Raw genomic sequence first — 56,740 nt, 5'->3', positions numbered from 1 at the left:
AGCGTTCCGACGCCGGCGAACAAAATCTCCATAGCCTGATGCGGCAGCATCGCCAACCGGTGTGGCCTGTGAGTCGTCATGGCATCGTAGCTGTCGACGATTGCGATCCATTTGGCGTAGTCGTGAATCTCATTGCCGCTGATGCCGCGAGGATAGCCGGAGCCGTCCAGCCGTTCGTGATGCTGAAACGCGCAGTGCGCGGCAAGCAGCGGAATGTTGGGCTCGTCCTTCAATAGTTTAAAGCCGTGCTCGGCGTGCTTCTGTACCTCGGTTAGCTCTGCAGAAGATAACGGCCCCGGCTTCTTGATGATGTCCGGATTGATCTTGGTCTTGCCAATATCGTGGAGCAGCGCCCCAAGAGAAAGTGTCGTCAATTCATCACGGCCATATCCATGAGCCATCCCGAGCATCGTCGCATAAATGCACACATTCAACGAATGCTGGTACAAGTAGTTATTCAGCACATTCATGTTCATTAGCATGATCATCGTGTCTTCCCGGGAATCCAGATCATCCATAATCATTTTGATAACGTTGTTAAAGGCTTTGCCCATGTAGGGGCTTTTGGAAAATTTCGCTTTACTGCTGCCTTCCATCACGATACGGAAGTTGCTTCTTATTTCAGCGAGTGCTTTGACCCGGGTCTCATCGGAAATCGGATCTTCTACTACTATATCGTCCGTCGCTTCATCCTCGACATAAACAAAATCGATACCCAGATTCTGAAGCCGATTGAGCAGCCCTTGAGTCAGCTCCACATGCTCGTTCAGCAGGATGATGCCGTCCTCATTAAAGATGCACTTGCCGAGCCTCATACCTGGAATGCAAGATCGCGTTGGCAATAACCGCACAAAAAAACCTCTTTCACTTCATGCTTTTAGCTTAAATATAAAAGAAACTATTTCAAAGAGCAACGAATTTTTGGACAAGTAACGTAAGAAAGCTGCCCACGGATGAGCAGCTTCTCTAACCTGATTATTCCATCCTACCCTATTAAACGATAAAATTCTGGTTCTCGATGTTGTTGGTAACATGAGTTCCGTTTTCGGCTGTGTTAACACCTGTCTTCGAATTCTTCATCATGCTTTGGATCCGGTCAACAACAGTTGGCGCCGAATCGATCAATCGCTCCAGCAAATGCGTTTGATTGTCAAGAGGTACGATCTTCACTCCATGCTTGCCTACAACCAAGAAAGCAATCGGAGTAATCGAAACGCCGCCGCCGCTGCCGCCGCCAAACGGAAGTGAAACATGAGCGTTCATGGAATCGTTGCGGCTCGTTCCGTTGCCGGAATCATCGGATACAAACTCGCTGCCCCCGGCCGCAAAACCAAAGCCTACCTTAGATATCGGCATAATGACGCTGCCGTCAGGCGTTTCAACCGGATCGCCGACAATGGTATTGACATCGACCATTTCTTTTATATTTTCCATTGCGACTTTCATTAAGCCTTCGATTGGATGTGATGACATTTGATCTCCTCCGTTTCTGCTGAACACTTATACAAAAGGATTCCGTTTGCACCTATAGCATATCCCGAAGCGGGAGAGGGTATGTACGGTAATATCTATCCAGCCGGGCAGTTCCCGCTTCCGAAGAAAAGGGTCAGGAGGTTTTGAACAACACGCTTCTCCAGCGCTTCAAGCCGCCTTTAACCTTCAAAATGCGGAACAGCAATTGAATGCCGGCCATGATTACATACCATACCCGTATTTTCAGAAAAACCTGAATTTCCGAGGCAAAGGCTACTGCGTTGTATTGAGGAACAACTTGAATAGCCGGTTTGGTTTCAAGCTGTATGAACCGGAACAAGAAGCCTAACAGCGATGATTTCAGGCCCCATATCATGCCCGTCGTCATGGCGGTTTCCGCGGCGTCGCCAATCCCAACATTCGTCTTCCAATAAAACCCCGTGCAGCGCACACGGCTTAATGTATCCCTGAGCCAGGTGTTAAAATGAAAGCAATTAGCCAATAATACTTGGGCATTTTCAAAAGCAGTTTTTATTTTTTCGCTTGTAAGCCGATCCTTCGTATCCTGCTGGAGCTGTTGATCGGCTTTATTCACAACTTCCTTTTTAAATCCCACTCCGTCATTGACATTCATGAACTTGATAACGGGAATCGTCAACCGCCGCTTTACCAAGCCGTACATCGTATGAAGATCAACGGTAATATCGTCATCCTGCTGTCTCCGAATTACGGAAAACCGGCATTGAATGCTGCTGGCGGCAAGCAGGAATACTAGGACAACCACCGCACCGACAATCCAGGGCCAACTCATGCTTAACCTCCCCGCAACACATGACCGAACTTTCGAGAAGCACAAAAAACTCCTCATGCGGAAGCACCCGCTTCCTCTCATTCAGGAGTTAGTATAGCCCTGTATTGGTAAAACATTCGCTGCTTGGGGCCAATCCGGATTATTCCAAGTCGGATACGTCGTCGAACGTCATCTGCTGATCATCGATTTGCTTCGCGTCCAGCTTATCGAACAGCAGCCTTGTCTCTTCTTCCAGATTATCGTCGTTTTGGAACAGCGAGGTTTCCGGAAGCTCGTCGATGCTGCTTAACGCAAAATAATCAAGGAATGCTTTGGTCGTCCCGTACAAAATAGGTCTTCCCGGCGCATCCGCGCGGTCCACCTCTTGGATCAAGTCTTTGGCAACCAGCGTCTGCAATGCTCTTTCCGCCTTGACGCCGCGGATTTCTTCAATCTCCACTCTCGTAATCGGCTGCTTATAGGCGACAATCGCGAGTGTTTCCAGTGCCGCCTGGGATAGCGAGGAACGGGTGGGCGAATAGGCTAACCGTTCAAAATACGGCGCATGCGCGGGCAGCGTCGTAAGCTGATATGCCCCCGCCATCTCCACAATCTGCAGCCCCCTCTGGTCACGCTGCAAATCAGCTTGCAAATCCAACACCAGTTCCTTGACGAAATCAGTATGCTGCTCCATCACTTCAGCCAGCTGCTTGGCATCCAGACCCTCGTCCCCTGCCACGAACAGCAAGCCTTCAATAACTGATTTCATCTGTTGAAAATCCATCGGTCTTTCCTTCCTCTCTTGCCTGAATCACTATATCTTCAAACAACCGGTGCTGATAGCAGACGATTGCTTTTACTTTCATCAATTCGAGCAGGGCCAAGAACGTCGTTACAATGCCTTCCTTCGTCGTATCGTTATCAATGAGCTTGGAAAACAGCACTTTGCCGCCAATCTCCTCCAGCAGCTGAACGACTTCCTTCATCCGGTCTTTTACGGATATTTCATCCTTGCGGATTTTGGCAACCATATTGCGGCTCGCCATCCGGCGCAGCGCTTTTTGAAAAGCGTATACAAGATCGGCTACATGAAGTCCTTTCACAGGGTTTTCCACCACATTGCTAACATATGGCGTCAAGTCTTCGGGCTCGCGGGTATAAATAAGACTGCGTTCCGTCTCCTTGTCCCGAAGATGGTCCGCAATCGCCTTGTACTTCCGGTATTCGATCAGCTTGGCAACGAGCTCCGCCCGCGGGTCATAATCTTCATCCATCATGTAATCGTCGTATTCAAAATCCTCGATGATAGGAGGCTTAGGCAGCAGCATCTTGCTCTTAATCGACAAGAGCGTAGCGGCCATGACCAGGAACTCGCTTGTAATCTCAAGCTCCAGCTCCTGCATCGCATCCAGGTATTCCATATATTGATCCGTTATTTCTTTAATCGGAATATTATAAATGTCGATTTCGGATTTATCGATTAAGTGAAGAAGCAAATCAAGGGGGCCTTCAAACGTATCTAACTTGTATGTAACCTTCTCCAAGTAAAGCTTCCCCCTAAAAAATCTGGATAATTTGGCGCGCTGCGAAGACCGATAGCATTCGAAGCGAAATATTTTTCGCGAAAAAATGACAGCATTTGCAGCGCTACCTAATTATCCATTGTAAGTTAGGAAAGCTGTTTGGTCAAATTCGCCATCTCGATAGCGGTAGTCGCCGCTTCCCAGCCTTTGTTGCCGGCTTTCGTGCCAGCGCGTTCCACAGCCTGCTCGATCGAATCCGTCGTCAATACGCCGAAGATTGTCGGTATCCCTGTTTTCAGACTGATGGCTGCTACGCCCTTAGCCGCTTCGTTGCACACGTAATCGAAATGAGGCGTTGAACCGCGGATGACCGCTCCCAGTGTAATGACGGCATCGTACTTGCCGCTCTCCGCCATTTTTTGTGCGATAAGCGAAATTTCAAACGCTCCGGGTACCCAGGCGATTTCGATTTCATCCTCTTGAACCCCGTGACGCTTCAATGCGTCCAAAGCGCCGCCAAGCAGCTTGCTCGTAATAAATTCATTGAAACGGCCTACCACGATGCCGTATTTCAGTCCGGTTGATACTAAATGTCCTTCGTATACTTTCGCCATGTCTTGTCAACATCCTTCCAAGGTATCGTATATTTTTTTGTCGGGAAGCCTTCAGAGCTTCGTACCTTCAAAATGCTATCGGCATCGGATCTGAAGAAGTCCCGGAGCAAGCGTAATGTTAGGCATTGGCCCGCCGTTTAAAAACGCAGCATATGGCCGAGCTTTTCCTGCTTTGTATGCAAATAGTTCGAGTTCGATTCGTTCTCTTCCATTTGAATCGGCACGCGCTCGACGACTTCCAGGCCGTAGCCCTCGAGTCCCTTAATTTTGCGCGGATTGTTCGTGAGCAGCCGGATTTTTTTGATGCCCAAATCCTTGAGAATTTGCGCACCGATGCCGTAATCCCGCAAATCCGGGGCAAAGCCGAGCTTCAAGTTGGCGTCGACCGTATCCAGCCCCTGCTCCTGCAGCACGTAAGCCTTCAGCTTGTTAATCAGCCCGATGCCGCGGCCTTCCTGACGCATGTAAAGGAGAACGCCGGAGCCTTCCTCGTCGATTTGCTTCAGAGCCGCCTCCAGCTGAGGTCCGCAGTCGCAGCGGTGAGAGTGGAACACGTCGCCGGTCAAGCATTCGGAATGAACTCTTACGAGTGTCGGAGCCGAATCGCTGATCTTGCCTTTTACAATGGCGACATGCTCCTTCTGATCGACGACATTGGAGTAGGCTATCGCTTTAAAAACGCCGAAATCGGTAGGCAGATTGGCTTCCACCTCTCGCTGGACGAGCTTCTCCTTATGATTGCGGTACTGAATCAGATCCTTGATCGTAATGATCTTCATATCATGCTTGCGGCTGAACTCCAGCAATTCGGGTACGCGTGCCATTTCGCCGTCTTCCTTGATGACTTCGCAAATCACCGCCGCGGGATAGGAGCCGCACAATTGAGCCAAATCGACGCCTGCTTCGGTATGTCCCGCTCTTCTAAGTACTCCGCCTTTCTTGGCAATAAGAGGGAAAATATGTCCTGGACGCCGGAAGCTTTGCGGCTTCGTCGCCGAATCGATCAAAGCTTGAACCGTGCGGGAACGCTCCGATGCGGAAATCCCTGTTGTCGTCTCGGCATAATCAACCGATACGGTAAACGCGGTCCCGTGATAGTCTGTATTCCGGTTCACCATCGGCGGCAGATCAAGCTCCTGGGCTCTTTCCTCCGTAATGGGCACGCAGACAAGTCCGCGGCCTTCCTTAATCATGAAATTAATCACTTCCGGCGTTGCTTTCTCAGCAAGAGCAATAAAATCGCCTTCATTCTCGCGATCCTCGTCATCAACAACAATGACGATTTTTCCCAGCATCAAGTCGTAGATGGCTTCCTCAATAGTATGGAATGGACTCAGTTCACTCATATCCCGTCCCTGCCTTTCTATATCTGATTGGTCTATTAAATAAATCCGTTCTCCGCCAAAAATGCCTCCGTCAGACTTCCCTGCTTGCCGGAAGCTCCGCCGGGCTCGCCCTCTCTCGACAGAAGCAGCTTCTCAATATATTTGCCCAGCACATCCGCCTCCAAGTTCACTTCATCTCCGGGCTTCTTATGCTGCAATACCGTTTGCGCCAGCGTATGAGGAATAATGGATACCGTGGCATGCTGCTTCGTCACTTGAACCAGCGTCAAACTGATGCCGTCGATCGTAATAGACCCGTGCGGGATCATATATTTTAATATGCCCGGATCCGCGGGCTCCACTTGAAACACAACCGCATTCGCCTCAGGGGTTCTGGACGTGATGATCCCGGTGGAATCGACGTGTCCCTGCACAATGTGGCCTCCGAACCGTCCTCCGGCTAGCATGGCTCTTTCCAGATTGACGGCATCCCCGATATGGAGTCTCTCCAATGTCGTCCTGCGGAACGTCTCCGGCATCACATCGACCGTAATCGACGATTCATCATATTGAACTACCGTCAAGCAGACGCCGTTTACGGAAATGCTGTCTCCCAGATGCACGTCCTCCAGTATTTTTTTGCAGCCGATAGTTAGTACCATGGCTTGTCCCTGCCTGGTCATTCGGCGCATCGTGCCTATTTCCTCAATAATGCCTGTAAACACTCCATTACACCCCGCTTCCGTAATCAGGATAACCGGCTATACATACATCGTCTCCGAATTGAGACACCTTTACCCGTTCCAGCCGAATCGCGTCGTTCATCCGCTCGAACCCGGCGAATTGGAAGTTCGACGGCGCTTCGGCGCCTCCGATAATTTTGGGAGCGTAGAACAACAGCATCTTGTCGATAAGCTGCTGCTCCAGCATCGCTCCGTTCAATGCGCCTCCGCCTTCCAGCAAAATAGTGGCGATATCGCGCTCTCCCAGCCGGCGCATCGCCTCTTGCAGATCCACCCGGCTCCCCTCGCCGCAGGCCAGCACCGTCACCCCTGCTTGCTCCAGCTCCGCTCTCTTGGCTGGATTAGCATCCGCCGTTGTAAGCACAACGGTCTCTGCGGACCGGTCGCGAACGACTTGGGCGGTAAGCGGGATACGGAGCGCGGAATCGGCAATGATCCGGATCGGATTTTGCGCAGGCACGTCCAGGCGCGTCGTCAGCAGCGGATCGTCGGCCAATACGGTTCCGACTCCAACCATGATCGCCTGGTTCCGGTGGCGCAGCGTATGAACGAAAGCCCGCGAGTCGGCATTCGTGATCCATTTGCTGTCCCCGGTTTTGGAGGCGATTTTGCCGTCCAGCGTGCTGGCCGTCTTCAGCGTAACGAACGGCAGCCGCGTCATAATGAATTTGTTGAACGCTTCGTTCAACCGGCGGGATTCCTCTGCGAGCAGCCCGACGCTCACTTCAATGCCGTGCGCTCGCAGCCGTTCTACGCCAGCTCCGGCAACCAGCGGGTTCGGGTCCGTTGTAGCGACAACCACCCGCTTCACATTCTCCTTGATGAGCCGGTCGCTGCAAGGAGGCGTCTTGCCGAAGTGGCTGCACGGCTCGAGTGTAACGTAAGCCGTACAGCCGGCGGCTTCCTCGCCGGCCATCTGCAGCGCATGAATTTCCGCGTGCGGAGTCCCCCGCTTCAAATGCGCGCCCATGCCAACGATTCGGCCGTCCTTGACGAGCACGCAGCCTACGGCGGGATTGATGCCGGTTTGTCCTGCGGCTCCTTCGGCCAGCTGCAAGGCAAGCTTCATGTAAAATTCATCGTTCAACAGCTCCACGCGTTACCTCTCCTTTTGCTTAACCTCTCCAAGGCAACAAAAAAAGCCCGCTTTTTCCTCGCAGAAAAAGGGGCGTGTTTGATAGGTATACGAAAAAAACGCAAATACAAAGCATGTTCGTCCGAAGTGACCGAAATCCGCAATACTAAACAGACTCAACAAAACCAAAGAGTAATCCCCTTAGCGGATACGTCAAATAAACGTCTCCCGCCGAGCGTTCCCCGAGTCACTGCATCGCATTGTACGGAATGTCCCAGCTCAACTCCATCCGGACTCTCTTCCTGCATGCCAATTAGAAATCGTTACTTAAGCACGCTGAAAAAACGTCCGCATAGCCAATAACAGCCATGACGACATAGCACGTTCGCATTTTTCCTTCTCCCATCCAGACTATACTGTCGGTCTCGGAGTTACACCGAGTCAGCCGCCTGCATCAAGCTGCAGCGCGGGTCACGGACTGAGCGGAGCCTTCGCTCCCCATCACCGCCGGTGGGGAATTGCACCCCGCCCCGAAGGAAATATGGCGCCAGTTATACAACTGACGTTTGTGTGAATGATATCACCATCAAACTCAAAATGCAAGGCTTTTCTTGCTCTCCGCCTGCAGACCATACTTACAGCGGGCTGTCTACTGGGACGCGAACGGTTTGTAAGAGCTGTTGAAATGCTCCATGTCGATGTTTTCCCAGATGTTCTTCACTGCGACTTTCTCCGGTTGGCTGAACACGAGAAACGCCGTCGGCAAGTAGCGCATTCCATAGCTGCTGGAAGGCTTATTGACGACTTGATTGTCCTTGACCAGGACGGAGGAGGAGCCCCCGTCGAGGTTCGCTGCGGTTACTGCGCCTCTTTCGAGCAGCAGGTTTTGCACGTCGTACAGCGTAGCTCCGATAGAGTATCCCGGCTGCCGCCCGTCGATTACGACGAACATAATCGTCCCGTCCTGCTTCTGCGCCATGCTCGTCCGCGGAGCGATGCCCCAGCCGTCGGCCGCATTGCGGATCAAGCCTTTGCCGTTGACGATAAACTTCGGCTGGAACGTCACCGCTTCGTTGACTCCCATCTTGATCAGCTCGGACGGCTTGTACCGGCCAGCCACCATCAATCCGTTCCTGTCGATCCCTACGACATTGACCGGATCCTCCATCCCGCCGTCGCTGTAGAGCAGCTTGCCTCCGGACATGACCACGCCGGCAGGCTTGAATCCGTTCCCGTCCCAGTTCGGATCGTCGAAGGCTCCGCCATTCACGCCGGCAATGGCTCCCGTCCGCTGCACCATGCTTAATATTTGCTCCCCTTGCCCGACAATCCCGGTAGTAACCACCCGGATCATCTTGGGATCATGAACGTATAAAATATGCCCTTTGAAATTTTTGCCTTCAATTTGCTCGACTTCTACTTCCTTGTCCCTGCTGTGCGTAAGATCGATATTGTTCTGATCTTTAATCTCCGCCATTTCGTTAAACCGTTTATCGTAATCCGCGACCCTGCGGTTCAGCTCCTCATCGCCAATCAAGTATCGGGCCCAGCTGCGGTGCTGGGTCGTTATCAGCGTGTCCGCCATCATGTAGCGTAAGGTCGAGCCGGACTCCATCCCAAAAAACCAGACGGCAAATCCGGAGGACAAGCCGAGCAATACAATAAAGCTGTACAGAAGTCCCCGTCCGCGGCGCTTGCGCACCCGTTTCCTGATGTTCCGCGGCTGAGGAACGTAGATTTCATGATTGCTTTCCAACGATATTCCCTACTTTCAATCTAGTAATCTAGCTGCAAACAATCCTAATAACAACAATACCATGAAAAAAACGTGAAAATGAACTGGTAATGTAATGAAATGTCTTCGGAGCGCACAAAAAAGCCGAGCACCCTTTATCGAAAGAGCACTCGGCTTCCTCATTGTTTACCTCTGAAATGGAAATTAAACCTCAACCACTCGAACCGTTTCCATACGGTCTCTGCCTTTGAATTCGTCAACGAGCTCCATACCGGAAGCCACTTTACCGAATACGGTATGCTGGCCGTCCAGATGCGGCTGCGGCTGATAGCAGATGTAGAATTGGCTGCCGCCGGTGTTGCGTCCTGCATGCGCCATAGCCAATGTGCCGCGCTCATGCTTATTCGGATTGATTTCGCAGTTGATTTGGTAGCCCGGGCCGCCTGTGCCTGTCCCCTGCGGGCATCCGCCTTGCGCTACGAAGCCTGGAATGACGCGATGGAATACGAGACCGTCGTAGAAGCCTTCGTTAGCCAATTTTTCGAAGTTAGCCACGGTGTTAGGCGCGTCTTTGTCGAACAAGTCGATGACTACTTCGCCGCCGTTTGCAAGTTTAATTTGAGCTTGTTTTGCCATGATATGTACACTCCTTTTATCGGTCAATGCTTCTTATTGTACTATATCGCACCTTGGTTCACAAGGAACTGTGCCTCCTGAAAAAAATCCGGCTCACGCTAAGCCGTGGCCGGATTCATGGACGATCGGTATACCGTAACGATCAGACGGTTTTGGAAACCTGCTTCAATCGGGTCGGAATGACATCGTTGCCTACGATATTGTCGAACGACTCCCGCTGCACGACCACGTCGGCCTCGCCGTCCTTGACGAACACAACCGCCGGTCTGCGGATTCGGTTGTAATTGCTTGCCATAGCATAGTTGTACGCTCCTGTGCAGGAAACCGCCAGTACGTCGCCGCTGTTCACCTTGGGCAAATTCACGTCCCAGATCAGCATGTCGCCGCTCTCGCAGCATTTGCCGGCTATGGAGACGAGCTCTTCCTCCGCCTCGGAGGCCCGGTTGGCGAGCAGCGCTTCATAGCGGGATTCGTACAACGCCGGACGCGGATTATCCGACATTCCGCCGTCTACCGCCACGTACTTGCGGACGCCCGGAATATCTTTGTACGTTCCGACCGTATACAGCGTCGTACCGGATTCGCCTACAATGCTGCGGCCCGGCTCCACCCAAATTTCCGGAGTCGGATAGCTGTATTTGCCGAAATTCGTTTTGACCGAATTGGTAATGGCCTCTACATACTTCGCCACCGGCAATGGCGTATCTCCGTCCACATAGCGGATTCCGAAGCCTCCGCCCAGGTTGACGACCGAGAAGACGACGTTCAATTCGTCTCTCACTTTTGCCGCGAAGGCTACGACTTTGTCAACGGCCAACTGGAAGCCTTCCACTTCAAAAATTTGCGAGCCGATGTGCGAATGAACGCCCAGCAGTTCGATGTTCGGAAGCTGAACGGCTTCCTGCACGGCGCGGTAAGCCGAACCGTTATCAAGATCCAGGCCGAATTTGGAATCGATCTGGCCTGTGGAAATGTATTCGTGTGTATGAGCTTCAACGCCTGGAGTCAATCGGAATAAAATATTGACCTTTTGACGCTTTTCTCCGGCGATAGCATTGAGCAAATGAAGCTCTACCATATTATCGACGACAAAACAGCCGATCTTCGCATCGATCGCCATCTCAATCTCCTGCGGCGATTTGTTGTTGCCATGGAAATGAATGCGGTCGGCAGGGAATCCTGCCTGAAGCGCCGTATACAGCTCGCCGTCGGACACGACGTCCAGCGAAAGCCCTTCTTCTTCGGCCAAACGGCACATGGCCATAACGCAAAATGCTTTGCTAGCATAGGCGACCTGGAATTTCAAGCCGGAAGCGCGAAACGCGCTTACGTATTCGGAGGAGCGCCGGCGAATCAACGCTTCGTCCATGACATAGAGCGGAGTTCCAAAACGTTCTACCAGCTCCGTCGTGTCGCAGCCGCCGATTTCAAGATGCCCTTTATCGTTAATTTTACTTGTTCCATGTAAGTACATTGTCCGCTTCCCTCTTCCCCCTGAACATTACTACTAAATTACCATAATCCGAGGCAGGCTGACAACAACAATCAGCCTTGAGGAGCGGCCTCATTATTTCGGCTGACGTGAGTTGTCGGTCGGCTGTGTCAGGCTCATACGGTTTTTCCTGGCCAGAAACGGGCGCCGGAGCAGGATCTCGGTTAACGCCTTGACATTAAACGGGATGAACGGCCACATGTAAGGCGCATTGTACGAGCGTCTTGTGGACAAATACAGCGCGAGCGCGGTGCAGCCGATGACCAGCCCCGGAATTTTGAAGACGGCTGTCAATATGAGCAGCGCGAGCCGGGCTAAACGGTTGGCCAAGCTCAGCTCGTAGCTCGGAGTGGCGAAGGTGCCGACAGCGGCAATGGCCAAGTATAGGATGACCTCGTTGACGAATAAGCCGGTCTTGACCGCTACGTCTCCTACCAGGATGGCGGCGACCAAGCCCATCGCCGTCGCCAGCGGTGAAGGCGTATGAACCGCCGCCATCCGCATTAGATCGATACCCAGCTCCGCTACCAGAAACTGTACGAGTAGTGGAAGCTTGCCGCTTTTCTGCGGACCCAGAAATTCGAAGCCGGCCGGCTTCAGCTCGGGCGAGGTTACGAGCAGAAACCATAAGGGCAGCAAAAAGAGCGACGCGGCAATGCCGATGAACCGTACCCATCTTAGATACGTGCCCACTGCAGGAGTTTGTCTGTACTCCTCCGCATGCTGCACATGATGGAAGAACGTCGTAGGCAGGATGATGACACTCGGAGACGTGTCGACGAATACCGCTACATGTCCTTCCAGCAAATGGACCGAGACGATATCCGGCCGCTCCGAATAGCGGACCATAGGATATGGATTCCACCCTCTTCCGACTATCGCTTCCTCCAATTGCTTCTCGGCCAACGGCAGGCCGTCCACCTCGACCTGCTGAATTTTATCGCGAATGGACTCCACCAAATGCGGATCGCAAATATCGTCGATGTACGCCATGCAGATGTCGGTATGCGTTCTTCTTCCCGCGCGCAGCATCTCGAGCTTCAGCTTCGGATCTCGGATGCGGCGTCTCAGCAAAGTAACGTTCGTGAGCAGCGTCTCGACGAAGCCGTCCCTCGCCCCCCGGACGACGCGCTCCAAATCCGGCTCCTCGGTGGACCGGACCGGGAAGCTTTTGGCATCGACCACAATTGCCGACGTAGCTCCCTCGAAGAAGAAGCAGGAAGCGCCCATCGATACATTATCGATCACTTCGCTCAGCTTGTCCGTCTGCTTGACCTGAATGTGCGGAATGATCGCATCCATGAACAGCTGCACCGTAGCATGCCCTTTGCCGCCCTGCTCTTGATGGTCGATAGGAGATTCGGTAGTATCTCCCTTGATCTGCCGTTCTCCGATCTCCGCATCGGACAGCCTGTCCAGGATCATGGTAAGCACCGTGTCCTTGGCGAAGCCGTTATAATAAAAGATACCGGTTTTGTGACCGCCGAACACCATTTCGCGGAACACGACATCGAAGCTTTGATTCAGACCGACTTGTTTTTCCAGCAGCTTCTTCAGCGCCTCAAAATCGTCCGGAATATGGTCCTCTTTGTTCCTTGTATTGTTCTGGTTTTGGTCTTCAGATGCAGCACGAGCGCTGCGGCGCCCCTCATCCTTATGCTTCACAACGCGTGCCGGTCTAGGCTCCCGGCTCCGCTCATCAGCAGCATCATCGCGCTTGGCTTCGACACTCCCCTGATCTTCCTCGGGGTGCTTTTTGAAGCGTGCCGCTATCGATTCCTCCCTATCCTCATCGGCATCGTCACGCTTTGATTCCTTAAGCTCACGCTCCTCCTCACGCTCCCCCTCAAGCTCATCCCGCTCTTGCCCGGGAACCGCCTCGATCTCGGATTCCGGGACGTGCCAATCCATGGGCGATGACAATATATTTCCTTCCCGGTCGATCTCGAGCTTAGGCTCTTCCTTCACTTCATCGGTATGGTGATTCGATATTTGTTTTGGTTTGATTGTATTTGTAGTGGTTTTCTTCAATAAATCCATCCCCTTTCATGAGCTACACTGATTACATACCGTTCTTCTTATCCGAGGAAATTGAGCCAATCCAGCAAAGAACCAAGCACTTTGCCGAAGATCATGGCCATAAGCAGCCAGATCATGTAGGACCCCATCCCGATCCGCTTGGTCAATATCGGCAGGACGTTGACGATTTCCGTCAGCGCTCCCGCAAGCATCCCTACGAATGCTCCGGCAAACACTCCGAACAGCCCGGCTGCCAACGGAAAGAAGGAGTACGACCAGTTGAAAAAATCCGTTGCGGTAAAAAACAACGAGCCCGCAACGACCGAGACTTCATACCAGCGGATGAGATGATACGTCCTCGTAATTTGCGCCAGCCTGGGGATAACGTCCAAAACAACCAGAAATGCGACCATTCCGCTGCCGACAGCGACGCCTCCCGCCAAACCGATAAACATTTGCAGAGGTACCGCCAGCCAACCGCTCATCGCTTTTCCCCCGCTTCATGAATTTTTGCGTATTCTTCCGTGACGACATACATATTGATATTTTCCTGATAAAGAAACATTTCCACCTCCAGCGGACTCGGTTCTTCGTTAAATTTCTTTTTGAACAAATGATTGAAAAAAACGATCATCCCGATTCCGATCCCGAAAGAGTATGGAATTTGTAGCAGCAGCGGGTGCTCTACCCATTTCCCTGTAAGCAGCTGGTAAATTCGCTGATGTACCAGCGCCATGCTAACATCGGCATGAAAATTCATAATGGCCAGTCCGGACCCGACAAATAAAAGAAGCCACACTCCTACAATCATCAAAATATTCGGCGGCTTGCGCAATTCGTGGATTTCCACCAGACAGTGCGGCTCACCGAAATGCTCGATTTGAAAAAAAGGATACTTCTCCTTGATCTTTTGAACGATCAGCATCATATCGATCAAGATTTTGTTGCCTTCGCGTTCTCTCGGCTTATGGAGCAGCAGCTTGCTCAGCGCTTCTTCATATTCGGGGTCAACAAGCAGCTGCGCGATTCTGCCGAGAAAGATGGATTCTCCCGGCTGAACGCAAATGTGCTTTCGCAACCGGATATACAAAGTTGGTTTGGAGGCCGGATTCATCCCAATCACTCCCTTGTGCATTTATCCCATAGTATGAATCCTTCGGTTGATGGATAGTCATCGGAGAGCATGGCAAAAATTCACTTGCAAGCGCGTATAAAATACGCATGATTTTGAAAAAGTATAAGTACGACATTAACTCTATTCCCAGGAAAGGGTGCTCCAAATGGGTAAAGTGGCATTAACGCTTGTTATTATCGGCGCTTTGAACTGGCTGCTTATCGGGTTGTTCGAATGGGACCTGGTGACGGCTATTTTCGGCGGCGACGTCCATCGTGAATCTTCGGGAATCAGTCGAATCGTATACACGCTTGTAGGCTTGTCCGGATTGTACTGCTTGAAATATTTATTCACGGACGAGTCCAGATCCAGAGCAAGATAACCAAACGCAGGCGGCGCCATTTGGCAAACCGTTGGTTGGCAGCTTCTATCAGACTAACGCCATATAGGCGACTCACGTGAGAAAACCCCGTAAAGTGGAGCTTTCGCTGCGAAGGCAATCCGATACTTTGCGGGGTGTATGACTCTTTATAAGTAAAAAAGACCGGCAGCCCGCATCCTTAATGCGGTCTAATCGGTCTTTTTGTGTTTATTGAGCAATCTGATCCTTGATCGATTGCAATATTTTTTTCTCCAAGCGCGAGACCTGAACCTGGGATATCCCGAGCCGGGTCGCCACCTCGGATTGCGTCTGATCGCGGAAATAGCGCAAATATACGATGAGCCGCTCCCGTTCCGTCAAGCTCCCGATGGCTTCGTTCAAGGCCAGCTTCTCGAACCATTTATCCTGACCGTCATCGGCGATTTGATCCATAAGCGTAATCGGATCTCCGTCGTTCTCAAATACGGTCTCGTGGATCGAGGAGAGCGGCTTGTTCGCTTCCTGGGCGAAGACGACGTCCTCCGGAGAGATTTGCAGCTCGTTCGCTACTTCGTTGATGGTCGGGAGACGCCCGTTACGCTTCGACAGCTCGTCCTTCGTCTTGCGGATTTTGTTCGCAAGCTCCTTCAAAGACCGGCTCACCTTCAGCGTGCCGTCATCCCGCAAAAACCGCTGGATTTCACCTATGATCATAGGGACAGCATAAGTAGAAAATTTCACGTCATACGACAGATCGAATTTATCTACCGACTTTAACAATCCAATGCAGCCAATTTGGAACAAATCCTCTGCTTCGTAACCCCGGTTCAAAAAGCGCTGCACGACGGACCAAACCAAACGGATATTGCAGTTCACCAGCGTTTCTCTGGCCAACGCATCTCCGGATTGACTCAAAGCAATTAACCTTTTGACTTCGGCATCATCCAAATAGCTGTGGGAGGCATGTTTCAAATCGACATCCATAGATCAGACCCCTAATTGAATAAAGCTTTTTTAGATTCAATTCGCTTTTTCATTTTTATTTTTGTTCCCACGCCGACGGCGGTCGTAATTTCGATCTCATCCATGAAATTTTCCATAATCGTAAATCCCATACCCGATCGTTCCAGCTCCGGCTTGGAAGTATATAACGGCTGTTTTGCCTGCTCCAGATCCTCGATACCGGCCCCTTGATCCTCGATAGTCAAGTAGACTGTGTCTCCGTCCATCTCGGCATGAATAGTGATAACGCCGTCCGGACGGTTGTCGTAGCCATGAATGACGGCATTGGTGACAGCTTCCGAGACAACGGTTTTCAAATCGGTCAGCTCATCCAGAGTCGGATCCAGCTGGGATACGAACGCGGCAACGGTAACACGGGCAAACGATTCATTCTCGGAACGGCTGGCTAACTGAAGCGTCATAAAATTTCGTTCACTCATGATACGACCTCCAAACTGGTGAGAGCTTGTCTTTCGTTATCCTGGATGGACAAAATTTTAAACAAACCAGACATTTCAAACAAACGGTAGACCGATGGGTTAACGTCGCAGACGACCATTTTCCCGCCTCTGGCCGTGATTTGCTTGTAGCGTCCGAGAATGACCCCGAGCCCGGAGCTATCCATGAAGGATAACTCCTTCAAGCTTAAGATAATGTGGCTTGTTTCGCCTTTCTCCAAGGCTTCCTCCATACGCGACTTCACGATGTCGGCGGTATGATGGTCCAGTTCGCCTTTCAGCCTCACAATAAGGGCCTTCCGGTGATGCTCCAGTTCAATATGCAGACTCAAGCTGCTCACTCCTTCCCTTTCATGCACACTCATTTCTACACGGGTTTTCCCTTTTCCTGCCACCCGACAAAACTAGAAGAAATGCGCTACAAAAAGAAGAAATGCGACATTTTGTGCTTGCGCCTGCTTAAGAACAGAGCTTTAAGCTTGGTGCTAATCTATGAAGAACAAACGCTTGGTTGTCCGTTTCGTCAACGTCCACCAGCCTGCTTTTTTCACGTCGACCGGAGATTGCAGTTGAAACTCCGACAGCACCTGGTCATTTTTATAAACAACGATTTTGCCTATCGGCTGCCCTTGAGCAACAGGAGCCTTTAGGTTATCCTGCAGTTGAACCTCATGGCGGATTCCTTCCGCTGCCTCGCCTTTTTTCAGAAGCACGCTGTATTTTTGCGGAGCGGTCAGCTCAACCGACGGTTGTTCGCCTTTGCCCACCTTCATTTGGCCGAGCGAATCTCCTTTGTTGAAAATCGGCATATTCGTATATTGCGAGAAAGCATAGTCGAATAGACTGGACACTTCCGAATTGCGTGTTTTCGTATCCGGCTCACCCATAACGACGCTGATTACGCGCATGTTGTCGCGTCTGGCAGTCGCAGATAAGCAAAACTTCGCTTCGCTCGTATACCCTGTCTTCAGCCCGTCGGCTCCGCTGTAGAAACGAACCAGCTTGTTTGTATTCACAAGCCAGAACGGCTTCGGCGTATCCTTGCGCAAGTAGTCCTGGTAAGCGCCGGTAAATTGGGTGATTTCCTCGTGCTTTAGCAGCTCGCGGGACATGATGGCAATATCGTACGCGGAGGAATAATGATTGTCCGCAGGGAGCCCGTTACAGTTGGCAAATCGGGTGTTGTTCATCCCTAGCTGCTTTGCGCGGTCGTTCATCATTTGGACGAAGGCTTGCTCTGATCCGGCCAGCTTCTCCGCCATGGCAACCGATGCGTCGTTACCCGATGCCATCGCAATTCCTTTCAGCATATCCTGGACCGTCATTTCCTCACCTGGCTCCAGGAAAATTTGCGAGCCTCCCATGGACGCAGCGTATTCGCTTGTACGCACCTTGTCGTCCATCTTGATCTTGCCTTGATCCAATGCTTCCATAATGAGCAGCATGGTCATAATTTTCGTAATACTGGCTGGGGGCAGCTTGGCGTCTTTATTTTTCTCAAAGATCACCGTGCCGGTATCCGCATCAATTACTGCGGCCGAAGCTGCATTAGGTGCCATATCCACTGCTTGATTCGGAGCTTGTTTCTCCTCCGCAAACACCGCCGGCAATGCCAAAGACATTAGCAGCGAGATAGAAACGAACAGCTTGATTGCCTTGTTGAACATACCTTTCTACCCCTCCAAAATAAGTTATACTACTGCTAATCAGTGTTGACGAGTTTGCTGTAAAATATTCCAAACGCAGGAAAATCAATGCCACCTCTGCAGCAGTACCGCTTTATGAACATTCTTTAGCAATTGTTGGAGCAAAGAGTTTGGAAAATCAAACAAGCCCTGACTTGACCCACACGTTGGCGCGCGGGGAGGGAATTGGCTGTAGGATTCCGACCGCTGTTGAAGCTCATGTTCCTGATCATAGGTTTACAGCGGTTGGAACACGAGCTTCAAAGGCGGACGCTGCCGCTTCTTCACCCCACATCCATTCCCTCTTTTGTTCTACCTGAGCTGACTTCCACTAGCCTTTGATTTTGTAACACTGAAAACCATCTATTTAAACTTCATGCTCCTCCAAACAAAAAAACCGGGGCTCAGCCGCCCCGGCAATTACACTGATTATTCGTTGTGCAGCATCTGCACGCCGTGCTTGGAAACTACCGCATAGACTAGCGGAGGCTTCTTAACGGCATTCCCCGTTAATGTAAACGCACGGCGCGTACGCTGAGTCATCTCCTCTGTGAACATCGTTTCGTTCCGATTCATGTGGAGCACGGCGAGCGGCTCTCCCGCTTTTACCGCGTCTCCGACTTTTTTGCGCAGCACCATGCCGACGGCAAGATCAATCCGATCTTCCTTCGTAGCTCTCCCCGCTCCCAGCATCATCGCCGTCACGCCAAGCTCCTCCGCATCGATGTGCGACACGAATCCGTCCTCAGCAGCCAAGACCTCGGCCTGATATGGAGCCGACGGCAGCCGGTCCGGATGATCGGCCAGCTCTTTATCGCCGCCTTGAGCGGCAATAAGCCGCTTAAGCTTATCCAATGCTTCTCCATTGTGCAGAAGCTGTTCCATCTTTTCTCTCGCTTCATCGTAGGTGGCCGCTTTCCCGCCCAGCTGGATCATGTGGGCTCCAAGCAGAAGACACAGCTCCGTCAAGTCATCCGGTCCGGAGCCTTGCAGCGTCTCAATCGCTTCCCGGACCTCCAGCGCATTGCCTATCGCTAGTCCAAGAGGCTCATCCATATTCGTAATGACGGCTACGGTCTCCCTGCCTACCTGTTCCCCGATTTCCACCATCGCCTTCGCCAGCTCAATGGAGCCTTCGAGCGATTTCATGAACGCTCCGCTGCCGGTTTTCACATCGAGTACGATGGCGTCTGCGCCAGAGGCGATTTTCTTGCTCATAATCGAGCTGGCAATAAGAGGAATCGACTCGACCGTGGCGGTAACGTCGCGAAGTCCGTATAGCTTCTTATCTGCAGGCGTAATATTGCCCGACTGACTAATAACCGAAACCCCGATGTCAGTAACCTGCTGCAGAAATTGCTCTTTCGTCAATTCCACCCGATAGCCTTCGATCGCCTCGAGCTTATCTATGGTCCCTCCCGTGTGCCCGAGACCTCTGCCGGACATTTTGGCAACCGGAATGCCTGCCGCCGCTACCAGCGGGGCTAATATCAATGTCGTCGTATCTCCTACACCGCCGGTGCTGTGCTTATCGACCTTCACACCGGGGATCGAGCTCAAATCAACCTGATCTCCCGACCGGGCCATGGCCAAAGTCAGATCGGCCGTTTCTTTGGCGGACATGCCCCGAAAAAAGACGGCCATAGCGAACGCCGACATTTGATAATCCGGGATGTCTCCTGTGCTGTACCCGTGAATCAAATATTCGATTTCCTCTGTCGATAGCGTTTCTCCATCCCGTTTGCGTTGAATCAAATCTACAGTTCTCATTGCCGGTCACCTCGATTGATCAGGATAACAACTATTTCCTGTTATTATATCGGTCACAGCATAAAAAGAAAAGGAAGCTGCCCAACCCGACGATTCGTCGAGCAGACAGCTCCCAAGGAACACATAGTAATGAGTTGATTATTGAACAACAAGCTTGGAGATCATTTGAGCATGTCCCGGACCGCAAGGGAGCACACAATGGACCTCGTAAGTGCCTGGTTTGTCAAAAGTAACTTCGGCCGATTTGGTGTTGTTATCGAGCTTTACGTTCAAACCGACAATTTCCATAGCATGGAGACCTTCTTTATTTTGCAAAGAAACCGTTACTTTCTCGCCAGCTTTCACGGTATACTCAGCCTTGTCGAATTGATAATTCGAAGCGATGAATTTCAACTGTGGTCCAGCCTTGGATTCCGAAGCCATCTCTGCTTGACGCTCGGAAATATTTTGGAACAACACTCCCGCACCCAGTAAACAGGCTACGATAAACAAACTGAACATAATCCACTTTTGCATCTTGGAAATATCCCCCTAACAGTTTTACCAATAGACGTATAGTGCATATTCAAAAAGTCGGGTTTTCAGCACCGAGAAGGTTGTGAGAACCTGAAGGAGGAGCCGAGTGTAGGGAAAGGCCTACATGAGCACCATAGAGCTTTCCGTGAGCTTACTTCGTAAGCATAGCTCCTTCGAAGGTAAGTGCAAGATTCGATGCCGAATTTGCTTCGTGACCTGCTTCGGGATCAAAAGACGACTTTTTGAACTACCTCGTATAGGTTTATTGTACAAAATGAAACGCTCTTTACCTATTCCCTTTCGAGGGAATCAGGTGAAAAATTTGTGACAATTTAACAATCTGCGCTGTTCAGAAGTCATTCTATCATAAAATGTCGCAAAAGCAAAAATCCCCGGTCCATCGACCAGGGATGATCTCTCGTGCTAATTCGTCCTGCGAAGGCTTCTGAAGCCGATACCCGCGCTGGCGACTTTCTCTTCCTTATGCAGCAAATCACGAATATCTCTTGATATTCTGCTGCTGCATGAAACGCATAGCTGATTCTGGTGGATCGGGACTCCGCAGCTGTTGCACGGATAAGACAAATGGGGAAAATCCTTCACCGACAGCCGCTTTTCTTTAATCCATGCTGTAAGCCGTTGCGAGGATACTCCTGTTGCCGATCGGAGCTGTTCTGTCGTAGCCTTGCGATTTTGCAGCATAAACCGGTAACATATATCGAACTCACTATCAAGCGACTTCATGCAATCTGTGCACATGTTGCGCAGGTTCCGCTGAAACACTCTCCCGCAACCGGGACAATTAGCCACTGCCAGAATACTCATCTCTGTCACTTCCCAACCGTTTATAGTCCCTTGTACCCACAGTATAACATGATTATCGGTGGTCTAAAAGACCTATCTACACCAAATTAACGTTTTTTTATTACGTCTATACTCATGTATATGTACAATAACGGCTTGTCATACTATAAAAGCCTATTTCCAGGCTACAACGCGGCAGCGGAGGTGAACAGCATGTCAGACAAGCAGCAAGGTCACGCCAACCAGAATACGACGACCCGCACTAGCGATAAAGGCGCCAAAAAGTCCAATAAACGCTAACGGCATAAGCAAAACAACCAACCCCATAATGTAAAGGTTGGATGTTCAAACAGAACAGACCTCCTTTGCGGGGAGACCCGATTGTATTTCCGCATATGCAAAAAAGACTGAACGCCTATAAGCCCTTTCAAAGCTTACTAGGCGGCAGTCTTTTCTTTCACGCGCTCTGCCGGCACGGAATCCAGAGGCGAAAAGCGCTTCCCTGCCCTTCCGCGCTTTCCACCGTCAGCTTCCCTCTGTGAATATCCGCAATTGACTTCGTAATGGACAATCCCAATCCCGCCCCGCCGTGCTTGCGCGCACGAGATGTATCGATGCGGTAAAACCGGTCGAACAAGTGAGGCAGATGCTCCTTGGGGATTCCGGACCCATTGTCCTTCACCGTCAGCTCAACCCCTCCGGATACATTCTGCACGATGATTTCAATATGGCCGGACACCGGATTCGTATGCTGGACGGCATTATGAAACAAATTCAAGACGACCTGCTTCATTTTATCCTGATCAAACATGCACTTCGTGCTCGGCGCCAGGGAGAAGCTTACGCTTCGGTCTCCCGCCATCAGCTTCAGCTGAGGCTCCATGCTGTGAACCACTTCATCCAGCAGCCCCTCCTGCATTTCCGTCACCGGGGTCCGGTCCAGCTTGGCCAGCAGCAGTAAATCCTGCACGAGCTTGTTGATCCGCCCCGACTCCGAATACATACTCGTCAACGCTTTGTGCAGCTGGTCCGGCTGATTGGCCGCTCCGCGCAGCAAAATTTCCAGAAAGCCGTGAATGGATGTAAGCGGGGTACGAAGCTCATGGGAAGCATCGGCAATAAAGCGCCTCATTCGCTCCTTCGCTTCTTTTTCCGCTTCAAAGGAAGCTTCCAGCCTCTCCAGCATCCGGTTAAAGGAAATGGACAGACGGTCTATTTCCAGCTGATTTTGATGATCCGGCAGCCGTTCGTCCAAATTCCCCGCATCGATCTTCTCCATGGTCCCGACCATTTTGGATAATGGGATCAGCGTCCGTTTCAATACGGGCAAAAACGTTAATAAACCGAAAATCAAGGCGATCAAAGCGACCGCGATGAAAGTGAGCAGTTGTCCCCATAGCACCTCCTTCAAAGGTGCCGTACCGATGCTGACCTGGACCAGGCCGGCTACGTTTTTCGCTTTATTCACAATCGTATGAAGAACAACGAGCTGCTCGGTTCCATTGACCGTAACGATCCGGTAATGCATTCCCGGCTTTTTGCGCATAGCCTCCATATACTCGCCCGCAGGCAGCTGAACGGTCAAAGCGTTGTCCGGCGGCTCCACGATAATGTTGAATTCGCCCTCCGGATTGATAAAAGCGACCGATGAATCCGGCGAAAACAGCAGCCCGCGCATCGGAGGATCTTTGCGAATGATGTTGGAATTGGCCAGATTCGGCCAGACTTCCCGCGGAATCGTCATGATCTGGTTTTGGATCGACTCCGCTTTATTCTTATAAATGAACTGCTTCATGTAGACGTACTGCAAGATCCCGGTAAGAAGCAGCAGTCCGGCCAAAATCAGCAAGGAGCGGGACAACAGCTGGTATCGCAGCGATCTTGGCCATAGGAATCTCACCATGTTATTGAGACGCTGCCCTTTCATGTCAGATCAACCCGATAGCCTGCGCCCCGTAAGGTGCGGATCAGCTTATGCTCCTTGTCCTGCAATTTATCCCTCAAGGACCGGATGTATACCTCTACGATGTTCTCTTCCCCGCCGAAATCGTAGCCCCATACTTTATCCAAAATTTTACTTTTGCTCAGCACAAGCCCATGATTGATCACAAGAAACGAGAGCAGCTCATATTCCGTCGGCGACAGCTCCAGAACGCGGTTATCGTAGCTGATTTCCTTACGGCGGTCATCGATGCGGAACGGTCCGATGCTGACTTCTCCCAGAAGGTTTGGAAAGTGATTGCGTATTCTTGCATGAATGCGGGCGAGCAGCTCCTCGAAGCTGAACGGCTTGACCATATAATCGTCGGCCCCGAGTGTCAAACCTTTCACCCGATCCTCCACTTCTTCCTTGGCCGTGAGCATAATGACGGCAATATTGCCGGTTTTCTTGAGCATCCGGCACACCTCAAAGCCGTCCATTCCCGGCATCATGACATCGAGAATGACAATATGAGGCTGAAATTGTCTGGCCGAGGTTATGGCTGCGAATCCATCCTGCGCCGTTTCAATTTCAAAGCCTTCATTGCGCAAGCCCAGCTCTAAAAATTGCAATATATTCGGCTCGTCGTCTACGAGTAAAATTTTGATCCCTTTTAGTTGATTCATTCCATTCACCTCATATCACATTGTACACCATTTTCTCTCATGTGCATCTTTATTATCTGATCGTCAACTGAATCATGTCTGAACGGAAGCTGAACACAAGCTGAAAAAAACCTTAAACGAACCGCCGCGCATGCAGCTCCAGCGGGGTGCTCTGCCACTCAGCAAATATTCAGTTCATACTCAAGTTCAATTCAGTTGGATCTCCCATAATGAAACCATCACACAACGATTCAAACCAAATTGCGTTATGGGAGTGTAACCGGATGAGACTGATGCGAAATCGAAAGGTGGATATGGCGCTCGTCGGCATAGCCTTATTATCCGCTTTTTTGAATCTATTTGAAATTTGGAAAGAAACCTACGTTAACGCCTATTACACGGCAGCTGTAACCAGCATGCTGCAAAGCTTTCATAATTTCTTCTACGCCTCCTTCGACCCGGCCGGGTATGTCACGGTGGATAAGCCGCCGGTCACCTTCTGGGTGCAAACGGCCAGCGCCGCGGTGTTCGGGATGCATGGATGGAGCGTTATTTTACCGCAAGCTTTGGCAGGCATCGGCTCCGTTCTGCTGATCTACGTTCTGCTAAAGCCGTCGTTCGGAATCGGCGCCGCGCGCCTCGGAGCGCTCGCGACGGCTTGTACGCCGGTGCTTACCGCCGTTGCCAGAACGAACAATGTGGACAGCTTGCTCGTATTCACTCTGCTGGTCGCCGCCTGGATGCTGTTCCGAGCAATACAACGGCAGAAGCCGCTCTGGATCTTCGGAGCGATGGCTATGATCGGTATCGGATTCAATATGAAAATGCTGCAGGCCTACATGGTCCTGCCTGCCTTCGGATTGTTCTATTTGCTCGCCTTTCATGCGAATTGGAAAAAGAAGCTCGGCATCATGGCTGGTGGTACGGCTTTGCTGCTTATTGTGTCCATGTCCTGGGCGCTGATTGCCGATTCCGTCCCCAAAGATCAGCGTCCTTACATTGGAAGCAGCCAAACCAACTCCGTCATGGAGCTGATGTTCGGATATAACGGCATTCAAAGGCTGACAGGACAAAACCGCGGCGATGGCGGCAGAGCGTCTAACGATGCGAACCGACAAGACATGGTCCGTCCGCAAGGAGCGAACGGCCGCGCTCAAGACGGCGCTATGGATAGCGCGCAGACGCAGGCCGGATCCGGCTCGCCGGACACTGGGCAGCCGCAGGGAGGCGATGCACGCGCTAACGCATCTGCTCAAGGGCAAATGCCGGCGAGCGGCGGCGGCACATCCGCCCCGCGCAGCGGAGCCGACGGCATGCCGCCCGGCATGGACGGAAATCCCGGCTCCATGCCGGATTTCCAAGGAGGCCGCGACGGCGGCCCTATGGGCGGCGGACCCGGCGGAGGCGGAGGCGGCATGTTCGGCACCGGCAGCCCCGGACCGCTAAGGCTGTTCCAATCCGGCTTGTCCGGGCAAGCCAGCTGGCTGCTCCCGCTGATCGCCTTCGCAGCCGTCGGCTTGTTCGCGGACTTGCGCTGGCGCAGAGGAAGCAAGCTGACGCCGCGGCATAAGGAAGCCTTATTCTGGCTGGCTTGGCTTGTGCCGGGAATGATCTTTTTCTCCATCGCCGGGTTTTTCCATCAATATTATTTGATTATGCTAGCCCCTCCTATCGCCGCTTTGGCGGGAGCAGGCTCAATGACTCTCTGGAAGCAGTACAAGGACCGCACCGGCTGGACGTCATGGCTTCTGCCTGTGTCTGTTCTGGCTACCACTGCTTTCGAGGTGGCAGTGCTATATCAAAACAAAGACGCCATTAGCGCAGCCTGGCTGTATGGGGTCGGAGCGGCGGGATTGGCCGCAGCCATAGCGCTTGCCGCCTTTAGAGCAGCAGGGAAGCCGTTCACCCGCTATATTGCTCATGCGGCCATCGTCGCCCTGCTGGCAGCCCCGTTGTATTGGACGGCGACCCCGATCCTGTACGGGCAGAACAGCATGCTGCCTCAAGCAGGACCTCAATCGGCCGGCTTTGGCCGGGGCGGCGGCATGCAGCCTGGCGGTGGTATGCAGCCAGGAGGCATGTCTGGCGAAAACCAGGTGAATGACGAGCTGATCGACTATTTAACAAGCCATAACACAGGAGAAACCTATTTGTTCGCCACGTCCAGCTCGACAACGGCGGCGCCTTACATTATCGAAACGGGCAAAGCCGTGATGGCTATGGGAGGCTTCAGCGGCTCCGACCCGATCCTGACCGTCGACAAGCTGAAGCAGCTTGTCGCTGACAAGCAAGTGAAATATTTCCTTCTCTCCTCCGGCGGAGGATTCGGCGGCGGTCCCGGTGGACCGGGCGGCAGCTCGGAGGTGCAGCAGTGGATTCGAGATAACAGCGTCGAAGTGCCTGCTTCCGAATGGAAGTCGGCGGATGATTCAGCAGCCTCTTCGAACAATCGACCTATGGGAGGCCGAGACGGCAATTTGACATTATATGAAATCAAGCAGTAGCCCAACGAAAGGAGGAGCTCTCGAATGAGTGAAACTATACGCTATTCCGTTGTCATTCCGGTCTTCAATGAGGAAGCCGTCATCCATGAAACGTACCGCCGCTTGAAGGCCGTGATGGAGCGGACGCAGCAATCCTACGAGCTGCTGTTCGTCAATGACGGCAGCCGCGATGCAACTGCCGACATCCTGCAGGAGTACAGCCGATGGGATTCGACGGTAAAGCTGATCGATTTCTCCCGGAACTTCGGCCATCAAATCGCCATTACAGCAGGTATGGATTACGCCTCGGGAGATGCCGTCATTGTCATCGATGCGGATCTGCAGGATCCGCCAGAGCTCATTTCGGATATGATTTCCAAATGGAAGGAAGGCTATGACGTCGTCTACGCCAAGCGGACGAAGCGCAAGGGCGAATCCTTTTTCAAAAAGCAAACGGCCCGCCTCTTCTACCGGCTTCTGCATGCATCAACGGATATCTCCATCCCTGTCGATACCGGAGATTTTCGCTTACTGGACCGCAAGGTATGCGACGAAATGAGCCGTATTCCCGAGAACAACCGCTTCGTGCGCGGATTGGTCAGCTGGGTAGGCTTCCGGCAAACGGCTATCGAATATGAGCGGGACGAACGGCACGCAGGAGAAACGCACTACCCGTTCAAAAAAATGCTGAAGCTAAGCCTGGACGGCTTAACGTCCTTTTCCTACAAGCCGTTGAAATTGGCGAGCTATCTGGGTTTTACGCTCTCCGTATCAGGATTCATCTATATGCTGTTCGTTTTGTACGCCCGGCTATTTACGGAGGCCACCATTCCGGGCTGGACATCCCTTACGATCATCCAGCTCTTGTTCAACGGCTTTATCCTCATCATGCTCGGTATCGTCGGCGAATATATCGGCAGGATTTATGACGAAACGAAGGGCCGGCCGCTCTACATCGTCCGGCAAAGCTATGGGATCGATAAATCATTGCCGAAACGGGAGATCCATGGCGGGGAAAACCGATGAATAAGGGGCACTTTTCGAAATTGATCAGATTCAGCATTATCGGCTCGCTCAATTCCGGTATCGATATCGCCGTATTCGCCGCTCTCACTTCCATTTCGATTCATTACCTGCTGGCGCAGGGGATAGCTTTTTTCTGCGGAGTCATCAACAGCTATGCATGTAACCGGTCGTGGACGTTCCAGCAGCAAGGCAAAGCCGATCACCGTGAATTCGTGAAGTTTCTGGTGTTGAACGGCGTCGTGCTGCTTTTTACCTCCTGGGTGTTATCCATCCTTTATACGCAAGCTGGACTGCCTTTGCTTGTCAGCAAGCTCGCTTCCGCTATGGCGGGAGCACTGATTAATTTTACCGGAAGCCGATGGTGGGTGTTCCGATTATCCCAAGATTAGGAGTGAACAGGATGAAAATTAGAAAAGCAGTCATTCCCGCAGCGGGATTAGGTACCCGCTTCCTGCCCGCTACGAAGGCGCAGCCTAAAGAAATGCTGCCGATTGTAGATAAGCCGGCCATTCAATACATTGTCGAAGAAGCGGTACAGTCCGGCATTGAAAGTATCATTATCGTGACGGGAAGAAACAAGAAATCGATCGAGGACCATTTCGATAAATCGTTCGAGCTGGAGCAAACGCTGGCGGAGAAAGGAAAGCTGGACTTGCTGAAGGAGGTGCAGTGCATAACCGATATGGCGGCCATCCATTATATCCGGCAAAAGGAGCCGTTAGGTCTCGGTCATGCAATCTTGTGCGCTCAGCAATTTATCGGTGACGAGCCGTTCGCCGTTATGCTGGGTGACGATATTATGGTTTCGGAAGCTCCGGCGCTGCAGCAAATGATCGACGTGTATTCGGCGTACGATAGCCCGGTTATCGGAGTTCAGCCGGTTGAACTGGAGGACGTTAAGAAGTACGGGATTATCGCTCCTTCCAACCGACCGCTTGGGAATACTTTGTACGAGGTAGACGATCTGGTGGAAAAGCCCGATATCCGGAATGCTCCGTCACAAATTGCGATTATGGGACGTTATATCTTGAAGCCGTCGATCTTTCCGATTCTTGAGCGGATTGACCGAGGGTCCGGCAATGAGTACCAGCTGACGGATGCGCTTCGTGAAGCCGGAAAGCAAGAGAAGCTGCTGGCGCTGCAGCTCGATGCGGATCGTTACGATATCGGTGATAAGCTCGGCTATATGAAGGCGATTATGGAGATCGGATTGCGAAGAGAGGAGCTGCGGCCCCAGCTGCTAGGGTATTTAAAGCAATTGGTCGATCGGGAGACGGAGCTGCAGTTCGCGTATGGCCATGATTCGGTAGAAATATGTTGAGCAAAAAAGAACGGCCGGCTTACAGTTACATGGAGCACGTCTTAAGCTCGTAGTGATAACCACTATCACGAGCTTGGGCTCCATAACGGTAAAGACCGGCCATGGGGGTTACTGGGGGTTACACGTTCACTTCGCGAACAAACGATTTGACCAGCTCGATAAACATCGGCTTCGTCCGGTTCGCCACTTCCATTACCTGCTCGTGAGACAACGGCTCCAGCTCCTCGCCGATCGCCATATCCGTAATGCACGAAATGCCGAGCACCTTAAGCCCTGTATGACGGGCTGCGATCACCTCGCCGACCGTCGACATGCCGATGGCGTCGCCGCCCAGGTTAGCCAGCATCGTAAGCTCGGCCGGCGGCAAATAGTTCGGCCCGCTGATGCCGCTGTAGACGCCTTCCTGAAGGCGGATTTGCTTGCCCTCGCCCTGCATCCGCTGCCCGATGGACTTCGCCAGAGCGCGGTACTCCCGATTGTACGCCTCCGACATATCGGGGAATCTCAGTCCGAGAGCCGGATCGTTCTTACCGATCAGAGGATTGTCTCCGGTCATGTTGAGATGATCCGAAATCAGCATCAAATCTCCTGCCCGGAAGGAGCGGTTCATGCCCCCGGCTGCATTGGTAATGACCAGCGACTGAACTCCCAGCTTCTTCATGACATAGACCGGGAACACGACTTTTTTCATCGAGTAGCCTTCATAATAATGAAACCGGCCTTGCATAACCATAACCTGCTTGCCTTCCAGCGAGCCGATAACGAATTGGCCTGCATGTCCTTCTACCGTTGATACGGGAAAATGCGGGATTTGGTCGTAAGCAATGGTCAATGCTTCCGTAACCTGTTCCGCCAAATCTCCGAGGCCCGAGCCCAGGATGAGGCCGATCTGCGGGCGTTTCCCTTGAAGCCGCTCCTGAATCCAGCTAGCCGCTTCTTCTATTTGCTGCGTATAGGTTTTGTCCAAAACAGCCGTGCTCCTTTCGTCCTGACGACCCTTTTAGCTCAATTGTCCAACGATGCCCAAAATCAGCTTAAGGAATTTGGGCTTCACGCGCTCGGTCGTTTCCATTACTTCTTCGTGGGATAGCGGCTGATCCAAAATGCCTGCGGCCATGTTGCTGATGCAGGAGAAGCCCAACACCTCAATGCCGGCATGGCGGGCGACTATGACCTCCGCCACAGTGGACATCCCTACGGCGTCAGCCCCTAGCGTTCGCATCATCCGGATTTCCGCAGGAGTTTCATAGGTAGGCCCGAGCAGTCCGATGTACACACCCTCCTGCAGCTTGACTCCCTGCTCTTCCGCCACTTTCTTGGCCGTTTGGCGCAATGCGCGGCTGTACGCTTCGGACATATCGGGGAAGCGGACGCCCAGCTCGCTCAAGTTCGGTCCGATCAAAGGATTGCGGAAAGTAAAGTTGATATGGTCCTTAATCAGCATCAGGTCGCCGACTTCATATGACGTATTGATACCGCCCGCCGCGTTTGTAACGAGCAGCGTCTTGACACCCAGCTCCTTCATTACGCGAACCGGGAACGAAACGACCTCCACTCCGTAGCCTTCGTACATATGGAAGCGGCCCTTCATCAGAAGCACGTGTTTGCCTTGAATCGTTCCGAGCAGCAATTCGCCTGCGTGACCTTCCACGGTAGAGACCGGAAAATGCGGAATCTGATCGTATTGGATCACCGTGGCGTTCTCCACCAAGTCCGCAATAACGCCAAGCCCGGAGCCAAGAATCAGGCCGATCGAAGGTGCTTCGGCATACTTGCTGCGGATGTAATCGGCGGCCTCTTGGATTTTGTTAAGCAAAGTTTTGTCTCCCATGGATTAAACCCTCCCTATATGTTGGTTAAGCTTAGGATAGCTCGTGCAAAAAGCTTGTCCCGTTGCCGGTCGATGCCACGCCGAAGTTATCGGCGATGGTCGCTCCGACATCGGCAAACGTGCTGCGTACGCCGAGATTGACCGGCGATGGAAGAGCAGGACTGTACACGAGCAGCGGTACATATTCCCTCGTATGGTCCGTTCCGTGATGAATCGGATCATTCCCGTGGTCGGCGGTTAATATGAGCAAATCGTCAGGTCCGAGACATTGCTGCAGCTTAGGAAGCCATGCATCGAATTCCTCCAATGCTTTGGCGTAGCCTGCAGGATCGCGACGATGGCCGTACAGCGAATCGAAATCGACGAGATTCGTAAATACAAGCCCGTGAAACGGCTTTTGCATATGCTCGATCGTAGCCTGGATCCCGTCCAGGTTGCTCTTGGTCGGGCGTGCTTCCGTGACGCCTTCCCCGGAGTAAATATCGTTGATCTTGCCGATAGCGATGCAGTCCAGCCCGGCATCCTTCAGATGGTTCATCACCGTCGGCTGCGGAGGCTTCACGGCATAATCGTGCCGGTTCGGCGTCCGCTTGAACTCTCCCGGCTTGCCAACATAAGGACGGGCGATGACGCGCCCCACCGCATAAGGGTCCTCCAGCGTCAGCTTTCTTGCGATCTCGCAAGCTCGGTACAGCTCCTCGAGCGGGATGATCTCTTCATGAGCTGCAAGCTGGAACACACTGTCCGCGGATGTATAGACGATCCATGCTCCTGTCTTCATCTGCTCTTCGCCCAGCTCATCTAATATTTCCGTGCCCGAGGCCGGTTTATTTCCGATGACCTTGCGGCCCGTTTCCTTCTCGAATCGTTCGATCAATTCAGCCGGAAATCCGTCGGGAAAGACGTTGAACGGGATTTCGACCTTCAAGCCCATAATTTCCCAATGGCCTGTCATCGTGTCTTTGCCGACCGACACCTCCGCCATTTTCCCATAGCTTGCGAGCGGTCTATCGGCAGGCTCAACCCGCTTCAGCGGCGCTATATTGCCAAGACCGTACTGCTGCATATGCGGCAGCGAGAAGTCCGCGTTTCTCTCGGCAATATGTCCGAGCGTATGGGAGCCGGAATCGCCGAACGACGGTGCGTCAGGCAGCTCTCCTATCCCCACGCTGTCAAGAACAATCAAACATATACGTTGGAACTTCAAGCGGAGCCCCTCCTATTCTTATCCATCTTTTGCTATTATCGCAAAACCTGTGCCTGTTTGCAAAACGCTGCGTCCTGCCATACGGAAAAAAAGCCGGCCAGCGGCCGGCTGAGCTTGTCGAGAAACCCTCGATATGGAAAAAGCGGTAACGGCATCCAGTTGGGGTACCTTCCTCCAGCTGCTGTGGTTTTCAGAACATTCAACTCGAGGGCAGCCCGCGTATGTATCAGCCTAAGTCAACCATTTGCTTCTTTGCTCTCGGATGCGCCTTGTCGTAGACGTCCTTCATCTTGCCGCGGGCGACCTGCACATAAATTTGTGTGGTCGAGATGTCCGCATGGCCGAGCATTTCCTGGACGGACCGCAGATCCGCGCCGTTTTCGAGCAAGTGGGCGGCGAAGGAATGACGCAGCGTATGAGGCGTTATTTCTTTTACGATTTGCGTCTCCGACGCATACCTTTTTATAATTTTCCAAAACCCTTGCCGGGTTATTCTTGTTCCCAAATGATTGATGAACAGGGCCGTCTCCGTCTTGGACTGCTTCAGCAGCTTCGGCCTCATCGTGTTGACATAATGGCCGACAAATTCGGAGGCGATGGCGCCGAGCGGGATTATCCGCTCCTTGGAGGCTTTCCCTACGCAGCGCAGAAACCCCATCTCCAGATTGACGTTGTCGACATCCAGCGAGATGAGCTCCGATACGCGGATTCCCGTTGCATAGAGCACCTCAAGCATCGCTTTATCGCGCATGCCGTTCGGAACCCCCGTTGGAGGCGCGTTAAGCAGCGATTCGACCTCGGCAATCGTCAGCACGCTCGGCAGCCGCTTTTCGAGCTTGGGCATTTCCAGATGCATGGTCGGATCCTGAGCAGCCAGGCGCTCGCGCACAAGAAATTGATAAAATGCCCGTATCGAAACGACGGTTCGCGATTGGGTGGCGGCTGCCCGTCCGAGTCGGCGCAAATGCTGCAAGTAGTTGGTTATATGAATTTTTTTGGTATCCGAAAGCACTTCGATGCCTTGGGTCGGCAAATAGTCGAGATATTGGACAATATCCCGTTCGTAAGATTCCACCGTGTTTTTGGCAAGCCCCCGCTCGTCGGTCAAAAAAAGTACAAACGAGTCCAGTTCCTTTTTCATGATGATTTCCCTTTCCGTGTCATCCCCGCGATGGCCAACCGTGGGAACATCTGTTTCGATCCATTCATAAGAAATTCAACATGAAAGGAAAGAATCCTGCTTTCTAGATGAAAAACTGTTTTGTTTACTCCCCAAGCCAGTAAAACAATTTTAACCGTTCCCCCATCGGTCCCTGGTCCGTTATCATCACGTGATCCTGAAATACTTTGACTGCTTTGCCCGCAGGCTGCCGGTACCGGTGCGTCGGCTCGATCCAATGCGTAACCAAAACCAGCAAATGATACAGAGCATAAGTAAACACCACGAAGACGACCATAAATTTCATTTGATCCTTCAGCTTGCGAAAAGAAAAGATCATAGCCTGTACCTCCTCCCTAAGGATAGACTATGATCCGCAGTATCGAATTATGATGGATCGCTCTGCGCCACTTGGAGGAGCGGTTCCAGCTCCGTATATGGACGTCCGACGGCATCGGCTACGGCCGAATGCGTCACGTGGCCCATAAACGTGTTGACTCCCGGCTTCAGCTCGGGATGTACCTTCAAGGCGGCATGCAGGCCTTTGTCCGCCAGCTCGACGGCATAGGACAACGTCACATTCGTCAAGGCCAGCGTGGACGTTCGGGGCACCGCTCCCGGCATATTCGCGACCGCGTAATGAATCACCCCGTGCTTCTCATAAACGGGATCGCTATGCGTCGTCACCCGGTCGACGGTAGCTATCGTTCCGCCCTGATCTACCGCCACATCCACAATAACCGCCCCCGGCTTCATCTGCTTCACCATATCCTCGGTTACGAGCTTCGGCGCTTTGGCTCCGGGGATGAGGACGGCTCCTATGAGCAAATCCGCTTTTTGCACGGCGCTTGCTATATTATACGGATTCGACATGAGCGTACGGATCCGCCCGTGGAACACGTCGTCGAGGTACCGCAGCCGGTCCGCGCTCCGGTCGATAATCACGACGTTGGCTCCCAGCCCCAGAGCCATTTTGGCCGCATTCGTGCCTACAATGCCTCCTCCGAGGACTATGACGTCCGCCGGCGGGACTCCTGGAACACCTCCAAGCAGGATGCCTCTGCCGCCATAAAACTTTTCCAGAAATTGCGCTCCGACCTGTACCGACATCCGTCCAGCCACTTCGCTCATCGGCGTCAGCAGAGGCAGACTGCCGTTCGGCATCTGGATCGTTTCATAGGCAATGCCGGTCACTTTGCTGTGGAGCAAAGCTTCGGTCAACCGAGGCTCCGCCGCAAGATGCAAGTAAGTAAACAGGGTCAGGTGCTCTCTGAAATACGCGTATTCCTCGGGCAGCGGCTCCTTCACCTTCATGATCATATCGGACTGAGCCCATACGTCCTCCGCCTTGTCCAGCAAGATTGCCCCTTCCTGAGCATAGTCTTGGTCGGCAAATCCGCTGCCCGCCCCGGCTCCCTTCTCAACAAGCACTTGATGCCCATGCTGAATCAGCATACCTGCTCCGCCGGGTGTCAGAGCGACACGGTTTTCATTGTTTTTGATTTCCTTCGGAACGCCTATTACTTGCTGCTTGCCCATGACAGCCTCTCCTTTCGAATGGCTTACTGCTTTCCTATACCCATACGTTCCCCTATTCACGTATGCATTAATCGCGGAAGCCGCGGCGGAAACAACAGTCCGTGTGCCGAATCTTGTACAAGCAACTACCTTTGGCTCTTCGCGCAGCCTCATGGTATACTTTATTCAGAAACTCTCTTTGGGGAAGGGGAACTCATATGAAAAAAATAGGAGCCGAAATTCGAAGCTGGGCAGGCTCCATTGGAGCGGCTATTATTCTCGCCTTGCTGGTTGGCGTGTTTATTATCCAGCCGACCAAGGTGATGGGGCACTCCATGGACCCGACACTGCACGATCAGCAGCGGATTTTTATATCGAAACTATCGCACACGTTCCGCCTAGAACCTGATTACAGCGATATCGTCATCATCGACAGCCGGGTAGACCGCAAACGTAATCTGCTGGACGATATTATGGAGCATCCGTTGATTTCTTTGTTCACAGGCGGGGACGACAACCGCACCGTCTATGTGAAGCGGGTCATCGGCAAAGCCGGGGATGTGCTGGAATTCAAGAACCATCAAGTATATCGCAACGGCGAGCCTCTCAATGAGCCTTATTTGAATGAAACGATGAATTATACGACCAACGAAAAAATTACGGTTCCTGCAGACCATCTGTTCGTCATGGGGGATAACCGGAATAACAGCAAGGACAGCCGAAACATCGGGTTCATTCCTATGGACCACGTTTTGGGGATTAAAATATAAAATGTCGCCGGCCGCCTGATGGCGCCGGTTTTTTCATGCCCTTTTGAACGGATAAACGGCCGCAACAACGCAAAAAACCTCCGTTTGCGTAGAGCAAGCCGAAGGTTTTGTTTGTTTAATTAGTTTTGTTTTTACCCGTACAACGGTGACAGATGCCTTGAAAATCAAGGCGGTGATCCAGAACTTGAAAACCGAATTCCTTCTCCAAGCGTTCTTCGAGCGGTCCCAGCCAATCTTCCATAATCTCATCCACGGCACCGCATTGCACGCAGATTAAATGATGATGATGATGATGAGTGCTGTCGTTTCGCAAATCGTATCGTGCTACGCCATCGCCGAAGTTCATCTTCTCGACAACATGCAGCTCGCTTAAGAGCTCAAGCGTCCTGTACACGGTAGCCAAGCCGATTTCGGGAGCTTTATCTTTGACGAGCATAAATACGTCTTCCGCGCTGAGATGGTCTTCTTCGTTTTCAAGCAGCACACGGACTGTAGCTTCCCGTTGAGGAGTAAGCTTGTAGCCCTGTGACTGCAGCTGCTGTTTGATTTTTTCAATGCGAGATTCCATGCTACTCCCCCTACGGGTTTTGCGATAGCAAAACCTGCTGCGTAAGTCTGCTCCCGGTCAAGGTACGACGAAGTAACACCGTAGCTTTTACTGGGCTTCTCCTTATTATAGGTGGAGGGCGGCTGGAAAGTCAAACCCCAATGTAACCAGCATAGGTGTTACCCACTTCATCATCACCGGAGAAACGTACGCTTCCAGTAGAGCCGCCCCCGCAAGGAGCGCAATGGAAAGCAGTACTGTGGCCGAATATTTCATGAACGGCTCATAAAAGGCGCCCCTGCGCGGCATAAACCGATGCTTCACCATATGGATGGAGAACGCCATCGCCGTTACGCTGCATACAATGAGCGCGGGAATCACAATCAGGTTTTGCGGAGCTACCGAAACGAGCGCAAACAGCAGCCCTTTCCAGGACAGCTGTCCAACCAAATAACCGACCGTGAAGCCTACCAGCACGCCTTTTAAAAAATCAAGGATCCAAATCAGCGGCAGGCCGATCACCGACATACCCAATATCCAGATCATTAGTATCCATTTGATATGCAGGCTGAACGACTGCTGGAACGAGGATTGTACATCCGTGAACTCGCCTTGGTCCACCGAAAGGAAGAAGTTGCTCAAGTGGCGCGAAATTTCCTGCTTCTGCTCTAAAGACAAGGCATTCACCATAACGGCCCCGAATACGACCCCAATAAGAAATATGATGCCTACGAAAACATAGAGCGACAAATGCTCTTTCATATACAGCTGTAGCGAGCGGTTTCGGTTCATGCTGCCAGCCTCCCTTGCATGATTAGTACAAGCATATGAAGGGTAACTAGCAGATATGACCAAAAAAAGCTCGTTACTCGTGCAGGCCTGCAGGTGACTTCGCGGCAACTTTGCCGTAGCGGCCGCCACCGCCGACTTCCAGCACCAGCTTGTTCTCGCGTGCTTGCACAATATAATCGGCGATATCTTGGCCCGCCGCTCGTTCCAGCTGTTCATATGACACCCGGTGAAGCAGATTCATTTCCGTGCCGAATTCAGCTAGGAGCGCATCGAGTCTCTTGGGGCCCAGACCCGGGATGTACTCGAGCGGAACCTGATAGTAGTAAGGCGGACGATAGTCCGGTACATAAGATTCGCCCTCCGGCCGATCTGCAATGTCATAGATGCGGTCCATCACGCCGCGAACGATTTTCTTGCTGCCGCATTGAAGGCACCGTTCCGCCGCTGTCTCCTTATCATCAGCGGTCTCGCCGCAGCCAGAGCAGTAAGTGCGGTGATACTTGCCAAGCCGGGGATTCAAGCCGTAGTTCGCCGTGACGGCACGCCCTTCCCGGCGGGCCAAGGCCAGCCGCAGCTCTTCAAAGCTCGGCTCCGCGAGCTGCAGCTTGTTATATTCGCGGCCGATCTTAGCCAAGGAATGCGCGTCGGAGTTGGTCAAATACGTATAGCGGTCCAGCTCCGAAATATAGCCGGCCATCTCCGAGTCGGCGCTGAGACCGAGCTCTACCGCATCGACCTGGTCCAGATCGAGCAGGTGCTCCATTTGGGTGGAGCTGCTGCCGTATATGCTTTTATGCGGGGTGAAAATGTGCGCCGGCACGAACAAGCCGCCCCGGTCCTTCACCTCCCGCTGCAATTCCCTTCCGGGCACATAAATGCGCTGCGAGCTCAGCCCGACATTTTTCATATGCTTGGCCAGCCATTCGGTGAAGCGCCGCATGGATTCCACCGTCGGCATGTAAGCGAGCAAATGCGCCGGCCCCATCCCGGGATCGCGCACTTCAATCTCGCTGCCTAGTATAACCGTCGTCTGCTGGAAGCGGATTCCTCCGTCAGGCAGTTCTTCCATTTCTCCCTTATCCAAATATTGCAGTATATCTCGCTGTACGGATGGGGATTGGCAGTCGATGATGCCGATCATATCGATGCCCTTGCGCTGCGACGCTTCTTTGGCAATGTTATAGAAGGTCAGATTGTTGGCGGCGCTAATTTTCACCGCTTTTCCTTCTTCCGTCCGTCCGATATGAATGTGCAGATCCGCGTATACCGTTTGCAAGCCCATCCTAGAACTTCCCTGTCAGCTTATACGCTTGCCATGCATACAAGGCAGTGATTGTCTTGGCGTCGCTGATCCGCTGCTCTTTCATATACTGCCATGCTTGCTCCAGCGTAATGCTCTCGCATTCCAGAAATTCATCGTCATCGAGGCGCGTCTCGCCCTTGGTTAAGTTTTCGGCGACATATAGATGCAATATTTCATTCGCGAAGCCGGGCGAAGTATAGAAGGAACAAACATGCCGGATCGAGCCTGCTCGGTAACCTGTTTCTTCCTCAAGCTCCCTTTTGGCTGCTTCGAGCGGTTCTTCGCCGGGATCCAGCTTGCCTGCGGGAATTTCGATCTGGCATTTCTCGAGCGGCTTGCGGAATTGTTCTACCACGAGCATACGGTCGTTATGCAGTGCCAAGACGGCCACAGCTCCCGGATGCTTCACAATTTCCCTCGTTGCCGTCTCACCGTTCGGAAGCTTGACCGTATCTACCTGCAGCGATATGACTTTGCCCTGAAATATGGGCTCCGTCGATAGGGTCACTTCCTCGAATTTATGTTGATTTGTCGTCTCGCTCATGTCTGGTTCCTCCTCCAGTTGGTTATATGAAGCTCCGGCGGACCGAAGCCTGGACTGTCGAACTGCAATCTATTATAGCATATCAATGGATGTTGATAGATTCGGATAGCATAACTTGTCCTTGGGCAGCATAGGGTGTAACAGTTCGATATATTCGGAAGCGAGGGACTTGACTATGAAAACTTATTTATCCGAGCAGCAAATTCGCCTGGTAGGCCGTGTATGGGAAATTCGCCGCTATTTGAAAATGGCGCAGCAAAGACTGACAACCGATGTTAGCCTGCTCACCTTCCTGTCTCAACAAACCGGTCATGTAGGTCACACGAACCGCGGGCTTATGCTCGACGGAGACGCCACTTATGTGTCGCATACATCCAAGCACAATCCACTGCAGCCCCAATCGCCGCAAAAAACGCAGGATCCGCGTTTAATCCCCTTCCCATCGAAGAAATAGCTGTAGGGTATTCCGAGAAAGCTTCCCGCCATAATGGCTCCGTAACGGGCTCATGCCACGAAATGTCATGCTTGACACCAAGCTGGGCTCCGTTCATCTGATGTCTCAGAATTTCGCCCTTCTCCCCTTCCAGTTCGGGCAGCGGAACCGATGCTTTGACCAGCGTTAAATCTTGAAGCACGGTCATGGTATGATGACTGATTCCTTGATGACGCGACCGCTGCTCGGCGAAGCTGATCCGCGGGATGACAACAGGGCGGCCCTTAAGAGCAGAAACGGCATGTATCAGCTCGGCTGCCTCCGTCCCGCTGAATCCAAGAAGCGTTCCCGTGCCGACGCTTCCGGGTCCCGGAGCCGCTATCGCCAGATCGGCGCTGAGCACATGCCTGGCAGCAAGCAGCGCTGTGAATTTATTCACCGCTTCGTGATCGCCTCCGTAAGCTTGCCCATAGGTTATCGTTCCCGCAAGCCAGCCGAGCTCCTTCAACTGCCTTACGTGCTTACTAAAGGCGAGCGGAAGCGCGGCACTATCCGACATGATATAGGCTATCCGAGGCTGTCGGCCCTCCGGATGCCGGTTCTTCAGCTGCTGCAGCCGGCTTGCTGCAACGGGAAGCATGCTGTGCAGCTCCCCGACCAGAACCGGCATTCCTTCCAGGGACAGCTTGCCGGTAAACAGCTCGTGAAACGGACTCGCTTGCTCCTCCACAGCCATTACCGTACGCTGAAGCGAGGTATATCTCAGCTTCATAATATGACCCGCAGATTTGTCCGTCCTCTCCGTCTCCATCCTCTTTAGCTCGGCATCCTCCCGATACCGTCTATCCCAATCGTCCGTATCGCCATAGCCGTCATGACCCAGTACATCGTGCACGAAATGTACCCCGCCTGTACCTAACCCGAGACTGACGGCGGTTGTATTCAACAGCACTCGATCCCCAGGCTCCAGCAGCAGGACGGGGTTCCCATAATGAATTGCAACACCCTCCGAGCCGTCTGTGAAACGAACCTGAACTTCTTCCAGCTCTTGTTCTCTGCAGCTTGAAAGGATCTGTACGACCGTAGCTATTTTCCATTCGATCATCCGCTCTCCCGCTTTCCCTGCGAACTCGCTCTCTTATTATATGCCCTCCTTCTCCACTTCCATGAGTTGACGGTAAAAATAAAGACCGCCACATTCAAGTGACGGTCCATGTAATCTGTGCTGCCAGGCAGCTTTCTCCATAGCAGACAATCGTCTTCCAGCTATTGCTTTTATTTTGGTAATGATGCAACATCGGTGATGATTTGTACTACGACTTCCGCTACCTTCACCAGATCTGCTATGGCGATGGATTCCTTGGTCGAATGAATATTTTGGTAGCCCACGGCCAAATTAACGGTAGGAATCCCAAGCCCGTTGAAGACGTTGGCATCGCTGCCGCCGCCGGTATGGAACGTTCTTGGAGTGCAGCCCACTTTGGACAATGAAGCCATTGCCTGTTTGACTACAGGGGCGGTCTCATCGTACATATAGGCCGGATAAGAGACCTCGCTCTTAAAATCAACATCTGCGCCTGTCTCTCTCGCTACTTCCAAACAAGCCTTGCGCATGGCTTCAATCTGGCTGTTGAGCTTATCTTGTGAGATGCTTCGGGCTTCACCTTCGAGCTCCACTGAATCCACGACAATATTCGTCGTTCCGCTGATGCCGCCTGCAAACCGTCCGATGTTAGCCGTCGTTTCGCTGTCGATTCGGCCAAGCGGCATCCGGGATACCGCTTTGCTGGCCACGGTAATCGCACTGATACCCGCTTCAGGGTTAACGCCTGCATGTGCCGAACGCCCGGTGAAGGAAATAAATACTTTGGCTTGGGTCGGCGCCGCTACGGCAATAGCTCCGACTTCGCCGTTGGAGTCGAGAGCGTAGCCGAAATCCGCATCCAGCCATTTGGCATCCATCGCCCGGGAACCGCGTAGAGCGGATTCTTCTCCCGCCGTGATGACAAATTGAATTTGTCCGTGCTTGATGTTTTGTTCCTTTAGGATGCGAATAGCTTCCAGCATCGCTGCCAATCCCGCTTTGTCGTCACTGCCCAGAATCGTCGTGCCATCGCTGCGGATGATGCCGTCCTCGCCGATCTGCGGCTTGATTCCTTTGCCTGGAGTGACCGTGTCCATGTGGGAAGTGAATAACAGTTTGGCCACGTCGGCATCGGCCGTCGCAGCGAGCGTGCATATCAAGTTGCCGGCGCCATGACCTGTTTCGGCTGCAGAGTCATCCTCTTCCACCTTTAGACCGAGCGAGGTGAACTTTTGCTTCAATACTTGGCTGATTTCTTGCTCAAACCGGGTTTCGCTGTCCACCTTGACCAGCTCGATGAATTCGTCGACAAGACGCTTTTCCTGAATCATCTCTTTCCTCCTGTGTACAATTTAAGTTAAAATATGAATATACGTACTGCATGAAGAGGAGTTGAAATAAGATGCGTAACAAAATGCTGTTTAAAGTCATAGTCTACGTCATGCTCATCAGCATGGTGTTATCTTCGTTATTATTTACCTTCAACATGTTTCTCTAACCTAAAGGGCCGTTCGCATGCTTCCGGTTTCTCTTATTAATACAGCTTCGTCTCCTGATTATATGCTTCCATATTTTCTTTGACGCGCTGGAGGAACCGGCCGCAAATGACGCCGTCCAATATCCGGTGATCGAGGGACAAGCACAGATTGGCCATGGATCGGACTGCAATCATATCTTGAATGACGACCGGCCGTTTCACTATCGATTCGAAGGTGATAATGGCCGCTTGCGGATAGTTAATAATGGGTTGAGTCAAGATCGATCCGAAGGAACCCGTATTGTTTACGGTAAACGTTCCTCCTTGCATATCATCAAGCGAAAGCTTGCCGGCTCTTGTTTTCCGGGACAATTCTTCGATTTCCCGGGCGATGCCGGCAATGTTTTTTTGGTCTGCACGTTTGATTACCGGCGTCAGCACGGAGTCTTCGGTACCTACCGCAAGCGAGATGTTAATATCGCGCTTCACGATGATTTTGTCGACCGCCCAAACCGAGTTCATGATCGGATAGTCTTTGATTGCGCTGACTACCGCCTTCATCATGAACGACAAGTAGGTCAGATTGACACCCTCCTGCCGCTTGAACTCATCCTTGAGCTTATTGCGCAGCAGCACCATGTTCGTTACATCGACCTCGATCATCATCCAGCCGTGAGGGATTTCCGTAACGCTCTGGCGCATATTGCGCGCAATCGCGCTGCGGATCGGCGTGACGTCGACCAAATATTCGCCGCGTCCTTCGAGTGGCTGGCCTTCCACCTCAATGCGCGGGAGCGGCGGATTCTCGGACAAGTGAATCCCCGTCGAGCGGAGAGGTCCTTTCGGCGGGCTGGTCAGGAACACATCCTGATTCGCTGCAGCCGGTGCAGACGGACGCTCGGCCGGCGCCGCTTGAAAAGTCTGCGACGGGGCTGCTTGCGTCGGAGCGGGTGCTTGTTTGTGCTTCCCTGATGCTACGTATGCTTCAATATCTTTGCGGGTAATTCGGCCGCCCAACCCGCTGCCCGGTACATCCTCCAGGCGGATTCCATGCTCACCCGCCAGCTTCAGCACCGCCGGAGAATAACGGCCTCGCATGCCGTTATCCGCCGATTCCTGCTGGCTGTCCGCTTGAAGCGCAGACTGAGGTGATGCGGATGGCGCGCCTGCGGCTCCTGCGTCCGACTCCTCCTCGATGAGGCAAATCGCTTCGCCTACAGCGACCGTCTGGCCTTCCTCGGCCAAAAGCTTCGTCAGCCTGCCCGCTACGGGAGACGGCATCTCCGTATTGACCTTTTCGGTGATCAATTCGCACAACACATCGTATTGCTCTATGTAATCGCCGGGCTGCTTGAGCCATTTGCCTATCGTGGCCGACACGAGGCTCTCCGCCAAATGCGGCACGGGTACTTCGGTTTCCTTAGTATTTCGGGTCATTATCGTTCCCTCCTCCAAAAAGTTTTGCCGGTATGCAAAACTTGCCTTTTTGTTTCTTTAGCGGGAGCGTTTCTGTTACGCGATTTTTCCGCGCTACACGCCCTCGCTTGCGCGGCTCCTCTGCTGTAACGCGGATTTCCCGATTTACAGCAACGCTTTCGCTCCGCTCGCGGCGGAGATTGCCTCTGTAACGCGGTTTTTCCGCGTTACGCGCCTTCGCCTGCACGGATCCCTCTGCTGTAACGCGGTTTTCTCGCTTTACAGCAACGCTTTCGCTCCGCTCGCGGCGGAATTTGCCTCTGTAACGCGGTTTTTCCACGTTATGCGCCTTCGCCTGCACAATCCATCCGCTGTACTTCTCGCTTTACAGCAAACGCTTTTGCTCCGCTCGCGGCGGAGTTTGCCTCTGTAACGCGGTTTTTCCGCTTTACAGCGACACTTTCAATCCGCGCTTTCGCCGCGTTACGAGCTTCTCGCCTGCGCAAGCTTGCCCCGGCAGAACTGAACGGGTTAACGAATACCGTTAACCCGCTTCACAGCAGCCTAAAATTCCGCCAGCTCTTTCATCGCCGCTTTTATTTTATCCGCGCTGATGAGGAAAAACTTCTCCATGCTCGGATTCATCCCTACAGCCGGAACGTCCGGCGCGCATAGACGCTTGATCGGCGCATCAAGCTCGAACAGCAGCTCCTCGGCGATAATCGCCGACACTTCCGCACCTACGCCGCCGGTTTTGTTGTCCTCATGGACAATGAGCACTTTCCCCGTCTTGGCGGTTGCTTCGAGAATCGCTTCTTTATCGAGCGGCTGAATGGTGCGCAAATCAAGGATGTGCGCGCTGATGCCTTCCTTCGCCAGCTCCTCTGCCGCCTGCAGCGCATATTGCACCGTAATCCCGTAGGAAATAACGGTAATATCCGTGCCCTGGCGTTTCACATCGGCTTTGCCTATTTCGACGATATAATCCGCTTCCGGCACTTCACCTGTTACTCCGAGATAGCACTTTTTATGTTCAAAATAAAGCACCGGATCCGCATCCCGAATCGCGGCTTTCATTAAGCCTTTCGCATCGTACGGATTGGAAGGCGCCACCATCTTCAACCCCGGAGTCCCGAAAAATACCGATTCCGGACATTGCGAATGATACAGCGCTCCGCCGCTCGTCGCACCGTAAGGCGCACGGATAACGATCGGACAGTTCCAGTCGTTGTTGGAACGGTAGCGGATTTTGGCCGCCTCGCTGATAATCTGGTTCGTGGCCGGGAAGATGAAATCGGCGAACTGCATCTCGGCAATCGGCTTCATGCCATACATGGCCGCACCGATGGCAGTCCCCACGATGGCCGATTCAGCCAGCGGCGTATCCAATACGCGCTCCTCGCCGAATTGATCGCGAAGTCCCTTGGTAGCGTTCAATACGCCGCCCTTGCCCACGTCCTCGCCGAGAACGAATACATTGTCGTCCCGCTCCATCTCTTCCTTCATCGCGGAACGAATAGCTTCCAAATAGGTAATAACGGGCATTAGCGCACCTCCCCTTCCTCGGCGTAAACATGGCGCAAAGTATCCTCCGGCAGAGGGTACGGTGCCCGGTCCGCATATTGAGTCGCCTCGGTAATCTCTTGCTTGAGCTGCTCTACCAGCTCTTCTTCCTGCTCGTCGCTCCACAAGCCGCAGTCGATCAAGTATTGCCGGAATACCGGAATACCGTCCTTGGAGCGGTTCGTTTCGACCTCTTCCTTCGTCCGGTACAGCATATCGTCGTCCGACGTGGAGTGAGGGGATACGCGGTACATCACAGATTCGATCAGCGTCGGTCCTTCCCCGCGAATGGCGCGCTCGCGCGCTTCCTTAACTACACGGTATACTTCCAAAGCGTCGTTGCCGTCCACCTTGATGCCCGGAATGCCGTACCCTACACCGCGCTCTGCAACGCTGCCGCCGGCTACCTGTTTATTCAAAGGTACGGAAATCGCATACTGGTTATTTTGGCACAGGAAAATGCAAGGGAGCTTATGAACCCCGGCGAAATTAAGCCCTTCATGGAAATCGCCCTGATTGCTCGAGCCTTCCCCGAATGTAGCGTAAGCAACAAAATCCTGCTTCTTCATCTTCGCGGCAAGAGCAAATCCTACCGCATGTGGAACCTGCGTCGTCACCGGGCTGGAGCCCGTAACAATATTCAGCTTCTTATGGCTAAAATGCCCCGGCATTTGGCGGCCGCCGCTATTAGGGTCTTCCGCCTTGGCAAATACGGATAGCATCAATTCTTTCATCGTCATACCGGCAGCTAATACAAAGCCGTAATCACGGTAATAAGGCAGGAAGTAATCTTTGCCCAGCTCCAGCGCGAAGGCAACGGCTACCTGGGTCACTTCCTGACCGATCCCGGATACGTGAAAAGCGATTTTGCCGGCGCGCTGCAAGACGTACGATCTCTCGTCGAACTTTCTTGCCTTCTGCATCATTTTATACATTGCAACAGCTTGCTCGTCAGACAATCCAAGCTTACGGTGCTTCATAAGTTGGCCGATGGACATGGGTGCAACCCCCTTTACTCATCTCAAAAATTATTACTAGGTACTAATACTTGCCTCTATTAGTATATTATAATCGGTTTCAGGTATGAATACAATTTCCGTTTGATTTCAATCCTGTTACAAGCCCGATTATTTATCAGATTAGAGATCAAATGGCGAACGAGCCTCCATCGACCGCCAGCATCGCTTCGCCCAGCGCCTCGGATAAAGTAGGGTGAGGATGGATCGTCTGACCGACCTCCCAAGGCGTTGCATCCAATACTTGCGCCAAAGCAGCTTCCGAAATGAAATCCGTCGCGTGCGGTCCAATCATATGGACGCCGAGAATATCATTCGTCTTCTTATCGGCAATGACCTTCACGAAGCCGTCCGATTCGCCGTATACAACGGCTTTGCCTACCGCTGCGAAAGGAACCCGGCCGATTTTCACTTCGTATCCGCGATCAACCGCCTGTCTCTCCGTCCAGCCGATGGACGCCACCTCCGGACGGGTATAGACGCAGCGTGGAACTTCATGGTGAGGGAACGGACGCGGCGTCTGGCCTGCGCTGTGCTCCACCGCCATAATGCCTTCATGTCCTGCGACATGCGCAAGTTGCAGTCCGCCGTTCACATCGCCGATCGCATAGATGTGGGACTCCGCCGTCTGCATGAACTCATTAACCTGTATAAAGCCGTTTGTGATCTTGACATCCGTATTATGTAAACCGATATCCTCCACATTGGCTTCACGTCCTACGCAAACCATCATTTTGTCGGCTTGAAGCTGCTGAAGCTCGCCTTTACGTTCAATCTGCAGCTTGACGGCGCCCTCTTCCTTCTGTACCGTTTCGGTCAACAGCCTGGCATCGGTGATCACTTGAACGCCGCGTTTTCTAAGCAGCCGCTCGAGCTCGCGGGAAATGTCGGAATCTTCAGCAGGCAGCAGCCGGTCCGAATATTCCACAACCGTTACCTGCACTCCAAAATCGTTCAGCATCGACGCCCATTCCACGCCGATAACGCCTCCGCCTACAATTACAATCGATTGCGGCAGTTCTTCCATGCCGAGAGCGTCGTCGCTGTTCCAAATGGTATGCCCGTCCGTCTCCAATCCCGGCAGGCTCTTCGGACGGGAGCCCGTAGCGATGATGAGCTTCTCCGGAACGAGCGTTATGATCTCGCCGTCCTCCTGCTCCACTGATACCGAACCGGTACGAGGTGAGAAAATACTCGGGGACAGCAGTCTGCCGTTCCCGTATACAACCTGTATGTTATGTTTTTTCATTAGAAATTGAATGCCTTTATGCATTTGCTCCACGATACCCTGCTTGCGGGCTTGTACACCCGGGAAATGCAGCCGGACCGATTCCGCCTGGATTCCATACCGCTCGCTTTCCAGCATCGTTGCATATACCTCTGCGCTGCGAAGAAGCGCCTTGCTCGGAATACAGCCGCGATGCAAGCATGTCCCTCCCAGCTTATCGCGTTCGACGATAGCAACCGATTTTCCCAGCTGAGCGGCACGAATGGCAGCAATATATCCTCCGGTTCCGCCTCCGAGTACGACGATGTCAAAAGCTTGCGTCATGTGTTTAACCCTCCTGAAAACTATGATTCTTTTATTTTAACCATAATTGTTGTGAGAAATATAGTACAATTTGCGAAAGATACATGAAATGTTGCCGGGAATATGGTACTTTTAGAGAAGCAATTTTTGAAGCTACGAGGCTGACCTCGATAAAAGGAGTTATACCGCATGAAAGCAACGCTGTACCGTTTTATCGCCGTATTGATGCTGGTGATCCCCGGTGTTATGGCAACCTATGGATTTCTCGCTATGAAGGATGCTTTTTTCGCCCAGTTCGGCTCTCCTGAGCTGAATCCGCATGTACAATGGGGAAAGATGGCGATAGGCTTCGTCCTGTTTCTTGCCGGAGTCGCGTTTATCGGCGGGTGGATTTTTTTCCGGGACCGCAAACGCAATTACGTCGCGCCCCGCTTCAAAGCCAAACGCAAAAAACAATAGGAGCCGGCCCGTTGAGACGGGAACGGCTCCTTATATTTTGTCGGGGCGTCCTCTGCCGATAGCGTCGAGCCATGTAAGAACCCGGCTGCGCGCGATCAGTTTCGTCAGTGAGAAGCGCCAGGTAACGGCGTGCAGCACGACCAGCAAGCCAAGCACCGCTGTCTGAAACGCCGTGCCCGCAAGCATAACAATCCAGCTGCCCATTGCAAAACCGAGCAGGTTCGCTCCGGTGTCTCCGAGCATCAGTCTCCCCTTCAAGTCAGGCAAGAGCAGAAGCGCCGCCCCGATCAGCACGGGCAGCATGAGCCACGCGATCTCTGCCTTCTCCACTCCTTCGACGGCGATCAGGAGAAGTACGGTCACAGCTCCCCAAAAGCCTTTTAACGCTCTTCCGGGTCTCGTATCAAGCAGGTTGATTGCATTCGTCATCAAGACGACAATCAGAAACGGTATCAGCCGTTCCCATATCGTCCTGCCGTCTTGAAGACTGTCGGAGAAAGCAATGAGCAGAGCGGCTGCCGATCCTCCCACGGCTTTCACCATGCCGGTGCCGATCACGCCCTTCTCCCTCCAATGCCTCCAATGGCCCGCGAAGCCTTTGTACGATTTGACTCCTACGGCATCGTCCAAAAATCCGACCAATGCGACGATACTTAGCGCTGCTCCGTATTCTGCAACGATGCTGCCGTTGTAATGAAGGATGGCCAGCACGGCTGCTCCTCCCAATCCGCTCGTCATTCGAGCGATAACCATGGTCATGCAAAACAGCAGCCACAGAAGCAGCCCGCAAGCCGTCGGGATGACCGATTGTTTGTAGTTGGTATCCGTAATTCCATGCTCCGACAACATTCTCATCATCACAGGAAGTACCGCCCGTCCCGCTATCAGGATTACAGCAATGGAAACCAGCCATAAGAGCCATTCTGGCATTAACAAATCGGCTCCCTCCACCGGTTCCACAAGGTGCTGCCGACGGCGCAAAATTGCTTGCCGCGGTGAAGCCAACCGCCCAAATCTCGTCCCGACACACGATGTGCAAAGGGAACGAACTGCTCCTGAACGCGGTATCCAAGCTTCACTGCATCAATTGTCAGCCCGACTTCGACTCCGAAGCCATCCGCCATCCGTCCGATACGCTCAATCACCTCGCGTCGAATAGCCCGCTGTCCGGACAAGGGTGCCGACGAAGTGAAGCCCGACAGCCGGTATACCCCATGCCCGGCTAACGTTCTGACCAACCCGAAGCCGCTCTTCTTCGCTGCCGCAGGCAGTCTGGCGATGACCATATCCGCCTCCTCGCGGTATAGCGGCTCTACTAGCGAAGGGAAGCTTTGCGCTGTTTCTCCGAGATCCGCGTCGAGAAATACGAGGATCCGGCCGCGGGCCGTTTTGCATCCGGTCAGCAGTGCGGCTCCTTTGCCCATGCTGTGCGTATGCTGAATTACGGCATCGGCCAGCGTACAAGCTAATCCGAACGTCTCATCCCGGCTGCCGTCGTCTACTACCACGATTTCGCTCTCGTGCTCGATATATTTGCAGGCTTGGCGTATAGACCGCAATGTTTCGGCGATATAATATTGTTCGTTATATGCAGGTATTATGACGGATATGTATGGTTCCATCCCTCCCGGCCCCTCTCATATCAGAATCCCGGCCAGCTTCTGCAGGACGGCTTGAATCCGCTTGGAGACGGCACTCTCGCGCATCGGCTCCTGGTCATACAGCATGCCTATGCCTCTGGCATCGGTCAGCTTGCTGCCTACCTTCATGCGGACAAGCACAGTGCTCCCCATCCCTTTGCGGCCTTTTTCCAAAAAGTCGAACATGTGGCTGTGGGTACCCACCGTCACTATTCTTTCACAATGCTGATCGTAAGCTAGAAGAAGCGCTATATCTTCGCTTGTCCCGCATGCCGCCAGCTTCAGCGCCTGTAAGCCGAGCCGCTCTATCCGGAGCAAGCCCGGAGCTCTTCCGTCGGGATACGCATGAACAATGAGCTCGGCTCCGCACCGAAGCGCATGATCTGTTGCGCTATCCATATCGCCGATGATAAGATCCGGGACATGGCCGTACTCCAGCAGAGCATCGGCTCCGCCGTCCACCCCCACTAGTACGGGACGATGCTTCGCAATATAACCGCTTAGTGCCGCCAGGTCCTGTCTATATTCTTTGCCGCGGGTGACGATCAGCACATGACGCCTCGCAAGCTCCGTCCGCATGCCAGGGCATTGAAGCGGCTCCAGAACGAGGTTTTTCTCCATGTCCGCATAATGCAGCGTATTGTCGATAAATTCCCGCAGCGTATCATGCTGCACATGAAGCGCCTGGCGATATTGCCGAAGCCAGTTTTCCTTGGCAAACGCCGAGTAAGGCACTATAGATTGCTTCACCACGATGCCTTCCATGCTTATGCGGATGTCTTCATGATCGTCGAATACCGGCAGCCACGCCGGCTCTATTTCAAATATGGGAATCCCCTTCTCCAGAAGTCGCAAAGCTCCGGTAGCAGGTATTTTACCCGTCATCGTTTGGCCTGCATTGACCACGGCTTGTACTTCAGCGGCCAACAATCCTTCCGCTGCCAGGTCATCCAGATCATCGTGCTCAATGACTGCAATGGCGTTCGGTTGAAGGTCTCTCAGCAGCAATTTGGTATTACGATTCACTCGGGCGATACCATGAATAACGGGAAAACGGGTTGTTACCATTCGTTTCCTTACGGCCATAGCTACAGCACATCGCTTTCCTAAACCTGTTTTACATACCGCTTGACGCAGCTATTCCTTTTTATTATTTGTTGCGACAACCGTTTTCATGCATGAATAAGCAGCAAGAGTCGGATGCTCCGGAAACAGAAAAAGCCGGGACATGGCCCGGCCGTTTAACTATCCGTTATATGATATAGATAATTGCACTTTACGTTCTTTTCAAGCTATTCCTGTCAAAACAAGTCGCTGTAAAATCATGGTATTCTTCTCGAACCTTCGGCATAAGCTCTTTCATGTGGCCGGCAGAGAAAAAACTTATTTGAATCGTTAGGCATTGTTTTCTTACTGCGAATTGCATCCTTGGAACCAGTCCGCATACTCCGAGGAACATACCGATGTTCGAACATAGGCCTCGATTGCCCTCATCTCGTCTTCCTTAAACCGGTAATTGCAATCCATCGAATTAAACATCAATTTTATATCTTCCATTACCCCATAGGGCTTGCATTGCAATTGGATCGCATACAGCTCGTCAGGCTCGTCTATAAACCGGCAGCCGATATCGATCTGCAGCAAATTGTCCGTTACAATCATTTCCATATTGCAATAATCGAATTCCATTGAGTTCCTCCAAATATTTTTCTTTTTTCCACATTCAGGTAACACAATTCTACATTTTGTGCAAATTTTCTATGGTATAATAACCCTAATCTTAGCGTAAGGAGTAGGTCAATGCAAAGAATATGTCAAAAAATTGTTCGTGTTCAGAATGGTCTGATTACGGAAATTTATGATGGTCTACGGTATCGTGACTTCGAAGATAACGATACGGCATTGAAGGAACTGCTTATGGAAGACATCGGCCTGGATTTCGAATCGGTACTCAACACCTACGAGAAATTGATTTGTGACCTCGCGGCGGCATTCCCGCAGATTCGTGATTTCGTTAGCCAACAGCTTCCCGAAGGCTGGCTGAATTGGGCGCAGCAAAGTGCCTATGAAGAAGAAATGCCGACGGCATCCTCCGCCAATAAACAGCCTGAGACAATTCCTCCTGTTATTTCATTGCCCATGAAGGCATAATCCTGCACGGGTCATCCATACTATATTCGAACAAACCCGCGAGGAGGCATGTCTTTCATGATCGACAACCTAGAAAGCAATTATGATTGCTCTCAAGCCGGCAATGACCTTCATGAGCTCAAAGAGCAGCTCCAATCTTTGCAAGCAAGCTCCGATTCATCCAAGGAATCGCAAGATTTGATCCATCGGCTCGAGAATCAAATTCATTTTATTAAGAACAAGTGTGATATTAATCCTTAACACCCTTATAGGCGACTGCATAGCCCTCACCGACTATGCAGTTTTTTTCTGCGAAAAGCATATACACCCAATAAAACGATAGGAAGCATAATAGCAAAAGTAGCTATGAAAGGCATCCACGCTTCTTTATCGTACTCAATCGAATGAACGACATTGGGATGGATAACTATTGAGGATATAACCATATATATGCCGAGAGGGTGCAGCATGAACCTGTAATCCTTGACCTGCAGCGTTTGGGCTAGTCCGACTACCGCAGCATATATATAGAACGTCATTTTTATGAATATCGTTATAAACCACATAAAAGCCATGACAGCTTCTATGCGCTTGACAAAATTGCCGATATTGATTTTTTTGGCTAAATTATAGCTAGGATACATTTGCCTTTCCGTAATATCCGCCCCTAGCACCAAGATTGTCAATGATACAACAATGATCATAAGTAATCCGGCAATGAATATTCCGATATAGAATGCCTTGCTTGCATTATGGGGCCGGTGTACGGATACGGGGAAAATCATCAGCAGCACAATCGTCGGCATGGAAAAAACACTAGCAAAACGAACAGCACCTGACATAATCGGATGCCAGCCGTTCTCAAGAATGGGTTTCACGTTATGAAAATCAAGCAGAGGGGTAATAAACAAAACCAGCAAAATGAACAAAAACAGAAACCATGGGAACAAAAATTCTGCAGTACGAGCCACCGTCTCCAGCCCAAGACGGAGCGCGCCCAATACTAAACAAGCAAATAAAATATGCACGGCTACAGCCGGTGTCTCAGGCATGATTTGCGTAGTTAAAAAATCTCCAATGATATACAGAAGCTCAGAGCCTGTGAAAAAACTCATGAAAATAAAGGTCAATGAAACAGCTTTCCCCAACCATTTGCCGAGCAGCTTTTCACACTTTTGAACAAGAGTCAGCTGCGGATACATATTGCCTAACGCTATGATAAGCGCGGTAATCAACAAACTTATAGCGACACCCGCAATGGCAGCGAGCCATGCGTCCTCTTTGGCAATGGCCGCTAACGGGGCAGGCGTTATTAATATAGATGTGCCTATGCAGTACAGAGTTACTATAATATAGAATTGACGTGAACTTAGCTTCGTATCTCCTACCATTAGCAACTCTCCCCTTCTCATGTTCATCTGCTGGCCTCTGTCCTATAATATCTTATCGATCCAGTCGCTTACCGGTCTATACAAGATCATGATGCCATCAGCCGGATTCGGAATTTGTACGTGCAGAATCATAGCAATACTTATCGCCGTGCCTGTTCCAAGCAATGTCCAAAATATGACGATCTCTTTTTTTTGATTTTTTTTAAGAAGAGAAGGCAATTCCACCACTGCCATTAAAACGGAAATGGAAACCATGGCCAAAATTTTCCACCACATAAGCATGCTACTCCTTTATTTTGTTTTGCAGCGGTTCTCCGATCGTTCCGAGTCTCTTAATGGTAATTTCTACTTCCAGATGCACAGGGAGGTGTTGGAAATAACGATCCCAATTCTGCTCAATCTTATCCCAATAAGAAGGATAGTTGAGATGGAATGAGCTGCCGAAACCGAAAATATCGCTGTTCAATTTTTGAGCTTTTTTTATGGATAAACGACTGTTCATCTTCACTTTTTCCTCTATCCTTTTTTCAAGCTCATCGATGGTACCGCTTTTAGTTACATCGATTTTGCATTCGACATCGCTGATATTTGCCTCGCTTCGTGTTTTTAATCGCATTGCCGGTTTGCCGTCCTTAACCTCAGGATTCATCGTCGTTTTGGAGCGGATAATTTCAACCCCCAGCTTACCTCCTTGCGGACAAGCCACCTCAATGACCGTGCTTTGCAATTTATCGGTAATGTCGCTATACCCTTTACTTTCATATTCATCCAGCCAACCGACGAGCTTATCTTTCTTGAACACTGCCAAGCCTGTATACTGGACCTTGGTTGGCAAATCGATTCGCTCCACATTGCTTTTGAGCTTGCCCTCTTCTTTATTTCCGACAATCTCGATACCGGTCAGTACAGGATTTTTGCCATTACTGACAAGATCTCTTATCAGCTCATCCAAAGTAACGGAGACGGACGGCGCCCATGTTTTCTGAGAAACTTCAATGGAGTTAAACATTTTATTCGCAGGTATTTTCTCCAGCATGGTATAGATGCTCAGCAAATCTTTGGCCAATGCACCCTTGGCAACCGCAAAATAAAAGTCCGTACGCAGCTCATGGTCGCGCGATATAAAGTCAAGCAAATTGGATACTCCGGCTTTGGCCGCCTCTTCGCCAATCAAGAACATCCTTACATGAGCAAAATAGGCTTTACGGGGCGTCATCGTAGTCATTCTCCGGATTGCTTCAAAGACCGTATCACCTGTGGCGTGATAAATGGTAACTGGCGCCCTGCCGCTGGTACCCCCTTTAAGCGGGGCGACTTCGGCAGGCATAACAACCTGAATGGTAACTTCATACCGATCGCCGATTTTGTCTATCCCCATCCCGACAACAATGGCCAGATCGTTCAATTCCCTGCGATTCCAACAGCCTGTCAGAAGCACCATCGTAAGCAGGCAAACGGCCACTCTCCGAATCACGTATCCAGTCCCCTTTCCTTTGTTATTCGCGACCTTTCGGATCGGTCTTGCTCATGTTTTGGCGGATGACGTTCTTTTGATTAATCAGCCTCGGACGGGAAAGCATGAACCATTGTGGAAAGCGAAATATCGCATCCTTTTGATCGTCGATAATCAAGGGAGCGAATGGACTCATATAGGGAACCCCAAACGTCCGTAAGCTTGTTAAGTGAAGCACGATGCCAATCAGCCCTACGATGATACCTACCAAACCGAAAGATGCGGCAAGTCCCATTAAAGGAAAACGAAGCATCCGGAAGGAACTGGCTAAGCTATAAGACGGGAATACGAAGCTTGCGATCGCCGTCGTCGATACGACTATTACCATGGCGGCCGATACGATTCCCGCTTCGACAGCAGCCTGACCGATAACCAATGTACCGACAACCGAGACGGCAGGTCCGATGGTTCTAGGCATTCGCAGCCCGGCTTCCCTTAAAATTTCAAATGCCACTTCCATCATTATCGCTTCAATAAATGCAGGAAAAGGAACTCCTTCCCGTTGGGCAGCCAAGCCGATGAGGAGCTCTGTCGGCAGCATTTCTTGATGAAATGTCGTTATCGCAACGTATAAGGACGGACCAAGCAGTGCAATAAAGACGCCGACGTATCGTAATATACGTACAAGCGAGCTGATATCAAAGCGATGATAATAGTCCTCCGCCGAGTGCAAGAAAGAAACGAATAACGCAGGGACGACAAGAACGACGGGAGTTCCGTCGACGAGAATCACTACTTTCCCTTCAACCAGCTCGGCCGCGACAACATCGGGACGTTCGGTATTATAGATGGTAGGGAACGGAGTATACGTCTTGTCCTGAATCAATTCTTCTATATAACCGCTCTCCAGGATGCTGTCGATATCAATGCGGGCAAGACGGGTGCGCACTTCTTCCACGATTTTGTCATTGGCAATGCCGTTGATGTACATGATTGCGACATCGGTTTTCGTAAGCCGGCCAATTTGTTGTGTCTCAAGCCAAAGATTCGGGTCTTTGATTTTACGCCGAATTAATGCGGTGTTCGTTCTTAAAGTCTCTGAGAACGACTCTCGAGGGCCTCTTACCACAGATTCTTTGGAGGTTTCCGTGACACCCCGATCTTTCCATCCCTTGGTGCCTGCATTGATCGCTACGCTATTGCCGTCCAGTAAAATAATCGTGTCTCCGGACAAAATGGAATGGAGCATCGTATCATAATCCGTAACCTCCAAGATATCTCCAATCGTGAGAGCCTTGCTCTTAATCACCTGAAGAGCATAAGCCGATCGGGATAGCTCTGCGTCCAGCTCCGCTGTTTTTACTTCCAGCATGAGAGTTTCCATGATAAAATCATTGATTACCGATTTATCAGCCAATCCTTCTGTAAAAATAATTCCCATTCTTAGTACGCCATTCTGGCCTATTCGTGTTTCCCTAATAATAATATCCGTACTATGCCCTATACTTTTTCTGACATAATCCAAATTCTCATCCAGACTAGCCTTTATTAACGGCTTCGCGGTTGAGGCTGGATTCATATTGCCGGCAACCGTGCCAGGCATTGGCTTAGCCCCTCGGTTAAGCAGCTTTTTCAATAGTTTCATATCGTTATCTCCCGGCTAGGATGTACACTCTCCATTATTGCCCTGGCAGTGTATTCCAAAACAAAAAGCACCCTTTGTTTATAGGTTTATTTGCAACCCGTAAACAGACGGCGCTTTTTTCATGAACGTCATAGGATGGTGTTAAACTTGCCCGTTAAAAGAAAATAAAAAACGCCGAATCCCGTAAGATTCGACGTAACCTTTGGTCGTAATTTCCCTCCGTATTGAACATTCGCTAATAGTAACCGATAAATCTACTTATTGGACGGAGGTGAACTTGTTCAGCTTTATCGCAAGGCATCGTTTAAGGTATCGTTATCCCATCTCACAGTGCCCGATAAAGATGAACAAACATTCACTTATCGTCATCATACGTAGTATCGGCAGACTTTCACGACACTTTATGCTCGATTCTCAGCTTATCCGCCACCATCGCGATAAATTCGCTATTCGTCGGCTTTGCTTTCGATATATTAATCGTGTAACCGAACAAGTGGGAGATGCTGTCGATGTTGCCGCGGGTCCAGGCGACTTCAATCGCGTGGCGAATGGCGCGTTCGACGCGGCTCGGGGTTGTTTTGTATTTTTCGGCGATAGCAGGGTATAACGTTTTGGTGATGGCGCCCAGAATCTCGATGTTGTTATATACCATCGTGATGGCTTCGCGAAGATATTGATATCCTTTAATATGTGCCGGAACGCCGATTTCATGAATGATGGTCGTAATGTTAGCGTCCAAATTTTTGGTTTTCGGCAGCTGAACTACATTCGCCTTTGGAGAGGAATGCGACGACGTTACGGAGCTCGTTTGGTTATTGGAAACAAGCTGACGAATCCGGTTCGTCAATATTTCCATATCAAACGGTTTTAAAATGTAATACGATGCGCCGAGCTGAACAGCCTTTTGGGTAATGTTCTCCTGACCGAAAGCGGTAAGCATAATAATTTTCGGCTGAGGATTCAAATCCATTTCGCGGAGCTTCTCCAATACGCCGAGTCCGTCCAAGTGCGGCATAATAATATCGAGAATTAACACATCCGGTACTTGATCAGCCTGCTCAATCAAACGAAGAACATCGTTGCCGTTATATGCAACACCCGATACATGCATGTCTTCTTGTTCGTCGATAAATTCGGAAAGTAAATTCGTGAATTCGCGATTGTCATCAGCCAATAATACTTCGATCATTTGCAACGTAACATCCTCCTTCAAATGGCGACAAATAAGATTAGCATTTTTTACCTAAGTATATTTTCGACAGCGATAATAAAATTCCTTC

General features: G+C 51.6%; 60 protein-coding genes and 1 riboswitch (1 of these 61 cut by a window edge). Of the genes, 11 read left to right on the top strand and 49 right to left on the bottom strand.

Going from position 1 to position 56,740, the window contains the following annotated elements:
- The 15 genes from ACFQ88_RS00300 to ACFQ88_RS00230 form a co-directional block, all read right to left on the bottom strand.
- Positions 1–851: the 5' portion of an HD-GYP domain-containing protein gene (locus ACFQ88_RS00300; protein ID WP_379451277.1), read on the bottom strand. 235 nt of this gene lie to the left of the window's left edge; the window shows 851 of its 1,086 coding nt (coding positions 1–851); the start codon lies at positions 849–851; the stop codon falls past the left edge of the window.
- Positions 852–993: 142 nt separating this feature from the next.
- Positions 994–1,473: a GerW family sporulation protein gene (ytfJ, locus tag ACFQ88_RS00295; protein ID WP_239634348.1), complete on the bottom strand. Its 480-nt coding sequence runs from the start codon at positions 1,471–1,473 to the stop codon at positions 994–996.
- A gap of 133 nt (positions 1,474–1,606) precedes the next feature.
- Positions 1,607–2,284 carry a DUF2953 domain-containing protein gene (locus ACFQ88_RS00290; protein WP_239634347.1) on the bottom strand — a complete coding sequence of 226 codons (678 nt, stop codon included), beginning with the start codon at positions 2,282–2,284 and terminating at the stop codon, positions 1,607–1,609.
- Positions 2,285–2,423: 139 nt separating this feature from the next.
- Positions 2,424–3,047, bottom strand: coding sequence for an SMC-Scp complex subunit ScpB (gene scpB / locus ACFQ88_RS00285; RefSeq protein ID WP_239634346.1), 624 nt, complete (start codon positions 3,045–3,047; stop codon positions 2,424–2,426).
- Entirely contained in the window at positions 3,016–3,807 is a 792-nt protein-coding gene (locus ACFQ88_RS00280; RefSeq protein WP_239634345.1) for a segregation and condensation protein A, read from the bottom strand. The genes scpB and ACFQ88_RS00280 overlap by 32 nt, the downstream gene beginning before the upstream one ends.
- A gap of 125 nt (positions 3,808–3,932) precedes the next feature.
- On the bottom strand, positions 3,933–4,400 hold the full coding sequence (gene ribH / locus ACFQ88_RS00275; RefSeq protein WP_379451276.1) for a 6,7-dimethyl-8-ribityllumazine synthase: 468 nt from the start codon (positions 4,398–4,400) through the stop codon (positions 3,933–3,935).
- 137 nt (positions 4,401–4,537) lie between these two features.
- Positions 4,538–5,746, bottom strand: coding sequence for a bifunctional 3,4-dihydroxy-2-butanone-4-phosphate synthase/GTP cyclohydrolase II (locus ACFQ88_RS00270; RefSeq protein ID WP_239634343.1), 1,209 nt, complete (start codon positions 5,744–5,746; stop codon positions 4,538–4,540).
- Between the two features lie 35 nt (positions 5,747–5,781).
- Positions 5,782–6,450: a riboflavin synthase gene (ribE, locus tag ACFQ88_RS00265; RefSeq protein WP_379451275.1), complete on the bottom strand. Its 669-nt coding sequence runs from the start codon at positions 6,448–6,450 to the stop codon at positions 5,782–5,784.
- Positions 6,451–6,454: 4 nt separating this feature from the next.
- Positions 6,455–7,564 carry a bifunctional diaminohydroxyphosphoribosylaminopyrimidine deaminase/5-amino-6-(5-phosphoribosylamino)uracil reductase RibD gene (gene ribD / locus ACFQ88_RS00260; RefSeq protein WP_379451274.1) on the bottom strand — a complete coding sequence of 370 codons (1,110 nt, stop codon included), beginning with the start codon at positions 7,562–7,564 and terminating at the stop codon, positions 6,455–6,457.
- 369 nt (positions 7,565–7,933) lie between these two features.
- Positions 7,934–8,085, bottom strand: a riboswitch (FMN riboswitch).
- Between the two features lie 107 nt (positions 8,086–8,192).
- The gene (locus ACFQ88_RS00255) at positions 8,193–9,299 is read right to left on the bottom strand and encodes a phosphodiester glycosidase family protein (protein ID WP_379451273.1); all 1,107 of its coding nucleotides are present in this window, start codon (positions 9,297–9,299) and stop codon (positions 8,193–8,195) included.
- Positions 9,300–9,482: 183 nt separating this feature from the next.
- Positions 9,483–9,914, bottom strand: a complete 432-nt coding sequence (locus ACFQ88_RS00250) for a peptidylprolyl isomerase (protein ID WP_239634339.1) — start codon at positions 9,912–9,914, stop codon at positions 9,483–9,485.
- Between the two features lie 142 nt (positions 9,915–10,056).
- Positions 10,057–11,388 (bottom strand): diaminopimelate decarboxylase, encoded by a 1,332-nt coding sequence (gene lysA / locus ACFQ88_RS00245; RefSeq protein WP_239634338.1) that lies wholly within the window; start codon positions 11,386–11,388, stop codon positions 10,057–10,059.
- Positions 11,389–11,481: 93 nt separating this feature from the next.
- Positions 11,482–13,317, bottom strand: a complete 1,836-nt coding sequence (locus tag ACFQ88_RS00240) for a spore germination protein (protein ID WP_239635365.1) — start codon at positions 13,315–13,317, stop codon at positions 11,482–11,484.
- Positions 13,318–13,484: 167 nt separating this feature from the next.
- Positions 13,485–13,910, bottom strand: a complete 426-nt coding sequence (locus ACFQ88_RS00235; RefSeq protein ID WP_239634337.1) for a stage V sporulation protein AB — start codon at positions 13,908–13,910, stop codon at positions 13,485–13,487.
- Positions 13,907–14,539, bottom strand: a complete 633-nt coding sequence (locus tag ACFQ88_RS00230) for a stage V sporulation protein AA (RefSeq protein ID WP_239634336.1) — start codon at positions 14,537–14,539, stop codon at positions 13,907–13,909. The genes ACFQ88_RS00235 and ACFQ88_RS00230 overlap by 4 nt, the downstream gene beginning before the upstream one ends.
- 166 nt (positions 14,540–14,705) lie before the next feature.
- Between ACFQ88_RS00230 and ACFQ88_RS00225 the strand changes: the two genes are divergently transcribed.
- Positions 14,706–14,921, top strand: coding sequence for a DUF378 domain-containing protein (locus ACFQ88_RS00225; RefSeq protein ID WP_239634335.1), 216 nt, complete (start codon positions 14,706–14,708; stop codon positions 14,919–14,921).
- Positions 14,922–15,128: 207 nt separating this feature from the next.
- Here ACFQ88_RS00225 and sigF read toward each other — a convergent pair whose 3' ends face one another.
- The 9 genes from sigF to ACFQ88_RS00180 form a co-directional block, all read right to left on the bottom strand.
- Complete coding sequence (gene sigF / locus ACFQ88_RS00220; RefSeq protein ID WP_239634334.1) at positions 15,129–15,884, bottom strand: RNA polymerase sporulation sigma factor SigF; 756 nt, start codon at positions 15,882–15,884, stop codon at positions 15,129–15,131.
- An 11-nt stretch (positions 15,885–15,895) separates the two neighbouring features.
- Positions 15,896–16,342, bottom strand: a complete 447-nt coding sequence (spoIIAB, locus tag ACFQ88_RS00215) for an anti-sigma F factor (protein WP_239634333.1) — start codon at positions 16,340–16,342, stop codon at positions 15,896–15,898.
- Entirely contained in the window at positions 16,339–16,692 is a 354-nt protein-coding gene (spoIIAA, locus tag ACFQ88_RS00210) for an anti-sigma F factor antagonist (protein ID WP_239634332.1), read from the bottom strand. Before spoIIAA ends, spoIIAB begins: the two co-directional genes overlap by 4 nt.
- Before the next feature lie 153 nt (positions 16,693–16,845).
- Positions 16,846–18,027: a D-alanyl-D-alanine carboxypeptidase family protein gene (locus ACFQ88_RS00205; protein WP_239634331.1), complete on the bottom strand. Its 1,182-nt coding sequence runs from the start codon at positions 18,025–18,027 to the stop codon at positions 16,846–16,848.
- A 447-nt stretch (positions 18,028–18,474) separates the two neighbouring features.
- Complete coding sequence (locus ACFQ88_RS00200) at positions 18,475–19,815, bottom strand: pyrimidine-nucleoside phosphorylase (RefSeq protein WP_379451272.1); 1,341 nt, start codon at positions 19,813–19,815, stop codon at positions 18,475–18,477.
- Positions 19,816–19,953: 138 nt separating this feature from the next.
- Positions 19,954–20,331 (bottom strand): cupredoxin domain-containing protein, encoded by a 378-nt coding sequence (locus tag ACFQ88_RS00195; protein ID WP_239634329.1) that lies wholly within the window; start codon positions 20,329–20,331, stop codon positions 19,954–19,956.
- 423 nt (positions 20,332–20,754) lie between these two features.
- Entirely contained in the window at positions 20,755–21,156 is a 402-nt protein-coding gene (locus ACFQ88_RS00190; protein WP_239634328.1) for a flagellar protein, read from the bottom strand.
- A gap of 436 nt (positions 21,157–21,592) precedes the next feature.
- Entirely contained in the window at positions 21,593–23,062 is a 1,470-nt protein-coding gene (locus tag ACFQ88_RS00185; RefSeq protein ID WP_379451271.1) for a sensor histidine kinase, read from the bottom strand.
- Complete coding sequence (locus ACFQ88_RS00180; protein ID WP_239634326.1) at positions 23,059–23,742, bottom strand: response regulator transcription factor; 684 nt, start codon at positions 23,740–23,742, stop codon at positions 23,059–23,061. The genes ACFQ88_RS00185 and ACFQ88_RS00180 overlap by 4 nt, the downstream gene beginning before the upstream one ends.
- A gap of 263 nt (positions 23,743–24,005) precedes the next feature.
- Here ACFQ88_RS00180 and ACFQ88_RS00175 point away from each other — a divergent pair, with 263 nt between their 5' ends.
- The 4 genes from ACFQ88_RS00175 to galU are packed head-to-tail and all read left to right on the top strand — an operon-like array spanning position 24,006 to position 28,551.
- Positions 24,006–26,225 carry an ArnT family glycosyltransferase gene (locus ACFQ88_RS00175; protein ID WP_379451270.1) on the top strand — a complete coding sequence of 740 codons (2,220 nt, stop codon included), beginning with the start codon at positions 24,006–24,008 and terminating at the stop codon, positions 26,223–26,225.
- Positions 26,226–26,249: 24 nt separating this feature from the next.
- Positions 26,250–27,230, top strand: coding sequence for a glycosyltransferase family 2 protein (locus ACFQ88_RS00170; protein WP_379451269.1), 981 nt, complete (start codon positions 26,250–26,252; stop codon positions 27,228–27,230).
- A 20-nt stretch (positions 27,231–27,250) separates the two neighbouring features.
- Positions 27,251–27,619, top strand: a complete 369-nt coding sequence (locus tag ACFQ88_RS00165) for a GtrA family protein (RefSeq protein WP_379451268.1) — start codon at positions 27,251–27,253, stop codon at positions 27,617–27,619.
- A gap of 11 nt (positions 27,620–27,630) precedes the next feature.
- On the top strand, positions 27,631–28,551 hold the full coding sequence (galU, locus tag ACFQ88_RS00160) for a UTP--glucose-1-phosphate uridylyltransferase GalU (protein ID WP_379451267.1): 921 nt from the start codon (positions 27,631–27,633) through the stop codon (positions 28,549–28,551).
- A 118-nt stretch (positions 28,552–28,669) separates the two neighbouring features.
- On the opposite strand, the gene ACFQ88_RS00155 is transcribed toward galU, so the two are convergent.
- The 6 genes from ACFQ88_RS00155 to ald all read right to left on the bottom strand — a co-directional run bounded on the left by ACFQ88_RS00155 (position 28,670) and on the right by ald (position 34,287).
- Entirely contained in the window at positions 28,670–29,518 is an 849-nt protein-coding gene (locus tag ACFQ88_RS00155) for a purine-nucleoside phosphorylase (RefSeq protein WP_239634324.1), read from the bottom strand.
- A 33-nt stretch (positions 29,519–29,551) separates the two neighbouring features.
- A complete protein-coding gene (locus tag ACFQ88_RS00150; protein WP_379451266.1) occupies positions 29,552–30,382 on the bottom strand; it encodes a purine-nucleoside phosphorylase in 831 nt (276 codons plus the stop codon).
- A gap of 31 nt (positions 30,383–30,413) precedes the next feature.
- A complete protein-coding gene (deoB, locus tag ACFQ88_RS00145; RefSeq protein ID WP_379451265.1) occupies positions 30,414–31,589 on the bottom strand; it encodes a phosphopentomutase in 1,176 nt (391 codons plus the stop codon).
- A gap of 226 nt (positions 31,590–31,815) precedes the next feature.
- The gene (gene xerD, locus ACFQ88_RS00140) at positions 31,816–32,730 is read right to left on the bottom strand and encodes a site-specific tyrosine recombinase XerD (protein ID WP_239634321.1); all 915 of its coding nucleotides are present in this window, start codon (positions 32,728–32,730) and stop codon (positions 31,816–31,818) included.
- Between the two features lie 124 nt (positions 32,731–32,854).
- Complete coding sequence (locus ACFQ88_RS00135) at positions 32,855–33,088, bottom strand: DUF4227 family protein (RefSeq protein ID WP_379451264.1); 234 nt, start codon at positions 33,086–33,088, stop codon at positions 32,855–32,857.
- A gap of 47 nt (positions 33,089–33,135) precedes the next feature.
- Positions 33,136–34,287: an alanine dehydrogenase gene (gene ald, locus ACFQ88_RS00130; RefSeq protein WP_379451263.1), complete on the bottom strand. Its 1,152-nt coding sequence runs from the start codon at positions 34,285–34,287 to the stop codon at positions 33,136–33,138.
- 197 nt (positions 34,288–34,484) lie between these two features.
- Here ald and lepB point away from each other — a divergent pair, with 197 nt between their 5' ends.
- Complete coding sequence (lepB, locus tag ACFQ88_RS00125; RefSeq protein ID WP_239634318.1) at positions 34,485–35,036, top strand: signal peptidase I; 552 nt, start codon at positions 34,485–34,487, stop codon at positions 35,034–35,036.
- A gap of 115 nt (positions 35,037–35,151) precedes the next feature.
- On the opposite strand, the gene fur is transcribed toward lepB, so the two are convergent.
- The 4 genes from fur to ACFQ88_RS00105 all read right to left on the bottom strand — a co-directional run bounded on the left by fur (position 35,152) and on the right by ACFQ88_RS00105 (position 38,222).
- The gene (fur, locus tag ACFQ88_RS00120; RefSeq protein WP_239634317.1) at positions 35,152–35,604 is read right to left on the bottom strand and encodes a ferric iron uptake transcriptional regulator; all 453 of its coding nucleotides are present in this window, start codon (positions 35,602–35,604) and stop codon (positions 35,152–35,154) included.
- A gap of 105 nt (positions 35,605–35,709) precedes the next feature.
- Positions 35,710–36,375 carry a stage II sporulation protein M gene (spoIIM, locus tag ACFQ88_RS00115; protein WP_239634316.1) on the bottom strand — a complete coding sequence of 222 codons (666 nt, stop codon included), beginning with the start codon at positions 36,373–36,375 and terminating at the stop codon, positions 35,710–35,712.
- Positions 36,376–36,448: 73 nt separating this feature from the next.
- Positions 36,449–37,657: an endonuclease Q family protein gene (locus tag ACFQ88_RS00110; RefSeq protein WP_379451262.1), complete on the bottom strand. Its 1,209-nt coding sequence runs from the start codon at positions 37,655–37,657 to the stop codon at positions 36,449–36,451.
- 1 nt (position 37,658) lies between these two features.
- Positions 37,659–38,222, bottom strand: coding sequence for an NUDIX domain-containing protein (locus tag ACFQ88_RS00105; RefSeq protein ID WP_379451261.1), 564 nt, complete (start codon positions 38,220–38,222; stop codon positions 37,659–37,661).
- A 175-nt stretch (positions 38,223–38,397) separates the two neighbouring features.
- Between ACFQ88_RS00105 and mciZ the strand changes: the two genes are divergently transcribed.
- The gene (mciZ, locus tag ACFQ88_RS00100; protein ID WP_379451260.1) at positions 38,398–38,676 is read left to right on the top strand and encodes a Z-ring formation inhibitor MciZ; all 279 of its coding nucleotides are present in this window, start codon (positions 38,398–38,400) and stop codon (positions 38,674–38,676) included.
- On the opposite strand, the gene ACFQ88_RS00095 is transcribed toward mciZ, so the two are convergent.
- Positions 38,558–39,760, bottom strand: coding sequence for a DUF3866 family protein (locus ACFQ88_RS00095; protein WP_379451259.1), 1,203 nt, complete (start codon positions 39,758–39,760; stop codon positions 38,558–38,560). The two genes, mciZ and ACFQ88_RS00095, sit on opposite strands and share 119 nt — an antisense overlap.
- Before the next feature lie 170 nt (positions 39,761–39,930).
- Positions 39,931–41,070, bottom strand: a complete 1,140-nt coding sequence (locus tag ACFQ88_RS00090; protein ID WP_379451258.1) for a M20/M25/M40 family metallo-hydrolase — start codon at positions 41,068–41,070, stop codon at positions 39,931–39,933.
- Between the two features lie 71 nt (positions 41,071–41,141).
- Here ACFQ88_RS00090 and prli42 point away from each other — a divergent pair, with 71 nt between their 5' ends.
- Positions 41,142–41,237 carry a stressosome-associated protein Prli42 gene (gene prli42 / locus ACFQ88_RS00085; protein ID WP_239634311.1) on the top strand — a complete coding sequence of 32 codons (96 nt, stop codon included), beginning with the start codon at positions 41,142–41,144 and terminating at the stop codon, positions 41,235–41,237.
- Between the two features lie 36 nt (positions 41,238–41,273).
- On the opposite strand, the gene ACFQ88_RS00080 is transcribed toward prli42, so the two are convergent.
- The 4 genes from ACFQ88_RS00080 to lpdA all read right to left on the bottom strand — a co-directional run bounded on the left by ACFQ88_RS00080 (position 41,274) and on the right by lpdA (position 46,763).
- Positions 41,274–42,653: a dihydrolipoamide acetyltransferase family protein gene (locus tag ACFQ88_RS00080; RefSeq protein WP_379451257.1), complete on the bottom strand. Its 1,380-nt coding sequence runs from the start codon at positions 42,651–42,653 to the stop codon at positions 41,274–41,276.
- A 543-nt stretch (positions 42,654–43,196) separates the two neighbouring features.
- On the bottom strand, positions 43,197–44,177 hold the full coding sequence (locus ACFQ88_RS00075) for an alpha-ketoacid dehydrogenase subunit beta (protein WP_379451256.1): 981 nt from the start codon (positions 44,175–44,177) through the stop codon (positions 43,197–43,199).
- Entirely contained in the window at positions 44,177–45,193 is a 1,017-nt protein-coding gene (locus ACFQ88_RS00070) for a thiamine pyrophosphate-dependent dehydrogenase E1 component subunit alpha (RefSeq protein ID WP_239634308.1), read from the bottom strand. Before ACFQ88_RS00070 ends, ACFQ88_RS00075 begins: the two co-directional genes overlap by 1 nt.
- A gap of 148 nt (positions 45,194–45,341) precedes the next feature.
- Complete coding sequence (lpdA, locus tag ACFQ88_RS00065) at positions 45,342–46,763, bottom strand: dihydrolipoyl dehydrogenase (protein WP_379451255.1); 1,422 nt, start codon at positions 46,761–46,763, stop codon at positions 45,342–45,344.
- A 168-nt stretch (positions 46,764–46,931) separates the two neighbouring features.
- Here lpdA and ACFQ88_RS00060 point away from each other — a divergent pair, with 168 nt between their 5' ends.
- Complete coding sequence (locus ACFQ88_RS00060; protein ID WP_239634306.1) at positions 46,932–47,201, top strand: DUF2627 domain-containing protein; 270 nt, start codon at positions 46,932–46,934, stop codon at positions 47,199–47,201.
- Positions 47,202–47,231: 30 nt separating this feature from the next.
- Here the strand turns inward: ACFQ88_RS00060 and ACFQ88_RS00055 are convergent, their stop codons facing one another.
- From ACFQ88_RS00055 to ACFQ88_RS00040, 4 genes are all read right to left on the bottom strand, one after another.
- On the bottom strand, positions 47,232–48,131 hold the full coding sequence (locus ACFQ88_RS00055; protein WP_379451254.1) for a hypothetical protein: 900 nt from the start codon (positions 48,129–48,131) through the stop codon (positions 47,232–47,234).
- On the bottom strand, positions 48,131–48,823 hold the full coding sequence (locus ACFQ88_RS00050; RefSeq protein ID WP_379451253.1) for a glycosyltransferase family 2 protein: 693 nt from the start codon (positions 48,821–48,823) through the stop codon (positions 48,131–48,133). The genes ACFQ88_RS00055 and ACFQ88_RS00050 overlap by 1 nt, the downstream gene beginning before the upstream one ends.
- Positions 48,824–48,838: 15 nt before the next feature.
- Positions 48,839–49,927: a putative cytokinetic ring protein SteA gene (gene steA / locus ACFQ88_RS00045; protein ID WP_239634303.1), complete on the bottom strand. Its 1,089-nt coding sequence runs from the start codon at positions 49,925–49,927 to the stop codon at positions 48,839–48,841.
- 324 nt (positions 49,928–50,251) lie between these two features.
- Positions 50,252–50,530 (bottom strand): hypothetical protein, encoded by a 279-nt coding sequence (locus tag ACFQ88_RS00040; RefSeq protein ID WP_239634302.1) that lies wholly within the window; start codon positions 50,528–50,530, stop codon positions 50,252–50,254.
- A gap of 111 nt (positions 50,531–50,641) precedes the next feature.
- Between ACFQ88_RS00040 and ACFQ88_RS00035 the strand changes: the two genes are divergently transcribed.
- Entirely contained in the window at positions 50,642–50,992 is a 351-nt protein-coding gene (locus ACFQ88_RS00035) for a hypothetical protein (protein ID WP_239634301.1), read from the top strand.
- Positions 50,993–51,049: 57 nt separating this feature from the next.
- On the top strand, positions 51,050–51,232 hold the full coding sequence (locus ACFQ88_RS00030; RefSeq protein WP_239634300.1) for a DUF2524 domain-containing protein: 183 nt from the start codon (positions 51,050–51,052) through the stop codon (positions 51,230–51,232).
- Positions 51,233–51,258: 26 nt separating this feature from the next.
- On the opposite strand, the gene ACFQ88_RS00025 is transcribed toward ACFQ88_RS00030, so the two are convergent.
- From ACFQ88_RS00025 to spo0A, 5 genes are all read right to left on the bottom strand, one after another.
- A complete protein-coding gene (locus ACFQ88_RS00025) occupies positions 51,259–52,362 on the bottom strand; it encodes a GerAB/ArcD/ProY family transporter (protein WP_239634299.1) in 1,104 nt (367 codons plus the stop codon).
- 42 nt (positions 52,363–52,404) lie between these two features.
- A complete protein-coding gene (locus tag ACFQ88_RS00020; RefSeq protein WP_379451252.1) occupies positions 52,405–52,638 on the bottom strand; it encodes a hypothetical protein in 234 nt (77 codons plus the stop codon).
- A 7-nt stretch (positions 52,639–52,645) separates the two neighbouring features.
- Complete coding sequence (locus ACFQ88_RS00015) at positions 52,646–53,836, bottom strand: Ger(x)C family spore germination protein (protein WP_379451251.1); 1,191 nt, start codon at positions 53,834–53,836, stop codon at positions 52,646–52,648.
- Positions 53,837–53,858: 22 nt separating this feature from the next.
- Entirely contained in the window at positions 53,859–55,418 is a 1,560-nt protein-coding gene (locus ACFQ88_RS00010) for a spore germination protein (protein WP_379453506.1), read from the bottom strand.
- 433 nt (positions 55,419–55,851) lie between these two features.
- On the bottom strand, positions 55,852–56,655 hold the full coding sequence (gene spo0A, locus ACFQ88_RS00005) for a sporulation transcription factor Spo0A (protein WP_239634296.1): 804 nt from the start codon (positions 56,653–56,655) through the stop codon (positions 55,852–55,854).
- Positions 56,656–56,740 lie beyond the last annotated feature (85 nt).

It is taken from the genome of Paenibacillus sp. NPDC056579 (assembly GCF_042793215.1).
Taxonomy (GTDB): Bacteria; Bacillota; Bacilli; order Paenibacillales; family NBRC-103111; genus Paenibacillus_S.
Note: the sequence above shows the minus strand (reverse complement) of the source record. Positions and strands in the feature narration are given on the sequence as shown.

Coding starts and splice junctions, on each gene's coding strand:
- ACFQ88_RS00080 (WP_379451257.1), bottom strand. CDS start 42,653: ATGACCCGAAATACTAAGGAAACCGAAGTACCCGTGCCGCATTTGGCG.
- ACFQ88_RS00190 (WP_239634328.1), bottom strand. CDS start 21,156: ATGAGTATTCTGGCAGTGGCTAATTGTCCCGGTTGCGGGAGAGTGTTT.
- prli42 (WP_239634311.1), top strand. CDS start 41,142: ATGCGTAACAAAATGCTGTTTAAAGTCATAGTCTACGTCATGCTCATC.
- lpdA (WP_379451255.1), bottom strand. CDS start 46,763: ATGACGCAAGCTTTTGACATCGTCGTACTCGGAGGCGGAACCGGAGGA.
- ACFQ88_RS00195 (WP_239634329.1), bottom strand. CDS start 20,331: ATGCAAAAGTGGATTATGTTCAGTTTGTTTATCGTAGCCTGTTTACTG.
- ACFQ88_RS00020 (WP_379451252.1), bottom strand. CDS start 52,638: ATGTGGTGGAAAATTTTGGCCATGGTTTCCATTTCCGTTTTAATGGCA.
- lepB (WP_239634318.1), top strand. CDS start 34,485: ATGAAAAAAATAGGAGCCGAAATTCGAAGCTGGGCAGGCTCCATTGGA.
- ACFQ88_RS00185 (WP_379451271.1), bottom strand. CDS start 23,062: ATGAAAGGGCAGCGTCTCAATAACATGGTGAGATTCCTATGGCCAAGA.
- spoIIM (WP_239634316.1), bottom strand. CDS start 36,375: ATGAACCGAAACCGCTCGCTACAGCTGTATATGAAAGAGCATTTGTCG.
- steA (WP_239634303.1), bottom strand. CDS start 49,927: ATGGCCGTAAGGAAACGAATGGTAACAACCCGTTTTCCCGTTATTCAT.
- ACFQ88_RS00025 (WP_239634299.1), bottom strand. CDS start 52,362: ATGGTAGGAGATACGAAGCTAAGTTCACGTCAATTCTATATTATAGTA.
- ACFQ88_RS00170 (WP_379451269.1), top strand. CDS start 26,250: ATGAGTGAAACTATACGCTATTCCGTTGTCATTCCGGTCTTCAATGAG.
- ACFQ88_RS00090 (WP_379451258.1), bottom strand. CDS start 41,070: ATGATTCAGGAAAAGCGTCTTGTCGACGAATTCATCGAGCTGGTCAAG.
- spoIIAB (WP_239634333.1), bottom strand. CDS start 16,342: ATGAGTGAACGAAATTTTATGACGCTTCAGTTAGCCAGCCGTTCCGAG.
- xerD (WP_239634321.1), bottom strand. CDS start 32,730: ATGAAAAAGGAACTGGACTCGTTTGTACTTTTTTTGACCGACGAGCGG.
- lysA (WP_239634338.1), bottom strand. CDS start 11,388: ATGTACTTACATGGAACAAGTAAAATTAACGATAAAGGGCATCTTGAA.
- ald (WP_379451263.1), bottom strand. CDS start 34,287: ATGGGCAAGCAGCAAGTAATAGGCGTTCCGAAGGAAATCAAAAACAAT.
- ACFQ88_RS00010 (WP_379453506.1), bottom strand. CDS start 55,418: ATGCCTGGCACGGTTGCCGGCAATATGAATCCAGCCTCAACCGCGAAG.
- ACFQ88_RS00075 (WP_379451256.1), bottom strand. CDS start 44,177: ATGCCCGTTATTACCTATTTGGAAGCTATTCGTTCCGCGATGAAGGAA.
- sigF (WP_239634334.1), bottom strand. CDS start 15,884: ATGGATGTCGATTTGAAACATGCCTCCCACAGCTATTTGGATGATGCC.
- ACFQ88_RS00095 (WP_379451259.1), bottom strand. CDS start 39,760: ATGATCGAATGGAAAATAGCTACGGTCGTACAGATCCTTTCAAGCTGC.
- ACFQ88_RS00070 (WP_239634308.1), bottom strand. CDS start 45,193: ATGTCCATCGGCCAACTTATGAAGCACCGTAAGCTTGGATTGTCTGAC.
- ACFQ88_RS00180 (WP_239634326.1), bottom strand. CDS start 23,742: ATGAATCAACTAAAAGGGATCAAAATTTTACTCGTAGACGACGAGCCG.
- ACFQ88_RS00250 (WP_239634339.1), bottom strand. CDS start 9,914: ATGGCAAAACAAGCTCAAATTAAACTTGCAAACGGCGGCGAAGTAGTC.
- ACFQ88_RS00230 (WP_239634336.1), bottom strand. CDS start 14,539: ATGAATCCGGCCTCCAAACCAACTTTGTATATCCGGTTGCGAAAGCAC.
- ACFQ88_RS00060 (WP_239634306.1), top strand. CDS start 46,932: ATGAAAGCAACGCTGTACCGTTTTATCGCCGTATTGATGCTGGTGATC.
- ACFQ88_RS00105 (WP_379451261.1), bottom strand. CDS start 38,222: ATGAGCGAGACGACAAATCAACATAAATTCGAGGAAGTGACCCTATCG.
- ACFQ88_RS00030 (WP_239634300.1), top strand. CDS start 51,050: ATGATCGACAACCTAGAAAGCAATTATGATTGCTCTCAAGCCGGCAAT.
- ACFQ88_RS00225 (WP_239634335.1), top strand. CDS start 14,706: ATGGGTAAAGTGGCATTAACGCTTGTTATTATCGGCGCTTTGAACTGG.
- ACFQ88_RS00055 (WP_379451254.1), bottom strand. CDS start 48,131: ATGCCAGAATGGCTCTTATGGCTGGTTTCCATTGCTGTAATCCTGATA.
- galU (WP_379451267.1), top strand. CDS start 27,631: ATGAAAATTAGAAAAGCAGTCATTCCCGCAGCGGGATTAGGTACCCGC.
- ACFQ88_RS00175 (WP_379451270.1), top strand. CDS start 24,006: ATGAGACTGATGCGAAATCGAAAGGTGGATATGGCGCTCGTCGGCATA.
- ACFQ88_RS00050 (WP_379451253.1), bottom strand. CDS start 48,823: ATGGAACCATACATATCCGTCATAATACCTGCATATAACGAACAATAT.
- mciZ (WP_379451260.1), top strand. CDS start 38,398: ATGAAAACTTATTTATCCGAGCAGCAAATTCGCCTGGTAGGCCGTGTA.
- scpB (WP_239634346.1), bottom strand. CDS start 3,047: ATGGATTTTCAACAGATGAAATCAGTTATTGAAGGCTTGCTGTTCGTG.
- ACFQ88_RS00270 (WP_239634343.1), bottom strand. CDS start 5,746: ATGAGTGAACTGAGTCCATTCCATACTATTGAGGAAGCCATCTACGAC.
- ACFQ88_RS00035 (WP_239634301.1), top strand. CDS start 50,642: ATGCAAAGAATATGTCAAAAAATTGTTCGTGTTCAGAATGGTCTGATT.
- ACFQ88_RS00205 (WP_239634331.1), bottom strand. CDS start 18,027: ATGTTCAACAAGGCAATCAAGCTGTTCGTTTCTATCTCGCTGCTAATG.
- ytfJ (WP_239634348.1), bottom strand. CDS start 1,473: ATGTCATCACATCCAATCGAAGGCTTAATGAAAGTCGCAATGGAAAAT.
- fur (WP_239634317.1), bottom strand. CDS start 35,604: ATGGAATCTCGCATTGAAAAAATCAAACAGCAGCTGCAGTCACAGGGC.
- ribH (WP_379451276.1), bottom strand. CDS start 4,400: ATGGCGAAAGTATACGAAGGACATTTAGTATCAACCGGACTGAAATAC.
- ACFQ88_RS00290 (WP_239634347.1), bottom strand. CDS start 2,284: ATGAGTTGGCCCTGGATTGTCGGTGCGGTGGTTGTCCTAGTATTCCTG.
- ACFQ88_RS00200 (WP_379451272.1), bottom strand. CDS start 19,815: ATGAGAACTGTAGATTTGATTCAACGCAAACGGGATGGAGAAACGCTA.
- ACFQ88_RS00150 (WP_379451266.1), bottom strand. CDS start 30,382: ATGGGAGACAAAACTTTGCTTAACAAAATCCAAGAGGCCGCCGATTAC.
- ACFQ88_RS00040 (WP_239634302.1), bottom strand. CDS start 50,530: ATGGAATTCGATTATTGCAATATGGAAATGATTGTAACGGACAATTTG.
- ACFQ88_RS00235 (WP_239634337.1), bottom strand. CDS start 13,910: ATGAGCGGTTGGCTGGCGGTACCTCTGCAAATGTTTATCGGTTTGGCG.
- ACFQ88_RS00110 (WP_379451262.1), bottom strand. CDS start 37,657: ATGGGCTTGCAAACGGTATACGCGGATCTGCACATTCATATCGGACGG.
- ACFQ88_RS00240 (WP_239635365.1), bottom strand. CDS start 13,317: ATGGATTGGCACGTCCCGGAATCCGAGATCGAGGCGGTTCCCGGGCAA.
- ACFQ88_RS00135 (WP_379451264.1), bottom strand. CDS start 33,088: ATGATCTTTTCTTTTCGCAAGCTGAAGGATCAAATGAAATTTATGGTC.